A 55,178-nucleotide genomic window follows, 5' to 3' on the forward strand; every position below is an offset into this window, starting at 1 on the left:
CAAGCCGTCCTTCAGTCAGGAGCTCGCCGCGGCCCTGCCCCAGGCCACGCTGCAGAAGGTGATCGGCATCGGGCACATGGTGCCGCTGGAGGTTCCGGAGCACGTCGCGCACCACGTCCACCAGCTGGTCCTGGCCGGCCGCTGATCGCGCCGTGACCACCACCGTTCCGGCCGGCGTCCTGGCCACCTTGCTGCCGCCGTACGTCCAGGGCGCCGAGGCGTTCGGCGACCTGGAGGTGGGCCGTCTCCACCCTGCGGAGGCGGCCTACATCCGGGGCCGGTCACCGCGTCGGCGGCGGCAGTTCACCACGGCGCGGACGCTGGCCCGTCACGCCCTGGCGGAGCTCGGCCATCCGCCGCGTCCGCTGTTTCCCCTGCTGCCCGGGCTCGGGGGCGCGCCGCAGTGGCCGTCGGGGACCGCAGGGAGCATCACCCACACCGACGGCTACACGGCCTGCGCCGTCACGGGGACGGACCGGTACGTCTCGATCGGCATCGACGCGGAGCCCGTCCGGCCGTTGTCGCGCGGGGTCCTGGATCTCGTCGGGTCGGAGGAGGAGCGGCGCCGGCTCGCCGCGCTGCCGGTGGACGGCACGCCGTGGGACACCGTGCTGTTCAGCGCGAAGGAGGCCGTCTACAAGGCGGTCCATCCGCTGACCCGCACCTGGACGCCGCTCGCCGCGATCAGCGTGGCCGTCCACCCGGACGGCACGTTCAGTGCCCGGCACCCGCACCGCGGAGGCGTGGGTACCGGGCACTGGGGCGTCCGCCGGGACGTCGTCATCACCACCCTGGCCCTCCCTCCGGGCAGTTGAGCGCCGGGCCGCGACGACCGCCGCGGTCGCGGCGCGTCACGCGGGCAGCGGGCCGCCGGGAGCGAGGGCCACCTCGGTGAAGCGTTCCGCGATGAGGCGGTGGGCCTCCGGGGAGGGGTGGAGGCCGTCGGGGAGCGGGTGGGTGTCGTGGTCGGCCTCGCCGTAGAGGGCGAGGCCGTCGAGGTGGTGCAGGGCGTGGTCGCCGTCGGCGCGGCGTTCGGCCACGATGCGGGCGAGGTGCTCGCGGATGACGGTGAGGGTGAGACGGCCCGCGGCGCGTTCGGCCGGGTCGCCGGTGGCCCGGAAGCGGAGGGTTCCGCTGCTGAAGTCGGGGGCGAGCGGGCCCGGGGTGTCCTCCTGCAGGGGGCAGAGCAGCGGGGAGACGACGAGGAGCGGCGTGGTCGGGTGGCCGTCGCGGATGGTGTCCAGGAACCCGTGGACCGCCGGGGTGAAGGCGCGCAGCCGCATCGCGTCGGCGTTCACCAGGTTGATGCCGAGCTTGAGGCTGATCAGGTCGGCGGGCGTGTCGCGGATGGCGCGCGCGGTGAAGGGGTCGAGCAGGGCGCTGCCGCCGAAGCCGAGGTTGACCAGGTCCAGCCCGGCGCGGTTGGCCACCAGGGCGGGCCATGTGCCGGTCGGGTGGGTGGCGTTGGAGCCGTGGCTGATCGAACTGCCGTGGTGCACCCAGCGCTTGCGCGGGCCTGCCGGGACGGGCCGGAGCGGCGCGTCCGTGTCGAGGGCGATCAGTTCGGTGGTCTCGGTGTGCGGGAGCCAGATCTCGACGGTCTTGTCCCGGGCGGGCAGGCCGGTGAACCGGGCGCTGCCGGACGGGCCTTCGGTGAGGTCGAAGCGGCCGGTGGCGAGGTCGACGGTGCGCAGATTGCCGCCGGGGACGGTGGCCTGGGCGGCGAGCGCGCCGTCGACGAGGAGGTCGTACACCCCGTCGGGGACGTGTGGGACGCCGGGGTAGGCGCGTTTGGTGGGCACGGCGTGCAGGGTGATCGCGGTGGCGCTGGTGCGGAAGGCGAGGCGGACGCCGGAGGGCTGGGACTCGGCCATGGCGAGCTGCTCGTCGGGGATCTGCGGGCGGGCGCGGGCGGGCAACCGGTGCGGCAGCAGACCGCGGCGGGTGTGCTCGACGTCCAGGTGGCCGTGCAGGAGGTCTTCGGTGACGGGGGTGGTGATCGTCGTGGTCATGGTGCTTCTTCGGGTCGTCGTACGGGCGCCGGGCGGTGCCGCCGGATGCGGGTGCCACGGGGCGTGAACGCACCGGTCCCGTAGGGGTGTTCAGGTCGTGGTGGTGTCGGCGGCGATGCCGGTTCCGCCCGCGCGCAGCAGGGCGTCGAGGGAGTCGATGATCCAGTCCCAGGACTGCCGCGGGTCGACGGTGGTGTGGCTGAAGCCGCCGGCCGCCTCCAGGCTGATGTAGCCGTGGAAGACGCTGCCGAGCATCCGGACCGCGTGGGTCTGCTCGGGCTCGGTGAGGTCGTAGCCGCGCAGCAGCGCCCTGGCCATCTGGGCGTGCCGGACTCCCGCGCTGGCGGCGGCGGTTCCGGCGTCCAGGCGCAGGCGGGTGGCGTCGTAGCGGCCGGGATGGCGGGCCGCGTAGTCGCGGTAGGTGTCGGCGAAGGCGCGGAGCGCGTCCCGGCCGGACCGTCCGGCGAGGGCGTCGGCGACGAGGTCGGCGAGTTCCGCCAGGGCGTGGAGCGCGATCCGGGTCTTGAGGTCCTGGGAGCTCTTGACGTGGGAGTAGAGGCTGGCGGTCTGGACGCCGAGGCGCCGGGCGAGCGCGGCGGCGGTCACCTGCTCGAAACCGAGTTCGTCGGCGAGTTCGGCGCCCGCGACGACGACGCGTTCCACGGTCAGGCCTGCCCGTGCCATGTGCTGCTCCTCCCGTCCTGCCTGCCGCTGCCGACGCACCAGGGGTACGCCGGCACACTATGGACAGTATGGGATTACCTAAAGGCTTTAGGCAAATGGCGCTGCCGCTCAGGCGCCGGCCTGCGTTCTCCGGCCTGTACGGTCCGACCCAGACGTGCGGGTCGGACCGCCCGCGCCCAGACCGGGCGGCCCAGCCCGTCCGCCCCCGGACCGTGCGGCTCAGCCCGCCAGGATGACCGTCTCCGCCGGTCCCGAGAAGCCGGCGGGCTGCGGCGGGGTGCCGGTGGCGGCGAGCCGGCGGTGCTCCTGCGGGCTGATGCCGCGCACCCGCTTGAAGGCCGCGGAGAGGGCGAAAGCGTTGCTGTAGCCGACCTTGCGGGCCGCGAAGGCGACGGTGCACTCCGGCTCGCGCAGCAGGTCGGCGGCGACGGCCAGGCGCCAGCCCGCGAGGTACGCCATCGGGGGCTCCCCGACCAGGGCGGTGAAGCGGCGGGCCAGGCCCGCCCGGGAGACCCCCACCCGCTGCGCCAGCTCGGCGACCGTCCAGGCGGTGGCCGGGTCGTCGTGCATCAGCCGCAGGACCGGGCCGACCACCGGATCGTGCTGGGCCCGGTACCAGGCCGGGGCGCCGGAGTCGGGGGCGGCGAGCCAGGCGCGCAGCACGGAGACCACCAGCAGGTCGAGGATGCGGTCGAGGACGAGCTCCTGGCCGGGCTCGTTGCGCCCTATCTCGGCGGCCAGCAGGTGCACCAGGGTGTCGTCGGCGCCGGTGCCGGCCGGGCGGACCAGCAGCGCCGGCAGGCAGCCGAGCAGGCGCTGGCCGATCTCGTGCTCCGCCTGGTAGGTGCCGGAGAGGACCACCGAGGAGGCCTGGTCGCCCTCCCGGCCCTGCCCCCAGGTCCGGACGCCCAGCGACATCACCTCGGAGACGTCCACCCCGCCCTTGGTGCAGACCTGGCCCGGACCGACGATCACGTCCACCGGCGTGTCCGGGTCGTCCGCGACGGTGTACGGCTCGGGGCCCCGCACGATCGCCACGTCCCCCGGGTGGAGCAGCAGCGGGGTGCCGCGCTCGGGCAGGATCCAGGCGGCGCCGCGGACCATCGTCACGACCGAGAGCGGGGCCCGGTCCTCGATCCGCAGTGACCAGGGCGGGGTGAGGATCGACCGCAGCAGGAACGCGCCACGGGCCTTGGGGCCGTCGAGGAGTCCCGTCAGAGTGTCCATGCCGCCAAGTGTAGACGGCAGGACATTATTTGACGCTCCGTCATTTGAGAGACTCTTGAGTGATCGAGGTGGCTCGGGCGCCGGAAATGCCGGATGATCTGCCCACGGGGGTATGACGACACGCAGCGGCCACGCGACGACAGCACGAGCGACACAGCGACGGCGACGGCGACGGCAACGGCGACGGCGACGGCGACGGCAACGGTGACGGCAACGGCGTCGCCAGGAGCGACAGCGACGTGCGCGCGGCGCCTGCGATACCGACAGCGAGAAGTGAGGGGCTCACGACGATGGAAACGGCACGCACACTCGTCCTGGTGGCGGCCACTGTCACCTGTGGACTGACCGCCGGACTGTTCTACGCCTACGCGTGCTCGGTCATGCCCGCGCTCGCGCGGGTCGAGGACCGGACCTTCATCGAGGTCATGCAACGCGTCAACGTGGCGATCCTGAACGGCTGGTTCGTCCTGGGCTTCGTCGGTGCCCTGCTGACCACGGCGGCCGCGGTCGCCCTGCACCTGCCCTCGGACGGCCACGACGTCCTGCCGGCGACCGTCGCCGCGCTGGTGCTGTACGTCCTGATGATCGGGGTCACCCGTTCGGTGAACATCCCGCTGAACGACGAGCTGGCCGCCGCCGGCGCACCGCAGCGGATCGCCGACCCGGCCGGCGTGCGCGGCCGGTTCGAGGCCCGCTGGGTCCGCTTCAACGTGCTGCGCGCCCTGCTCTCCACCGGCGCCCTCGGCTGCCTCGCCTGGGCGCTGGTCCTCAACGGGCAGAGCTGACGGCCGCGCAGCGCCCGCCGCGCACCGGCCGTTCACCCCACGCATGCTTCCCCGACGCCACCCTGAGCGCCCTCAGCCGCACAGGGTGGCGAAGCCGTACCCGCGCGCCTTGAGTGTGGAGATGATCCCGGGCAACGCGGCCACGGTCTGGCTGCGGTCGCCGCCGCCGTCGTGCAACAGGATCACCGAGCCCGGACGGACGTTGTTCAGCACCCGCGAGCGGATGGCCGCCGCACCCGGCCGGGACCAGTCCGCCGGATCCACCGACCAGAGCACCACCTGCTTGCCGAGCGCCGCCGCGCGTGAGCGCACCGCGCCGTCGACCGCGCCGTACGGCGGGCGCAGGCAGTTCGGGGTACGGCCGGTCCGGGCGCGAATCACCTGGTCGGTGGTGCTCAGCTGGGCGTCGAGCGCGGCGCCGGACAGCCTGCGCAGGTCCGGGTGCGACCAGGAGTGGTTCTGCACGCTGTGGCCCTCCCGGGCGACCTGCGTGGTGAGTGCCGGGTGGGCGGCGACGTTCTGCCCGATCTCGAAGAAGGTCGCGCGCACCCCGTAACGGGCGAGCGCGGCAAGGACCTTGGGCGTGTAGGCGGGGCTCGGGCCGTCGTCGAAGGTGAGGTACACGACCTTGCCGCCGTTGACCCCGTGGCCACCGCTGCCGCCGGCCGCCTCCGCGGGTGCGGCGGGCAGCGCGGCCGCGACTCCGGCCGTCAGGGCGACGGTGAGCGCGCCGATCGCGGCCCGGAGCCTGCCCGTCGGCCCTCGGCCCGCCCTCGTCGGCCTGACCGCCGCCCCTCGCTCGCCGGTACGTCCGAACATGCCCGCCCCCTCGCGGTCGTCACTGCGCTGCCACCGGCCAGTCTGCGCCGACAGCCCGGCCGCCGCGACCCGCCGGAGGGCGGGGCGGACGGATCCGGCCAGCCGGCCACCACGGCCGCCGACGCCGGTCCCGGGCCCGCTCGACCCTGGCCTGACCGGGTCTCTCGGCCGGACCAGGGTGGAGCGGGCAACGCCGCGGCGCCCCCGGCGGTATCAGCCGGGGGCGCCAACGGCGGAGCGGGGCGGCGGGGTTCAGCGCCCGGCACGTCCGTGCAGCACCAGGGAGCGGGTCAGCGCCAGCAGGCCGCCCGTGCACAGCGCGGTGCGGAGCATGTTCACCGGCACCCAGCTGTCCGCGAAGTGCGACCGCACGGACGCGAAGTCCTGGATCTGGGACGGGTCACCGGCCGCCGCCAGCTGGTTGTTCAGCGGGATGTTGACACCCATGGTGACGATCAGCGCCACCACGTACAGCGCCGTCGCCAGCGCGGCCCACAGCGCCGCCTGCCGTCGGCCCGCCTTGTGCAGCAGCCACGCCGCGGCACCCGTCGCGACGAAGGCGCCGACGAAGACCAGGCCGAACATCCCGTTCTCGATCGACTTGTTGATGTGCTGCATCGCCGTCACGTACGTCCGGTCGTCACCCGCCGCCAGGCCCGGCATGACCGACACGTCGAAGGCGAAGAACAGCCCCGCCATCAGGCCCATCGCGACGGTGGCGCCCACCAGCAGCGGGCCGGTCGCCCTGCTGCGGGTGCCGGGCCCGGCCTGGGCCGCGCCGCCCGGCGCGAGGCCGGTGAAGGACGGTGAAGCGGTGTAGGAAGCAGGAGTCGCGGTCTGGTTCGAGCGCATAGGTCATCCTTCGGTTCTCCCCGGTCCCCGCCCTGCGCGGGGACCTCCCGGAACCGGGCGCACCGGTCTCCTCACCGCTCCCGGCCACGGCCGGAGCTGACGGTCAGGGGGCCGGCGCCTCCCGGCACCGACGTTTATCTGAACTGCCGCACGGGCGACAGGTGTTGCCGCATGAGCAGAAGCTGTCGCGGTACGTGCGCCAGGCGTGGCGGTACGAGCGGAAGCTGTCGCGGTACGAGCGGCGGGTGGTGCGCTCCGGGGCCGAGCGGCAGGTGGTGCGCTCCGGGGCCGGGCGGCGGGTGGTGCTCTCCCGGGCCGGGCGGCGGGTCGTTCTCGTCGACCGCGTCGGGTCGGTCGGACGGGCCCGGGCGCTCACGCGTTCCACACGCCGGAGGCCGCGGCCTCCCGCGCGTAGTCCGCGAAGTCCCTCGGCTCACGCCCCAACGCCCGCCGCACCCCGTCACCCAACGACGCGTTACGACCGTCCAGGATCACCGAGAACAACTCCGCGAAGTCCCCCGGCAACCCCGCCTCCACCAACACCGCCCGGTACGCCTCCTCGGACACCGCCTCGAACCGCACCTCACGACCCACCGCCCGCGACAACTCCCCCGCCACATCCGCGAACGACAGCAACCGCGGCCCCGTCACCTCGTACACCTCCCCCGCGTGCCCCGCCTCCGTCAACGCCGCCACCACCACATCCGCGATGTCCTCCACGTCCACGAACGGCTCCACCGCACCCCCCACCGGCAACGCCAACTCCCCCGCCAGCACCGGCTCCAGGAAGAACGACTCACTGAAGTTCTGGTCGAACCACGCGCACCGCACCACCGTCCACGCGGCCCCCGACCCCATCACCGCCTTCTCCCCCGCCTCCGCCGCCTCCTCGCCACGCCCCGACAACAACACCAACCGCCCCACCCCACGCGCCGCCGCCAACCGCGAGAACGCCCCCACCGCCTCCACGGCACCCGGAAACGCCAGATCCGGGTAGTACGTCAGATACGCCGCACTCACCCCCTCCAACGCCCCCTCCCACGTCCCCTCGTCATGCCAGTCGAACGGCACCGCACCCGACCGCGACCCCACCCGCACCCGATATCCACGAGCCGCCAACCGCTCCGCCACCCGCCGACCCGTCTTCCCCGTCCCACCCACCACCAGCACCACACCGGCATCCGCCGCCAGATCCACCACACCAGCCATCACGACCACCCTCACCCGAAGCAGGAACCGGACCGGACCGGACGGACGACCCCGGAGCCCGCGGCCCCTTCGCATCCGTCCTCATGTCCACCAGTCAATGCCACCCCGAGCCGGCGAACCATAGCCTCCACACTCAGCTCCATGCGCGAGCGTCTACGTCCCCGGGAGAGCCCGCGAAGCCCCTCGCGGCCACCCCGCCCGACCCCGGGAGATCCGGGGCCACGCATCCTCCGTCCACCACCAGAACACACCCAAGCCGCCACGAACCACCCGCCTTGACCCGCCTTCCAGCGCCCCTTGAGCACCCGGCGGCGGGAGGCGGGCCTGCACGATCGGGTGGGACTGGTAGGCCCGCCTGTTCATGTGGGACGTGTTCGCCCGCAACCGGCCCGGCGGCCGCTGAGCGGTGTGGGCATGCCGCGCGACGGTGAGGAGGTGCTGATCGTGCGTGCCGTCCCAAGCCCCCGCCGCCTGGCTGGCGCGGCCCCGCCGACGGCCGGTGCCGGCCGTCTCAGTGGAATTCGCCTGCGTGCTCCTCGCACCACTCGCGGAAGGTGCGGGGCGCGATGCCGGTGAGGTTGGTGACGTCGTCGCCGATGACTCCGGCGCGTCCGGCGCGGAAGAGCTCGTTGAGGTCCCGCAGCGCGTCGGCGAAGTCGGCCGGGGTGCCCTGTTCGATGCTGTGCCGGGCGAACTGTTCGGGGGTGAGCGGCACGAACTCGATGGTCCGTCCCAGGACGTCGGCGAGAATCTCCACCTGCTCGCGAGCGGTGAGCGCCTGCGGGCCGTTGATGATGTAGCCGCGCCCGGCGTGGCCGTCCTGGGTGAGGGCGACGGCGGCGACGCGGGCGATGTCGAAGGGGTCGACGGGCACCGTCTTGCCGGGGTCGCTGGCGTCGTAGACCCGGCCTTCGTCGCGGATCGTGGGCAGCCACCATGTCGCGTTCGACATCAGGGTGTTGGCGCGCAGGTAGGTGACGTCGAGCCCGGAGTCGCGGAAGACCTGGTCGCGGGCGGCGATCCCGGCTCCGATCACGGGCAGCGGTTCGGTGACCGTACCGATGGAGGACAGCACCACGATCCTGCGCACTCCGACGGTGCGGGCGGCCTTGATCATGTTCTCGGCCTGCGCGGGCAGCGGGGCGAGCTGCAGGAAGAAGACGCCGTCGACACCGCGGGCGGCCTCGGTCAGGCTCCCGGTGTCGTCCAGGTCGCCGACGGCGGTGTCGATGCCGGCCGGGATCAGTTCGGCGCGCGAGGCACTGCGGACCAGGGCCCGCACGTGGGTGGTCCTGCTCCCGGAGCTGGGTGGTCAGGGCGCTGCCGACGTTTCCGGTGGCTCCGATGACGAGGAAGGAGGACATGACGGATCCTTTCGGGATCGATGGGTGGTGGAGCGGTGGACGAGGCCGAGGAGCCCGAGTGTTCGTCTCCGGCTTCCTTCTCCCCCGACGCCGGGTCGAGTCTGGCCCGCGGGAGCCGGGGCAGCGTGGCCCAGGTCGGGCCACCCAGGGGCCCGGCACTGCGTCGACAATCAGGTCATGACCACCGAGAATGCGGCTGTGAGCGAGGGACCGGATCTGGCGACGATGCTGCGCTCCTGGCGTGCCAGGGTCCGCCCGGAGGACATCGGCTCTCCCTTCGCCCGCGGCGCCCGCCGCACCCCGGGGCTGCGGCGGGAGGAGGTCGGCTGGCTGGCCGGCGTCTCGCCCGACTACGTCAAGCGCCTCGAACAGGGCCGCGCGCACCCCAGTGCCGACGTGCTGCGGGCGCTGGCCCGCGCCCTGCGACTCACCGCCGCCGAGTTCACGCTGGCCTGCCGCCTCGCCGGGCACGCCGCCGAGCTCGACGGGAGCGTCCCCCAGCTCATCGGCCCCAGCGTGCAACGGTTGCTGAACCGCCTGGCCGACGTCCCGATCGCGGTGTTCGACGCGGCCTGGACCCTGCTGGAGCACAACGACCCGTGGGCGGCCCTGCACGGCGAGACGCGACGCCGCCCGGGCCGCGAGACGAACCTGGTCTGGCGCACCTTCCACAACGACCCCGGCAGGGTCCGGCACCCCTCCCCGGAGGACCACCGGGCCTCCCTGGTCGCCGACCTGCGCGACGTCGCCTCCCGCTACCCGGCCGACCGCCGACTGGCCGCCATGATCAGCGACCTGCGCCGGTCGAACACCGACTTCGCCCGGCTCTGGGACGGCTGCGCCGTCGCGCACCACGCCGGCGAACGCAAGACCGTCGACCACCCCCACGTCGGCGCGCTCGAACTCGACTGCGACGTGCTCTCCCTCCACGGCGCCGACCTGCGCATCGTCGTCTTCACCGCTGCCCCCGACAGCGAAGCCGCCGACAGACTCCGGCTCCTGACCGCCCTCGGCCTCCAGGACATGACCTCGCCGACCCCCGGCCCACCCGCCCATGCCGAGGACTCCGCCCCGGGGGCCGCCTGAGCCGCCGCACTGCTCGGCCCCCGAGCCCTTCGCGGCCGGGAAGGCCGCCGGCCTTCGAGCCGGCGCGTGCGAGCTGGAACGGGGCGAGGTGGGCCGCCGGTGACCGGAGAACCGCCGGTGACCGGAGAGCCGCCTCCGGTGAACTGCCCGGCCGCGCGGTCGCGGTAGGTCGGCCGAGCCCGGACTCCTCCCGTCCGAGAGGAAAGCGGACGGCGGCGTCGAAACGGTGTGGCGGCGATCGGGCGCGGACGCTATGCTCCCCGACGATGACCACTCACGCTGCTCTCAGATTGGGGGTCCCGTCCGCGAAGAGTGAGTGCTGATGCTCACTTCCACCGCGAACGGGAACGACTCCCGCCTCTCCTTCTGGCGGCGCGTACGCGAGTACGCCGTGCCGCCCTCCATGATCGAAACTGCCACCGCCCGCCGTCTGGCCGGGGACTGGGCAGGGGCCTGCGCGGCCGCCAACGTCGAGGTCGACTTCCGCCTCGGGGACGTCGCGCGCACCCACGGCCGGGAGCTCGCGGACCACTTGCGCGCCGATCTCCGTTGCCTCGCACCGGACTTGCTGCGCTGGCACCTGCCGCGGACCGCGCCCGACGGGCTGCTGCGCCCCGGGCTCACCATGCCTCTCGCTCGCTACCCGGGCGAGCGGCCGGTGTCCCTGGTGGTCCGCACACCGCCCGCGTGGGCGGAGTACGGCCAGCGGATCGCCCTGGCGCTCTGGACCGGGAACAGGGCCGGTGACGGGCTCCGGACCAGAGCCGGGAACGGCGCCGGTGACAGACTCGGGAACGGCGCCGTGCACACCCACCGGTACGGCAACAGGTACGGGGACGACCGCGGCGACACCCGCTCGCCGCACCCCCATCCGTACCCCAGCCGCCGGTTCCGCTACGACCTCCACCGGCACCTCTGGGACGCCGGGCGCAGCGCGGAACTGGCCGCCCGGTGCGGCCACCCTTCGCCAACCAGCCTGCAGGACGACGACGTTGGCGGCTCCCTCCGGCTCCGCGCGGTCGACCGGTGGGCGGCGGAGGCCACGCTGCTGCGGCATGCCGACGGGCACCCCGACGGTCCGGTCACGGTACTGCTCGAAGGTCGCCGCCGGCTGCTCCTCGGGCCGGACGGATGCCCGGCGGACGCCACCGGGGACACATCGGCGCTGCCCCTGCTGCCCGACGCCGCGACCTGGGTGCCACCCGACCTCGATCTGCTGCGCAACGGCGCGATCGAGCCGGAGCGCCTGCACCCGCTGGTGGCCGCCGCGTTGGCGCCCGGGTATTCGCGCCGGACGGACCGGCCGGGCACGACCGGGGCCGAGCGACTGGTGGACTGCCGCGGGGCGTGGCACCGGATCGGCCTGGTCGACGGGGTGCTCGCCCCGCTCGACCACGATCCGTCCGAGCTGCGCCGCGAGGAGCTGCTCTCCGCCTTCTCGGGCACACCGCTGCCCTGCCTCCAGGCGGTCGACCGGGCGCACCGCCGCCCGCACCAACTGGACGGCATCCGCGGCCGGTTGGTGCACGGCGACGCCACCGGGGCGCTGGCCGTGGTCGAGGACCTGCTCGGCCCGGAGGCGGTGCTGCGCGACGGCCCCCTGCGGGACGCGTTCCTGGCGGCCGCGCAACGGCGGATCGCCTACGGCCGCTACCGGGCGGGCCTGACCACCGAGGGGCCCTGCGCGTTCCCGTTCCGCCCGGGCCCGCCCGGGCACCTCACCCGGCCGTTCCGACACCTGAACAGGGCCCACCCGCGCCACGCCGCCTTCCGCTGACGGCCGACCCCGCCGGCGACTTCTCAACACCCCTTCACTCCCGACCACTTGAGGTGATCACGCATGCCCGCAGCCATGACCGCGCCCACCCACGCCGCCGAAGCCGGCCGCCCCGACGCAGGCCGCTCCGACACCGGCCGCTCCGACACAGGCCGCCCCGAACTCGCCCGCCTGGACGTCGCCCGCCGACTGCTCGACCTGCTCGGCGACACCACCACCGAACCCCGGGCCGACACCCAGCTGGAGGCCCTCACCCTGGCCGTCGCCGCCGACCTGCCCGTCCTGCTCTGGGGCGAGCCCGGCATCGGCAAGACCGCCGCGCTCAACCAGCTCGCCGAGGCACTGGACCTGCCGCTGACCACGGTGATCGCCAGCGTCCACGAGCCCTCGGACTTCTCCGGGCTGCCGATCGTCGGCGACGACCCGGCGCAGCAGGGCGTCCCGATGGCGCCCCCGGACTGGGCGGTCCGGCTGGTGCGGGCCGGTCGCGGGCTGCTGTTCCTGGACGAGCTGTCCACCGCGCCGCCCGCCGTCCAGGCCGCCCTGCTCCGGCTGGTCCTGGAGCGCCGGATCGGCACCCTCCGACTGCCGCCCGGCGTACGGATCGTGGCCGCCGCCAACCCGCGCGCCTCGGCGGCCGACGGCTGGGAGCTGAGCCCGCCGCTGGCCAACCGCTTCGTGCATCTGCAGTGGGTGCACGACCACGAGGTGGTGGTGCGCGGCCTCGGCGGTGTCTGGCCGGTGGCGTCCCTGCCCCGGCTGGACGAGCGGGCGCTGCCCGAGGCCGTCGCGTTCGCCCGGCGCGCGGTGTGCGGGCTGCTGACCGCCCGCCCCGAGCTGGTGCACCGGCTGCCCACCACCGAGACCCGGCGCGGCGGCGCCTGGCCGTCCCCGCGCAGCTGGGACATGACGCTGCGGCTGGTGGCCTTCGCGACGGCCGCGGGCTCCGACCGGGAGGTGCTGTCGCTGCTGGTGCGCGGCACCGTCGGGGACGGCCCGGGGCTGGAGCTGATGGCGAGCATGGACCGGATGGACCTGCCCGACCCGGAGGACCTGCTCGCCGACCCGGCGGGCGCGGAGCTCCCCGAGCGCGGGGACCTGCGCCAGGCGGTGCTGGACGGCGTGGTCGCGGCGGTGCGCAACCGTCCGGACCGTCAGCGCTGGGACGCGGCGTGGGCGCTGCTGGCACGGGCCCTGGAGGAGGGCGCGCCGGACCTCCTGGTCGTCCCGGCCACCACGCTGGCTTCGCTGCGCCGCCAGGACTGGGACGTCCCCGAGTCGATCGAGCGGCTCGCCCCCGCGCTGGCGCTCTCCCGCCGGGCCGAGCGCGCGGCCGCCCGGGTCGCGGAGAGGGTGGGCCGATGAGCACCACCACCCCCACCCCGAAGCCCGCTGTCCCGAGGCCCACCACCCCGAAGCCCGCCGTCCCGAGGCCCACCACCCCGAAGCCTGCCGTCCCGAGGCCCACCACCCCGAAGCCTGACGTCCCGAAGCCCACTACCCAGAGGCCGGCCGGCCCGAACCCCGCAGCCCCGAGGCCGTCCCTCCGGCGCCCTGCCCTCCAGGAGGACCGGAAGCCGGACGTCGAGAAGCTCGACGTCGAGAAGCTGTACGCCGCCCGGCTGCAGGCTGCGCGGGCCCGGCCGTACCTGGCGACCGCCCTGTTCGCGCTCCACCTGGTGGCGTCCCGGGAGGTGCCGACCATGTCCGTGGACCGCTACTGGCGCTGCTACGCCTCCCCGGTCTTCGTCGACCGCACGCCGGTGGAAGACCTCGCCGCGGTCTGGGTGCACGAGGTCTCGCACCTGCTGCGCGACCACCACGGGCGCAGCGCCCGGATCGCCCGCGAACTCGGCCTGGAGGGCCCGCTCGCGCAGTGGCGGACCAACGTCGCCGCCGACTGCGAGATCAACGACGACGCCTTCGGCGACGGGCTGCCCCGCCCGGCCGGGGCCCTCCTGCCCGAGCGGCTCCAGCTGCCGGAGGGCCTGCTGATGGAGGAGTACCTGCGGGACTACCGGATCCGGGCCTTCGACCCGGACTCGGCGTGGCTGGACTGCGGCAGCGGAGCGGACGGCACGGACCGGCCCTGGGAGCTGGGCCCCGGCGGTGCCCGCGGGCTGACCGCGCAGGAGCGCGACGCCGTCCGCTTCCGGGTCGCCGAGGGGATCCGCGGCCGCCCGGGCAGCGCCCCGGCGGGCTGGAAGCGGTGGGCCGAGGAGGTGTTCCACCCGCCGCAGCCATGGCGGCAGTTGCTGGGTTCGGCGGTGCGCTCGGCGGTCTCCGGCCCGGGCGCGGGCGAGGACTACAGCTACGGCCGGCCGGCCCGCCGCTCGGCCGGGGTGCCGGGCGCGCTGCTGCCGAGCCTGCGGCGGCGGCCGCCCCGGGTCGCGGTGATCATCGACACCTCCGCCTCGGTCGCGGACCACGAGCTGGGCAGCGCGCTGCTGGAGGTCGCGGCCATCGCCCGGGCGGTGGGCGGTCAGCGGGAGCAGGTCAGGGTGATCCCCTGCGACGCGGCCGCCCGGGTCGTCCACTCGCTCTGCGCGACCGCCGGGATCCCGCTGCTCGGCGGTGGCGGCACGGACCTGCGCAGCGGCTTCCGGGCCGCCCTGCGGTCCGTGCCCCGGCCGGACGTCATCGTGGCCCTGACCGACGGCCAGACCCCGTGGCCGTCCACCGCCCCGCCCTGCCGTACGGTCGTCGGCCTCTACCCGCGCCCCGCCGACTACGACGAGGACGACCCGGACTACGTCCCGGACACCCCGCCGGAGTGGGCCCGGGTGGTCACCATCGGGTGAGCGCCGCCTCGCGCACGGCGAGGGTTCCGACGCGGGTCAGGGCGCGAAGGCCGCCGTGCCGGAGCCGAACGGGCCGGGAGGCACCGGCGACGCGGGAGAGCCGGGCGAGCCGGGCGAGGCGGGCGAGGCGGGAGACGTCGGCGCGGCGGGCTTCGGCGCGACCTGGAGGCCGGTGACGTGGCCGTCCGCGGTGAGGTAGTACTGCAGGGCGGCATAGCCGGGCGTGACCAGGATCCCCTGGGTCATCTTGGGCAGTTGGCCGGAGCGGGCGAGCTCGCCGCCGTCCTGGGCCCTGCGCCACACCACCTGCTCGGTGCCGTACTTCTTGAGCCCCCGGAAGAACTTCACCGGGATGTCCGTCCCGATCAGGACGCGCTGGTCCTTGGGACCGATCAGGGCCGTGAAGCCGAGCGTCGTCTGGTCCCGGGTCCACGCCACCGAGAGCGCGCCGTCCGTCAGGTCGATCCCGGCCAGCTTGCCCGCTCCCGCGTCCATCGCGTACACCCGGTTGTTCTCCGGGTCGACCGAGACCATCGAGGGGATGAAGCTGTTCTCGGTGCCGCTGTCGGCGAAGGGCTGGATGGTCGCCACTTTGGTGGAGTCGCCCTGGGAGACGGCGACGACGCTCATCGGGGTCGCGGTCGGCTTGCCGCCGTTGGTCATCGCGACCACGTAGTCGTTGACGACGGCCATGGCGGAGGCGGCGGTCTGCCCGTCCTTGAGGTAGGGCACCGGGCCCCACGACGGGTCGGGGGTGAAGGCGCCGTTGCGGTAGCCGTAGCGGAAGAGCTTGCTCGACCCGGGCAGGTAGACCACCTCGGTGCCGTTGACCGTCGAGGTGGTGATCCGGCCGCCCATCATCTCCGGCAGCGTGACCTGGGAGATCACCTGGAGGCTCTTCGGGTCGATCGCCACCATGATCGAGGGCGGCGCGGCCGACGGGTCGGGGCAGTTCAGGAAGGCGCTGAACCCCTGTTCCGTACAGCCGGGTTGACGGTTGACGGTCTTGGCGACGATGGTGCCGTCGGGCAGCGCGTCGTAGCCGTTGTACGCGGTGTCGCGCGGGGCCGACTGCCCGGTGGGGAGCGTGGTCCGGGCGAGGACCGTGCCCGTCTGCGGGTCGATCCTGGCGATGTGGTAGCCGTAGATCACCACTAGGCTGCCGTCCGACAGGACGTTCAGGACGCCGGGGTAGTTCCACTCGTCCGTCGCGTGGGTGTTGATGAGCACCCGGCGCCAGACCTCGTTGAAGGTCCCCGGCTCCACCCGGGAGACGAAGGAGCCGGAGGCGGACGGGTCGTCGCCGTAGCCGCCGCCGTAGACGTAGAGTTCGTCGGGCCCGCGGTCCACGATGTTGTACGGCGTGGGGTAGAGCTGCTGCGAACTGTGGGCGTAGACCTGGTTGTCGGACGGCGCGCCCGCGAAGTGCGCGCACCGGTAGAGGTGCGTCCGGTTCGAGTCGTGGACCTCGAAGGCGGCGATGGTCGGGTACCACGGGGTGTTGTCCTCCGCGCCGGCGCAGGACTGTTCCTCGGGCACGAGGGCCGGGTCGCCGACCAGCGGGCCGCCCGCGGCCGTCTCGTCGGCGGTCGGGGCATCGGGCGGGGCGGCGGACGGGGGGCTCGTCCTGGAGTCGGCCGGGCGCGCCGTGACGCCGGAGCCCGTCCCGGAGACGGAACCGGAACCGGAGCAGGCGGAGAGTCCCAGCACCAGGGCGACGGCGACGGCCGTCAGCCGGTGGACGGACGGGCGGCGAGGCAAGTCGGGCTCCTCGGATCGGGTCGGCGGGTCAGCGGATCGGCCGTGCGGCTCGTCCGGCACCGGACTGCGGAAAGGCTCGCAGAGCGGTCACCGCCGGGTCGGCTGACACGCAGGGCGCCCACCCCCTGCCACCCGGGGCGGTCACCCGGGCGGACCTGCCGTCACTCGTGCGGCGGAGCCGGCGGCCGCGCCGACGACGGCTCCGAGGGCGGGTGCGGGGGCGGACCCGAGGACGGGTACGGGGGCGGGCGCGTCGGCCGGCTCGTGGGGGCTGAAGGTGCGGCGGTAGGCGGCCGGGGAGACGCCGAAGGCCGTCCGCATGTGCGAGCGCAGCGAGTTGCCGGAGCCGAAGCCGGCCCGGTGGGCGACCAGGTCGATCGACAGGTCGGTGGTCTCCAGCAACTGCTTGGCCAGTTCCAGGCGTTGCGCGGTGAGCCACTGCACCGGCGTCATGCCGACCTCGTCGCGGAAGCGCCGGGTGAAGGAGCGCAGGCTCATCCGGGCGTGCTCGGCGAGCCGGGCGAGGGTCAGCGGTTCGCCCAGGTGTTCCAGGGCCCAGGCGCGGGTGGCGGTGGTGCTGGCGGCGGTGGGCTCGGGGACCGGGCGGTCGATGAACTGGGCCTGCCCGCCGTCCCGCCAGGGCGGCACCACGCACATCCGGGCGGCCCGGTTGGCGACCGCGGCGCCGTGGTCGCGGCGGATCATGTGCAGGCACAGGTCGACCCCGGCGGCCACCCCGGCGGAGGTGAGCACGTCGCCGTCGTCGACGAACAGGACGTCCTCGTCGACCTTGACCGCGGGGTAGGCCCGGCGGAACTCGGGGGCCAGGTTCCAGTGGGTGGTGGCCGGCCGCCCGTCGAGGAGCCCGGCGGCGGCGAGCACGTAGGAGCCCGTGCAGATGGACACCAGGCGGGTGCCGGGCCGGATGCCGGCGATGGCGGCGCCGACCTCGCCGGGCAGCGGTCCGCCGCGGCCCAGCTCGGGCATGGCGTGCGTGGGCGGGACGATCACGGTGTCCGCCGAGGCCAGCGCCTCGGGACCGGCGGCCGGCTGCACGGTGAAGCCGGCGTCGCTGAGGACGGGGGCGCCGTCGGCGGTGCAGACCACGACCTCGTAGAGCGGGCGGCCGTCCGCGTCCAGGGCGCTGCCGAAGACCCGGGAGGGGATCCCGAGTTCGAACGGCGGGACGCCGGGCAGGGCGAGCACCGCGATCAGGTGCCGTCGGGGGCGCGCGACCGGCGCCCGCTCCGTCCGCGTCGTCGGAGCCGTCTGCGTGTGCGCCATACCCATGGCCAGATCCTGTCACATAGTGGCCGGACGGCCAACACCACGGCGGACCGGGATCCCGGAAGGTGGACTCCGTCGCCGGGGGATCCCGGCGGTGCACGACACGGAAACGGAACGAAGGACGAGGTCGGACGGCATGCGAGCGGTGGTCGTGGAGCAGTGGGGCGGACCCGAGAACCTGGTCGAGCGCGAGGTCGAGCGTCCCGAACCGGGATTCAACGAGGTCCTGGTGCGGGTGCACGCCGCCGGGGTGAACCCGGTGGACTGGAAGACCCGGGCCGGCGGCGCCCTCATCGAGTGGGGCGAGGTACCGGCGGTGGGCTGGGACGTCTCCGGCACGGTCGAGGCCGTCGGGCCGGGCGTGGGCGTGTTCCGCCCCGGCGACGAGGTCTTCGGGATGCCGCTGTTCCCGCGCCAGGCGGGCGGCTACGCGGAGTACGTGGTGGCACCGGCCCGCCACTTCGCCCCCAAGCCGGCGTCCCTGACCCACGTCGAGGCCGCGGCACTTCCGCTGGCCGCGCTGACCGCCTGGCAGGCCCTGGTGGACACCGCGGACGTCCGCCCCGGGGAGCGGGTGCTGGTGCACGCGGCGGCCGGCGGCGTCGGCCACTTCGCGGTGCAGATCGCCAAGGCCCGTGGCGCGTACGTCATCGGCACCGCCAGTGCCGGCAAGCACGACCTGGTGCGCGCGCTGGGCGCCGACGAGGTGATCGACTACCGTGCCGTGCGCTTCGAGGACGCCGTCGCCGACGTCGACGTGGTGCTGGACGGGCTCGGCGGCGAGACGGCGCAGCGCTCCCTGAAGGTGCTCCGCCCCGGCGGCCGGCTGATCACCCTGCCGGGGCCGGACGACGTGCCCGCCGCCCCGGACGGTCTCCGGGCGCTGTGGGTGCTGGTCGAGCCCGACCACCTGGGCCTGCGCGAGATCGCCGCGCTGGTCGAGCGCGGCGCCCTGAAGCCCGTGGTCGAGACCGTCCTGCCGTTGGCGCGGGCCGCCGAGGCGCACGAACTCGGCGAGCAGGGCCGCACCACCGGAAAGATCGTGCTCACGGTCGACTGACCCGGATCCGGGGGGCGCCGGCGGACCCGGTACGGGTGTCCGGCGCGGCGGCGGGCGCCGTTGGTCACTCCTCCCAGCGCCCGCTCCCCCCGGCCCGGCGCGGCCGGAGGATCCGACGATTACCCGGGCCGCGCGCCCACCCCTACGGTCAGGGGGTCACCCGCGGGTCGCTGTCACCTGGTCGGGTCGGTCGCGGGAGGCGGGCGCCCGGACCGGCTCCGTGGGGGGCGTGCGGCGTGTCGGTGGTGGGGAACTTCCGGCTGGCGAGGCGGCTGACGGGCGGCCGGGTGCTGCTGTGGTCGCTGCTCGGACGGCTGCCGAACGCGATGAGTCCGATCGGCACGCTGCTGCTGGTCAGTCACGACACCGGCAGCGTGTGGTCCGGTTCGCTGGTCGCCGGGGCGCTGGCCGGGGGTCAGGCGGTCGGCGGGCCGGTGGTCGGGCGGCTCGCGGACCGGCGCGGGCAACGGGCGGTGGGGCTGGTCGCCGCCCTGGTCAACGCGGCGGCCCTGGTCGCCCTGGTCGCCGCCTCCGAGGGCGGGCTGGCGCTCGGCTGGCAGGTCGCCGCGGCCGCGCTGGCCGGCCTGTCGGTCCCGTTGGTCGGCCCGCTGTCCCGCAGCCGGTGGGTCCGACTGGCCGGTGGCGACGCCCCGGCGACCTCCGCGGTGCTGGCGCTGGACGGGATCGTCGACGAGGTGTCCTTCACCGCCGGGCCGGCCCTGGTCGGCGTGCTGGCCACCGCCGCCTCCCCCGCCGTCGGCCTGCTCGCCGCGGCCGCGCTGGGCGGCGTCTGCGCCACCCTCTTCGCCCTGCACCCGACCGCCGCCGCGGGCGTCCCGGCGCCCGCCCACCCGGCCAGCCGCTCCGCCGGGCGCCTGCTGAGCCCGCCGTACGTCCTGCTGCTGACGGGGATGGCCCTACTGGGCGCCTGTTTCGGCTCGGTCCAGGTCGGCGTCACCGCGACCACCGAGGCGCTGGGTCGCCCGGGCACCGCCGGGCTGCTGTACGGGTTCATGGGCGGCACGAGCGCCCTGGCGGGCGTCGCCACCGCCTCGCTGCCCGCCCGCTGGGGTCTGCCGACGCGGCTGCGGGTGAGCGCCGCGCTGCTCTTCACCGCCTCCGTCCTGCTGTCCTTCGCGGGCGGCGGCATCGTCACGTTCGCCGCGGCCGTGGGCCTCCTCGGGGTCTTCGTCGCCCCGCAGTTCATCACGATGTTCGGCCTGGTCGAGCGCACGGTGCCGGCCGCCCGGCTCGGCGAGGCGATGGCGGCCCTGGTCAGCGCGCTGATCCTGGCCCAGTCGGCGGGTACCTTCCTCGCGGGGTGGGCCGCCGACCACTTCTCCCCGGGCGCGCCCTTCGCCGTCACGGCCGCGGCCGCGGCGGCCGCCGTCGTCCTCACCGCCTGCAGCGCGACCGAGCACCGCTACCGCCGTCGGCCCACCCCGGCGCCGGCGCACGAGCCCGAGCCCGGACGGGCCGCAGAGGGAACCGCCGAGCCCGAACGGGCCGCCCTCGGAACCGCTGAGCCCGAGACGGCCGACCGCGGTGGCCGGTGATCGACCGGCCGACCGGCTCGCCGGCCCGACGCCCGGATGTCACAGCAAGGCCACCCCCACGACGGCGGCCGCCACCGTGACGAGCAGGGCCAGGACGTTGACCGGCACGTCCCAGGCCGGCGAGCCGTGGTCCTTGCCGCGGTCCAGGGTGAAGACGGCCGGATCCGCGGGCAGGTAGTGGACGGTGACCTCGCGGCCGTACGAGCGGGCCGGGTCCGGCAGTCCCGAGGTGCAGTGGACGGTGACGGCCCTGCCCTCCAGCGTGGTGAACGCCACAACCGGGGTGATGGTGGTGGAGGTGCCGCCCTCCGCGTCCGTGCCGACGTCCTTGAGGACGGCGACGATCCTGCCCGGGACGGCGGCCATGGTGGCGAGCGCCTCGCGGCGACGGCGCACGTCGCGGACGTTGCCGGGCAGTTGACCGGCGATCAGGACGGAGAGCGGCCCGCCGGAGCCCACCAGCGCCCACGGCCAGCCCCACTCGATCGCCGCGAGGGCCACCAGCCCGGAGTAGACCAGGAACAGCGCCGCGTGCGGCCGGCCGAGGCCCCGGCCTCCCTCCTCCGGGTCACCGGTGAACCGCAGGGCGTGCGGCCTGCCGGGCGGGTAGTGGATCCCGATCTCCCGGTCCGTCCACGCGACGGTGATCATCTCACCGCAGTCGCCGTCGTTGGTCACCGTGACCGCCTGCCCTGTGTCCGGGTCCCGGTAGGAGACGACGACCCAGATGCCGCCGCGCCGGGAGCCGCCGTGCCGGGGCTCCCGCACCTGCTCGATCCGGCCCGTGAGCCGCACCGCCCGCTGGGCCTTGGTCACCCCGGCCAGCGACCGCCCGTAGCCGATCAGCGCCAGCGCGCCGAACACCGCGCACCACACCGTCAGACACCCCTGCCAGCCCATGTGTTCTCCCCCCTCCAGTCGGCAGCCGGTCCGTCACCGCTGCTTGTCGAACCGCTGCTTGTCGAAACGCTGCGTGTCGAACCGCTGCGCGGGCTCAGCGCCCCGGGTTGCGGCGCACCACCGCGCCCCGTTCGTCCGCCTCCAGCGAGGCCGTGCCCCCGGAGCCTGTCACGGTGATCCTCAGGGTGAGGGCGCCGGTGAGGCGGTCGGCGGTGAGCTGCCAGGTCCGCGTCGCGTCGGGGCCCAGGGTGGCGGCGGCCTCCCGGACCAGCGCGGGGACGGCCTCGAAGGGCAGCGACCGCGGGTCGAACTGCGGGACGCCGGTGCCGGTGGGCGCGAAGGCGACCGACAGGGCGTGGTCCTGAGCGGTGAGGGTGAGCGCCCGGGGGGCGTCCCGGCCCTGGGTGACGGAGTCGACGGCCGAGCGCATCTGCCCGACGTCGAGCATCGACTGGTCCGGGCCGAGGGTGACCGTGCCGGACCCCGACGTGAGGACGGTGGCGGACGACGCGGTGGACGCTGTGGCGGACGACGTGACGGAGGCGGACGGCTGCGAGGAGTCCGACCGCCCGGAGCCGCCCCCGCCGAACAGGTCGGCACGGAACAGCAGGACGACGGCGGCGGCACCGACGACCAGGCCGAGGAGCCCGAGGTAGCCCACGGCGCCGGACTCCGGGGGATCGCCCGCGATGGCCGGCCCGGGCGCCGGATCCAGGCGGGCCCCGGCCGCGCGCTCCTCCCATGCGGGTGTCGGCCGCTTCACGATCCGCACCCGCCCGGGCCGGTCCGGCGGGAACCGGACCACCAGGACGCCGCCCGGCCGGTAGTCGGGGAGTTCGACGCGATGGACGTCCGCGGTGACCTCGACCCGGTACGCGGGATCGCCGTCCGGGGCGACGGTGAGGTCGAAGCGCACCGGCACGTCGGTCAGTTCGGTCGGTTCGGTCCCGGCGGCCTCCACGGCCTCGATCAGCGCGAGGGCCGTGCGCGGGGGGGACGGCCTCCTCCCTGGCGCGCCGCGGCGCACCGGCGAGCAGGAACAGCAGTCCGTACGCCACAGGCAGACCACTTCCCCCGACGATCAGCGGTACCCGTTCGAGGACGATGCCCACGACGAACGCGGCCAGGCCCGCCCCGACCACGCCGCCCGTCAGGAGTCCCCGGGCGACGACGAGGGCCCGGACGACCGGGGCCCTCCGGGCGGGCGGTGCGCCCGTGGTGACTGTCATACCGGCGATTGTGCCGGTACCGACGGACGGCCGACAGCCCCCCGGGCCACGGCATTTCAGTCCTGGTCCGCCTTCGCCAGGGCATCGGCGATCAACCGGGTGGCGAAGGTGTGGTCGTCCTTCCCGGACAGCCGGTTGATGTGCTCCGCGAGCAGCACGGTCACGGCCTCCAGGGGGTTCATCTCGGCAGCCGTCCACGGACCGTACTGGGCCCGCCACAGGTTGGGGCTCAGCCCGGTGCCGGCGGCGAGGAGCAGGGCGGCCATGGTGGGGATGACCTCGGGGCGGAAGGTCCTGGGCATCATCCGCATCGTCGCCACCAGGGCCGGCACGGTGTACTCGACGATGTCCTCGTCGTGGTTCTCCAGGCTCCCTCGCAGCCAGTTCATGTACATGTAGATGAGCGTGCAGGTGCCGTCGAGCAGCTCGTCGAGCCCGTCGGCGCCGAAGGACTCGGCGAACTGACTCATCATCCGCTGCTGCTCGGCGTCCGTTCCGGACTTGCCGTCGTAGACGGCCTTGAGCCGGGAGTCGATCACCATGAGCGCGGCGCTCACATCACCGACGGGAGCAAGACTGGGGTCGCAGGGCGATGACATGGGACTCCTCCAGGTACGGCTACAGCACGTAGCACGGTGCGTTCGCAGCGTAGTGCGTGCGACGACACGCGGTCAGGCGAATCCCGAGGAAGCACCACGCGGGCATTCACAACCGATCGGTTGAACAATCGGCCGACGCGGCGTAGCGTTGTTCTCAACCAATCGGTTGAGGATGAACAGGGGTGCGTGGTGGCTGTCGACCAGCTGTCCCGGGCGTTCGTCGCCCTGGCGGATCCGACGCGGCGGGACATCGTCGCGCGGCTGTCGGTGCGCGATGCGACCGTCGGCGAGTTGGCCGAGTCCTATGCGATGTCCCTGCAGGCCGTTTCCAAGCACCTGAAGGTGCTTGAGGAGGCCGGGCTGGTGAGCCGCAGCCGGGACGGACAGCGGCGGCCGTGCCACCTGGAGCCGCAGGTGTTCGACGTGATGACGACCTGGATCGAGCGGTACCGCCGCCGGGCCGAGGAGCGGTTCAGCCGCCTGGACGCGCTCCTCGCCGACCTGGCGGACTCCGAGACCGATACCGAAGCCGGAGCCGGAGCCGGAGCCGGCGCCAGCGCCAGCGCCGAGACGGGGGCCGGGGCCGGGGCCGAGGACGCGACCGCACGGCCGGCCGCCCGGGCCCGGGACATCCACCACCGCCACGACCGACCCGAACACACCGAAGGAGACCTGTCATGACCTCCACCAGCAACCACGAGACCCGGATCGAAGCGGACCCGCAGCTGCCCACCATCCGGATCGTCCGCGAGTTCGACGCCCCGCAGGAGCGGGTGTTCCGGGCCTGGATCGAGCCCGAGCTGGTCGCCCAGTGGCTCGGCCCGAAGGACCTCGACATGAAGATCGACGCCTGGGAGCCGCAGACTGGCGGCCGGTACCGCTACTCGATGCACCGCGAGGGCCAGGAGGTCGCCGCCTTCTACGGGTCCTTCCACGAGGTCCGGCCGAGCAGGCGGCTCGTCCAGACCTTCACGTACGAGGGCATGCCGGACGGCGTCTCGCTGGACACCGCGACCTTCGAACCCGCCGGGGAGGGCCGCACCCGCGTCACCGTGCTGTCGGTGGTCGACAGCCTGGCGGCCCGGGACGCCATCCTGGCCAGCGGCATGGAGCACGGCGTCGTCGAGGGCTACCGGAAGCTCGACGACCTGCTCGCCGCGGGCTGATCCGAAACCGGCCTACCGAGCTGCCCCGACCAGCCCCGACCAGCCCCGCCTGGCTCAGGTGCCACTCGCCTTCGACCGACGCCGGGGAGGACACGACAGGTCAGGGCAGCACGGCCACCGCCTCCACCTCCACCAACTGCTGGTCGTACCCGAGCACCGAGACGCCGAGCAGCGTGCTGGGCGCGTCGTGCTCCCCCATGTAGGCGCGGTAGACGTCCCACACCTTCACCAGGTCGGCCTGGTCGCCGGAGGCGACGTACACGGTCGTCCGGGCGATGTCGGCGATCCCCGCGCCCGACTCCTCCAGCACGGCCACCAGGTTGCGCATCACCTGATGGGCCTGGCCCTCGTAGTCGCCGACGGCGACCGTCCGGCCCTCCTCGTCGAGCGGGCAGGCCCCGGCCAGCCACAACGAGCGGGCCGGGGCGTCCACCACCGCGCCGTAGGCGTAGTCGACGGCCGGTGTCAGCCGGGTGCTGCGGATCAGCTTGACGGCACTGCCCATGAAGTCCTCCGATGGTCCCACCCGAACGTTCGCGCCCATCGTTGGGCCCTCCTGAACGGCCGTCAAACCATTTACGGGGGAAATCCGCGCAGTTCCACGGCCGGTGCGCCCACGATTCACCGGTGCGGGTGATGGCGGCCGCCCCCACCGGACCGGAATCCTGGTCCCCGTCCGCACCGTTCACCCGCGACCCCCGCCGGGAGCCCCCATGCACCACCGACCGTCCGACCAGCACCGGGAGCACGGCCGGGAACACGACCGGGCCGCCGGCACTGCGACTCCCGGCGCCGAAGCCCCCGGCCGTGAAACCCCCGGCCGTGCTCCCGGTGTCGGGCGACGCCGCGTGCTCGGCCTCGCCCTGGGGGCCGGCCTCGTCCCGGCGCTCGCCCCGGCGGCGCTCGCGACACCCTCCGCCGACCGCACCGGCAGCCGGGCCGACGACCCCGAGCCCGCGAGCCTCGCCCTGGGCCGCCGGGTGGCCGCCGTCGCCACGGCGCAGCTCGGCGTGCCGTACGCCTGGGGCGGCGGCGACCGCCTCGGGCCCGGCCTCGGCTTCTGCGACGAGGAGAACGGCTACCTCGACGGCGTGTGCCTGGGCGAGACGACGGTCGGCTTCGACTGCAGCGGCCTGTCGCTCTACTGCTGGTACCTGGCCAGCCGGGGCACGGTCGAGCTGGGGCACTACACCGTCGCCCAGTTCAACCGCAGCGCCCCGGTGGAGCGCGATCAACTCGCCCCCGGCGACCTGCTGTTCTTCTCCCGCCCGAACGCGCCGCTGCACCACGTCGGGATCCACGTCGGCGACGGCGCGATGATCCACGCCGAACGCACCGGGACCCTCGTCGCGCGCGTGGAGCACGTGCTCGACGTCCCGCGCTGGGCGGGCGAGTTCGCCGGCGCCCGCCGCCCCGCGCCGCCCACCGCCTGATCACCGGCCGCATCACGCGGCCTCGCTCCGGGCCTCACAGGCCGCCGTGCCGCGCGTCCAGACCCTCGTGGACCCGCCGCAGCAGCGACCGCAGCACCCGCCGCTCCCCCGCGTCCAGCGGGGCGAGCACCTCGTCCTGCACGGCCCGCGCCTGCGCGTCGAGTTCGGCGAGCAGCGCGTGCCCGGCGGCGGTGATCGACACCGAGACCCGCCGCCGGTCCGCCGGGTCCCTGCTGCGCTCGACGTACCCGGCGGCGGCGAGCTGGTCGGCCGCCTTGGCCAGGTCGCTCGGGTCGATGCCCAGGCGCCTCACCAGGTCCCGCTGGGCCTGCGGGCCGAGGTCGGCGAGCGAGGCGAGCACCGCCATGTCCCAGAGCCGCAGGCCGCGTTCGGCCAGCCGCTCGGCGAGTCGGCTGCGGGCCGTCCGGCCGATCCGGGAGAGCAGGTAGGTGCTCAAGTCCAGCAGATTCGGGGGAAGTTCGCGTACGGGCGGCTCCGGGACGGGGGAACCGGAGGCGGGCGGCGGGGTCTCGGAGGTCATGGCGGCATTCTAGGGTGCATCCCTATAGTGGGTCTCGACCCACTAATTGCCGCGGTGGCGCCGTGGACGGCCCACCGACCCCCGATCCCAGGAGTTCGACCGTGGACGCCCTGTACCCCCGCCTGCTCGTCACCCGCTTCGCCGAGTGCTTCGCCTTCTACCGGGCGATACTCCCGCCGCTCACCGGCGCCACCCTGGTCAAGGGCGCGCCGGAAGGGCCGTACGCCAACTGGGACGTCGACGACCAGGCCGTCCTGGTGCTCTTCGCCCGCTCCGCGATGGCCGCCACCCTCGGCACCACGGAGTGGCCGGCCCGCCCCGCCGCCCCCGCGCAGGACGCCGCGATGCTGGTCCTGCGGGTCGACGACGTGGACGCCGCCCTCGACCTCTGCCTGCGCCACGGCGGCACCCCGGCCGTCCCCGCCACCGACCGCCCCGAGTGGGGCCCCGGGCTCCGCACCGCCCATCTGCGCGACCCGGACGGTCACCTGGTCGAGCTGCAGTCCTACTGACGCCGGTGACGCCCGAGACGAAGGGCCGACGGGCCGGACGAGGTGCCGTCCAGGTCCGGCCCGTCTCCTTCCCCCTACAGGTCCAGCTGGCGCCGCAGGGCCGTGTGCGTCGGTACGTAGCCGAGGCTGTCGCTGATCCGCCGCATGGGCGTGTTGCTGTCAGCGGTGTCGGTCAGGAGGCCGCCGAGCTCCGGGTACTGGCGGTGGGCCTGCCGGATCGCCTCGGCCTTCATCCATCGGCCGAGGCCGCGGCCTCGGTGCTCGGGCAGCACACCGGTGCCGTAGTGCCGGCCATCGCCCGTGCCGCTGCCGGGGACGACGAGTTCGGTGAATCCGGCGATCGAGCCGTCGCGGGTGTCGATGGCCACGACCGTGTGCAGGTGGTCGCCGCGTCCTTCGACGGCCTCCGCCGCAGCCCGGACCCGGTCCACGTCCCAGGCGACCGTGCCGTGGTCGGCACCCTCCATGGGCATGTCGTCCATGGCGCGGCGCGAGGCGGCGAACGTCCGGGCGAGGTCGTCGGGGACGGTTCCCCGCCAGGACGCCAGCCGGTAGCCGGACGGCGGGCGCTCGACGATCCCAGCGAGAGCGGCGGTGTCCGCGTCGGCCAGTGGCAGGCGGGCGAACCTCAGGGTGAGGACCTTCCGGAACCCGTGCGCCGCGAGGAAGGAGTCGCCGGGCGATCCGGCTTCGGCCTGCGCGACGACGCGGCGCCGGGCGTTGTCCCGGGCGGCGCTCACGGCGGTGTCGAGGAGCCGGGAGCCGATGCCCTGGCGGCGCTCCACGGGGTGGACGTGGAGCGTGAGTTCCGCCAGGTGCTCCTGCCCGCCGTCGAACAGGCGCAGGAAGGCCGTCCCGACGGGGTTGGCCTCGGCGTCGGACGCCAGCCACGCGAGGCGCCTGCCGTGGGCCCCGGGGGCGGGATCGGTCAGTGGGGTGATGCGAAGCGACAAGGAGTTGTCTCCGTCGTGAGGAGGTGTGGGAGGTCGTGACGCGGGCTCAACCGCTCGGCACTCCTGCGCATGTGCTGCACACCTCCTCGTCGACGTGCCGCTCCGGAACGACCCGGACGGCAGCGCGAACCTAGTCGGCACACCAGGTCCGCGGCAAAGGGTTTACCCGCGGCTGCCGCGGCCGCGGTCACAGCGGCCGCGGCGACTGCACCGCGCCCGGCGGGGCGGGGCCGGGCCGCGCCGGGCGGGGCCGTCAACGCTGGAAGACCTGCAGCTCCCGCACCGCGTCGTTGAAGTTCGCCCCGAGGTACCCGGCCGGCAGGTCCATGGTCTTCTCCGCGCCGAGCGTCGACCAGAGGTGGACGGCATTGCAGCCGTGGTAGCCCTTCATCGAGGACACGCTGAGCGCCACGTCGATGTAGTTGACCAGGTGGTAGCCGGTGGCGTCGCAGCCGCCCGCGTCACCGAAGAAGGAGTAGATGACGCCGCCGCCGAAGTTCGCGTCCTCGTACTCCTCCAGCAGCAGCGTCCGGTCGGCTGGCTGCTGCCCCGTGCGGGGGCGGCCGTCCGCCTTGGCCAGGGCGTCCGCCCGGGAGTCCGACGAGCAGGCCCGGCCGAGCAGCGGTGAGGCCGCGCCCGCGCCCGGGGGGTGCCCGACCACGGCGGCGCAGTACTGGACGTCGGGGAGGGGCAGCGGGCGGAGCCGGACGGCGTCGGCCGGGGCTGCGGCGACGGCGCCCGCGAGGGCGAGACAGCCCGCGAGGGCGGCGGCGAAGAGTCCGCGCGGAACACGCATGGGTACCTCCGGTACGGGTGGGGACACCGGCGGCCGGGGACTCGACCGCCGCGCCCATTCGACGGGTCGGCCGCCGCCCCGGCACCGCCGACACACCGCGCAGCCCCACTAGTCGTACGTATGCCATCCGTACGGTGCAGGACCGACGCGGGCCCGCCCGGGCGCCCCCGCGGTCACCCCTCGGCGCCGTCCTCCTCCCAGAGCTCGGCGCTGCACGCGGCGACCAGCGCGCCGATCCGCGCCCACGCCTCCTCGGCCGGCAGCGGCTCCAGCCGGCGACCGTCCCGCAACCGCAGGGCGACCCGGTCGTCCACGACCTCCTTGGCGCCGATCACCGCCTGGTACGGCACCAGCCGGGCCGCGCGGATCCGGGCGCCCAGGCTGCCGTGTTCGGGCCCGGCGACCTCGGCGCGCAGCCCGAGGTCGAGGCAGCGCTGCCGGAGCCGTTCGGCCTGCGGCAGTTCGGCGTCGGAGATCGGCAGCAGCACCACCTGGGCGGGTGCGAGCCAGGCCGGGAACGCGCCGCCGTACAGCTCGATCAGGTGCGCCACCACGCGCTCGACGCTGCCGATCACGCTGCGGTGGACCATCACCGGACGGTGTTTGGCCCCGTCCGGGCCGATGTAGTGCAGGTTGAACCGCTCCGGCTGGTGGAAGTCGATCTGGACGGTGGAGAGGGTGAACTCGCGCCCGGCGCCGTCGGCGATCTGCACGTCGATCTTGGGCCCGTAGAACGCGGCCTCGCCCTCCGCCGCCTCGAACGGCACCCCGGAACGCTCCAGGACGTCGGCGAGCAGTGCGGTGGCCCGCTGCCAGAGGGCCGGGTCCGCCACGTACTTGCCGCCCGCGCCGGGCAGCGAGAGGCGGTAGCGGACCGGCACGATGCCGAGCGCGCGGTGCGCCTCGCGGATCAGCTCCAGTGCCGCGACGGCCTCGTCGGCGGCCTGCTCGGGGGTGCAGAACACGTGCGCGTCGTTCAACTGGATCGCCCGGACCCTGGTCAGGCCGCCCAGCACCCCGGACAGCTCGGAGCGGTACATGCCGCCCAACTCGGCCATCCGGAGCGGGAGTTCCCGGTAACTGTGGGAGCGCGAGCGGAAGATCAGCGCGTGGTGCGGGCAGAGGCTGGGGCGCAGCACCACCTCCTCCGAGCCCAGCTCCATGGGCGGGAACATGTCCTCGCGGTAGTGCGCCCAGTGGCCGGAGATCTCGTACAGCTCGCGCTTGCCGAGCACCGGCGAGTAGACGTGGCGGTAGCCGGCCCGGCGCTCGCGGCCGCGGATGAACTCCTCCAGGGTGTGCCGGACCGCCGCGCCGTCGGGCAGCCAGTACGGCAGGCCGGAGCCCATCAGCGGATCGGTGTCGAAGAGGTCGAGTTCCCGGCCGAGCTTGCGGTGGTCGTGCGCGGGGAGGTTGTGCGCGAGGTGGTCGTTCACGGGGAACTCGCTCACGGGGAGGTCGTTCACGGAGGGGACGGACGCGAGGTGGTCGTTCACGGGGTGGTCTCCACTCGGGGACGGTGGGCGAGTGGAGCCGGAGACGACGAAGCCCCGGGGCACTCGCCCCGGGGCTTCGGACTAGGTCAGCAGTCAGCGCGCCGGGACTCTCTCCGGCGTCGTCGTGACGAGTGCAGCGCGCTTCATGTGATCAACCGTAGCAGTTCGGGGACCGAGTGAACGGTCCTTTTCGGATCGCCCCGGCCGGACCACCCCTGCCGGACCACCCTTCCCGGGTCGGCCCCGCCGGGTCGACCTCTCCGGGCCGATGCCTCAGTGCAGGACGACGCACCCCCGGGCGTCCAACGCCTCCAGTGCCCCGTCCCGCAGCCGTACGTCGTTCCACCGCAGGTCCAGCTTCTCCAGAGCGGGAAGCGCGCCCGGGGCCTGCGGTCCCGTGAGCCAGCGCGGCAGTTCGGTGATCCGGTTGCCGCGCAGGTCGAGCCGGCGCAGCCGCGGCAGTCCGGCGAGCACCGCCGGGATCTCGGTGAGGGCGTTCTCCCGGAGCTCCAGTTCACGCAGCTCGGCGAGTCCGGCCACGGAGTCCGGGAGGGTGGTCAACTCGTTTCCCCGGAGCCACAGTTCGCGGAGCGCAGCGAGCTTTCCGAGTTCGTCGGGCAGGGCGGCGAGCCGGTTGTGCTGCGCCCGGAGTTCGACCAGGGAGGCCATTTCGCCGATGGCGGAGGGGAGTTCGGTCAGCCGGTTCTCGCCGATGTTGAGGTAGCGCAGCGCGGTGAGCCGGCCGAGGGTGTCCGGGAGGGCGGTCAACGCGTTGTCGTGCAGGTAGAGGAAGTCGCGCAGCCCGGTGAGGTCGCCGAGCTGCGCGGGGACCTCGGTGAGCCTGTTGTGCCCGAGGTCGAGGGTGCGCAGCGCGGTCAACCGCCCGATGGACGCGGACAGTTCGGAGATCCCGGTGTCGGCGAGGATGAGCACCGTCAGGTCGGTGCGCTGCCACACCTCCTCGGGCACCCGGCCGAGTGGCTGCTTCCAGAGGTTGAGCGCCGTGTCCGTCACGCCGGTCATTCTCCGCCACCGGCGGACGGCCCGGTCGGACACCCCGGCTTCGGCGGTCTCGGCGGGGCGCCCGACCGAGACCGCCGAGACCGCCGGGCGACGCACCCGGGCCCGCGGTGTCACCGGGTGCCGCAGAAGGCCTGCTCCAGGAAGCCGTACCCCGCCTCCGCCTCCGCCTGGAGCTGGGACCCGTCGCCGCGCGGGGTGACGGACAGGGCGACCTGCCGGTCCCCCGAGTTCCACAGCTGCGTGTTGTAGCCGGCCACCCCGCCGTCGTGGCCCCACACCACTGTGCAGGACAGCTGCCACCGGGCCAGTCCCAGGCCGTAGCTCAGGCCCGTGGGCCGGCCGTCGACCTCGATCGGGATCGTGGTGGTCATCTCCTTCATGAGCCGGGGCGGGAGCAGCCGGCCGCCGGTCAGGGCCTGCTCGAAGCGGTTCAGGTCGCTCAGGGTGGAGACGAGTTCGCCCGCCGCGTTCGCCCAGGAGACGCTCGCCACCGTCACGTCCCGGTCGCTGCGGTCCGCCGGGCCGGGGCCCTCGACGAGGGTGAGGTAGCCGTGCGCGTGCGGGCCGCGGATGTCGGTGGCCGTGCCCGGGAAGTACGTCCCGCTCAGGCCGAGCGGGCGCAGCAGGCGCCTGGTGATCTCCTGGGCGTAGCCGTGCCCGGTGACCCGCTCGATGATCATGCCGAGCAGGGTGTAGTTGACGTTGGAGTAGCCCCAGGAGGTGCCCGGCGGGAAGGCGGGCGCGTGCGCCACCGAGGCCGCGACCACCTGCGCCGGGGTGATCGGCCGGGTCAGGCCGCCCTGGTCCAGCCAGTTTCGGACGGCCGCCGGGTCGGTCGGGTCGGGGAAGAGCCCGCCCTTCTCGTTGGTCGGGTCCCAGAGGCCGGAGCTGTGGTTGAGCAGCTGACGCACGGTGATGTGCGCGCCGTCGGGGAGCATGCCCGGCAGGTGGCGCTCGACCGGGTCGTCCAGGCCGATCCGGCCCTCCCCCACCAGTTGGAGCACGGTGGTGGCGGTGAACATCTTGGTGATGCTGCCGGCGCGGAACCGCCCGTCGGTGCGGACCGGCGCGCCGGTGGCCAGGTCGGAGACGCCCGCGGCGCCGTGCCAGAGCCCGTTGTGGTCCCTGACCTCGGCGATCGCGGCGACCGCGCCCGCCCCGGTCACCGCCCGCAGCGCCGCCGCCCGGCGGTCGGCGGTCTGCTGTGCGCCGCCCGTCTGCTGTCCGCCGTCCTGCTGCTGTCCGACGGGCTCGCCGGCCGGCTCGGCGGCACCCGCCGAGGCGACCGGTGCGGCGAGCGCCAGGCAGACCGCCGCCGCCAGGGCGGTCGCCGCACCTCGCGCCGGCCGACTCCCAAGCCGTGCCGAACGTCCCGCACCCTGTGCCATGCGTCCCCACCCCTCGGCCGCGGCGGGCACTCCCCCGCCCTCGACGCCCAGCCTCGCCGCCGCCTGACGACCGGTCATCCTCCGCCAGGAGGAGCCGGTCGTACACCCACATGAGGAGGGCCTACGCCGGAGGCCGGAGGCCCAGGAGCCTGGAGGCCCGGGAGCCTGGAGGCCCAGGAGCCTGGAGGCCCGGGAGCCGGGCCAGGAGCGGAGGCCTCCCGCCCCGAGGGGCCCTACCGCGCCGGGGCCGGGCGGACGGGGTGCTTGCTCAGGATGGAGACCCGGTTGAAGGAGTTGATGGTGATCGCCACCCACACCACCGCCGAGATCTCCGCCTCGCTGAGCGCCTCCCGCGCCAGGCCGTACGCGGCCTCCTGCGCGGCCGCGTCCGCCGGGCTGGTGGTCGCCTCGGCCAGGGCGAGCGCGGCCCGCTCCCGCGCGTCGAACAGCTCGGTGTCCCGCCACGCCGGGAGCACGCCCAGCCGCTGGGTCGTCTCGCCCTCGCGCAGCGCGGCCCTGGTGTGCACGTTCAGGCAGAAGGCGCAGCCGTTGATCTGCGACACCCGCAGGTTGACGAGTTCGACCAGCCGACGGTCCAGTCCGGCCTCGGCGGCCACCTGGTGGGTCGCCTCGGCGGCCGCGACCAGGGCCTTGTACGCCTGCGGGCTCTGCTTGTCGATGAACACCCGTCGGTCGGCCGAGACCACCGTCACATCACTCACCTGAACTCCTCGGGGCCGCTGTCACTAGATTGATCACTATCGCGTGCCACTCTGCCATGGCATGATAGTTGAATATAGAACTACATTGGAAGGGCGCCGCCGGAGAGCGCCGCCACCATCCGGGAGGGGACCACCACCGTGAGCACCGCCGAATCCGACCTCGCCGCACCGCACGCCGCCGGACCGCAGGTGGAGGTCCTGCCCCCGCGGGACGTCCCGCTCGGCGGTCCGCGCGCGATGACCGTACGCCGGACGCTGCCGCAGCGCTCCCGCACCCTGATCGGCGCCTGGTGCTTCGTCGACCACTACGGCCCCGACGACGTCGCCCACACCGGCGGCATGGACGTCGCCCCGCACCCGCACACCGGCCTGCAGACCGTCAGCTGGCTGTTCACCGGCGAGATCGAGCACCGGGACAGCCTCGGCGTCCACGCCTTCGTCCGCCCGGGCGAGGTGAACCTGATGACCTCCGGCCACGGCATCGCCCACTCCGAGGTCTCCACCCCGGCCACCACCACCCTGCACGGCGTCCAGCTGTGGGTCGCCCTGCCCGAGGAACACCGGCACACCGGCCGCGACTTCCACCACCACGCGCCCGCCCCCGTCGCCCTGGACGGCGGCGAGGCCCGGGTCTTCCTCGGCTCCCTGGCCGGGGACACCTCCCCCGTCCCCACCTTCACCCCGCTGCTCGGCGCCGAACTCACCCTGCGGCCCCAGGCCACCGTCACCCTCGACGTCGACCCCGCCTTCGAGCACGGCCTCCTCGTCGACCGCGGCGAGGTCCGCTTCGCCGGCACCCCGCTGCACCCGGCCGACCTCGGCTACCTCGCCCCCGGCCCCACCACGATCACCCTCACCAACACCGGCGACACCGACGCCCGGCTCATCCTCCTCGGCGGCACGCCCTTCGAGGAACGGATCGTCATGTGGTGGAACTTCATCGGGCGCACCCACGAGGACATCGCCCGGGCCCGCGAAGAGTGGATGAGCTCCGCGAACCCCGCCCGCTTCGGCGCCGTCGAGGGCTACCCGGGCGACCGCCTCCCCGCCCCCGAACTCCCGGGCCTCCCTCTCAAGCCCCGCGGAAACGTGCGCTGACCTGCGGCATTCAATGGGTGGAGTGCGGCCCGCCTGGGTGCCCCGGGCGGGCCGCCGCGTGCGCAGCGGCACCGGTTTCGCGCAGGCCCGCGAAGTCGACCTGATTGCCTTCGGCGCTCCGTTCCCGGCCAACCCTGATCCGGTACGCCGCTACCGGGGCCGCCACACCTGGATCCGCATGACCTGCCGGTCGCAGACCCCCGGCCCGGGCCCGCGGGGGCGTGGAGGCGGGCAGAGTCGAACGCGGGCGGAGCCGAACGCGGGCGTTATCTCTCGACCGGTCGCGGGTCGACCCGATGCCTCCTGTGCGCAGGAACCGCATCGCCCGCCGGCACCGTGGTGGCAGGTGGCCGGCCGCGTCGCGCGCGTCCCGGCATGGACCCCGTCCGCGACGGCCGTTGCCCGCCTGCGCACGCACGGTGGCGAACTCGTCGGCGGGTTGGCCCGGTACGAGGACAGCTACCTGCTCTGCTACGTCCGCGGCCCCGAGGGCATCATCGTCGGGCTGGCCGAGCAGCTCGGGTGAACAGCGGCGGGAGTCGTCTGCGGTTCGAGCCCCGGCGCGCCCGCGAGTCCCTCGGCCACGGGGCGGGTGACGGGTGCGTCGAGGCGCCGGTGATGCCGTCCTGCAGAGCGAGCGCCACGCTGGGGTGGTGGGGCGCACGACCGCACTTCCCGGTCCCCCGGACAGAGCCCGACCGCAGGCCGGTCCCGGGCTCGTCCGGGGCGGCGACGGTGCTGGCGCCCCGGCGAGCACGATGAGTCGCGCTGCTTCCCCGAGCGGGCCTCACGGCCGAAAGGATACCCCCGCGGGTATAGTGAGAGGGAGGAGTTCCCTTCCCTTGACCGAATGCGAGGAGTGCCGCGATGTGTCGACGTACCAAGTGCCGCAGCTGTGGCAAGGCCGGCTACGCGGGGTGCGGCATGCACGTCGACCAGGTGCTCGCCGGAGTCCCCAAGGCCGACCGTTGCGCCTGCGACCGGAACGCCGACAAGGGCGGCGGCCTCCTGGCGAGGATTCTGCGCCGCCGCTGAGCCGAACAAGGGCCGATCCGTCGGGCCGTGCCGGGGATCGCCGGCACGGCCCGCGGCATGTCCGGCCACCGTCGCTCCGCCGTCCTCGGGTGCACCGGCGCCGTCCATGGCCGCACGCTGCGACCCGCGCGGGCGGCGGGACCGCCGGAGTGCGGTCCCGCCGTCTGCGGTCCGGGCGGCTCAGCCGTGGGAGAAGGAGATCTTCGGCAGGACCCGGTCGAGCCGGGCCGGCGTGTGCCAGGCCGCGCGGCCGGTCAGCCGGAGGATGACCGGGAGCAGGACGAGTCGGACCAGGGCGGCGTCGAGGAGGACGGCGACGCCCAGGACGATGCCCATCTCCTTGGGCGGCAGCGGCCCGGAGACCGCGAAGGTGAAGAAGACCGCGACCATGACGCCGGCCGCCGCGAAGATCACCCGGCCGGAGTGGGCGAGTGCGCCCACCATGGCCTCCTTGGGGTCGCCGCCGCGCTCGTAGTGCTCCTTGGCGGAGGCGAGCAGGAAGACGGTGTAGTCCATCGCGATGGCGAAGATCATCGCGAAGAAGAACACCGGCGCCCAACCGTCCAGGAAACCCTGGGACGTGAAGCCGAGCAGGCCGGCGCCGTGTCCGTCCTGGAAGACCAGCCGGGCGACGCCGAAGGCGGCTCCGGTGGAGAGCAGGCTGGCGGCGGTGCCGAGCGCGGAGATCAGCGGTGCGCGCAGCGCGATCAGCAGCAGCAGGAAGCCCAGTCCCATGACGACGCCGATGACCAACGGGGTCTTCTGGGTGAGCAGGTGCTGGAGGTCGAGGTTCTCGACGGCCGCGCCGCCGACCAGGGTGTCGTGCGGGAGTTCGGCGCGCAGGGTGTTCACGGTGGAGCCGAGCTGCGGGCTGGACGGGTCGACGGTGGGGACGGCCTGGATCATCGACCAGCCGGAGCCGTCGGCGGCGCTCTGGGCGGGCATGACGCCGGCGATGCCGGGCGTGTGGGCGATCTGCTCGCCGACCGAGGCGGCCTGCCCGCTGGGGGTGATGATCTGCAGGGTGCCAGGGGCGCCGGGGCCGAAGGCCTGCTGGACGGCGGTGTAGCCGGCGCGGGCGCTGTCGTGCGCGGGGATGACGGTGATGGACGGCATCGCGGTGCGAAGTCCGATGACCGGTGCGGCGAGGGCGATCAGGGCGGCCAGCGCCAGGGCGCCGTAGCGGACGGGGTGCTTCCACAGGCGTTCGCCCCAGGCGGCGAAGCGCGGGGAGCGGTGTTCGCCGGACTTGACCCAGGGCAGGGCGAGGGCGTCGACGCGGTGGCCGAGCTTGCCGAGGACGGCGGGCAGCAGGGTGAGGGTGGCGGCCAGGACGAACAGGACGGCGAGCATGATGCCGCCGGCCATCGACCGGAACGCCGGGGACGGGACCAGCATCACGGCGGACAGGCTGACCAGCACGGTCGCCCCGGACAGCAGCACGGCCTTGCCCGCGGTGTCCATCGTCTCCGCGACCGCCTCGGCACTGTTCAGTGAGCGTCCCATGCGGGCGCTGCGGAAGCGGACGACCAGGAAGAGTGCGTAGTCGATGCCGAGCGCGAGCGCGAACATCATGGCGAAGTTCATCGCCCAGATGGAGACCGGGAACAGGTGGCTGATCAGCACCAGCGACCCGGCGGAGGCGGCGAGGCCGGCCATGGTGAGCAGCAGTGGCAGGCCGGCGGCGACCAGGGAGCCGAAGGCGAGGACCAGGATGGCCAGGGTGACCGGCCAGGACATGATCTCGGACTTCATCATGGCGTCGTGGTTGGCCTTGTTGAAGTCGCTCCACAGGACGGAGGCGCCGGTGGCGTGGACGCTGACGCCGTCGGCGGACAGCGCGTTCAGCGGGCCTTTGAGGTCGTCGGCGGCGCGGACCATGTCGTCGGGGTTGGCCTTGGCGCCGGCGAGCAGGATGGCGGTGCGGCCGTCCTGGCTGACGGTGGCGCCGGGCTGGGGCGGGAGGACGGTGGAGATCCGGGGGTCGGCGGCGGCGATGGCTTCGGCTTTGCCGATGAGCTGCTGGACGGCGGGGTCGGTGACCGGCCGGTCGGCGGCGACGACGATCTGCAGGGCGCTGGAGGCGTTGCCCGCGAAGTGCTGTTCGGCGACCTGCCTGACCTTCACGGACTCGGAGCCGTTGGCCTGCCATCCGGCGCCGGACAGCGCGGTGGTGACCTGGGGCGCGAACGCGCCGAGCGCGACCACGACGAGCAGCCATCCCACGAGGACGGCCTTGAAGTGATCGGCCGACCAGGCGCCGAGGCGGCCCAGGAGGCCGGCACGGCCCGGCGGACCGGGCGGCGCCGGGGTGGGGGGCTTGACGAGGGAGGTGTCCGGGTGAGGCACGGGGGTGCTCCGTTCCGAGGGCGGCCCGGCGGGCTCGCAATACGGGTGGGGGTATATGGAAAACCGGGAAAAAGGGCCCGCGGGAGCGGGCCCGGGACGGGCGGTCAGCCGGCGAGGACGTCCAGCGCGGCGCGCAGCCGGCCGGCGGCCTCGTCGGCCACGGCTTCGAGCGCCGGCCGCTCGGTGACCCGCACCATCAGCTGCGGGTCCATCACCTCGACGACGGTGCGCCCGTCGGCCGCACGCACCACCACGTTGCAGGGCAGCAGCAGCCCGATGCGCCGGTCGACCTGGAGGGCCCGGTGGGCCAGCGCCGGATTGCAGGCGCCGAGGATGACGTACTCCTCGATCTCCTCGCCGAGTTTGGCCCGCAGGGTGGCCCGGACATCGATCTCGGTGAGGATGCCGAAGCCCTGCTCGGCGAGCGCGGCGCGTACGCGCTCGACCGCTTCGTCGAAGGGCAGGTCGAGGGTGAGGGGAATGCCGTAGTCCATGGGTGCTCCAATCGTGAAGTGGGGGCCGGGGGTGTCAGGTGACGCGTCGCGGCCGGGCCCGTACGGCGGCGGACGCCTCGACGTCGGCCTCTCGAACGATGACCCACCTTCCGGACGCATACCCCAGGGGGTATAAAACAGGGTACGTCAACCCCGAAGGGGGAATCGGCGTTCCACCGCGGGCCTATCGGCGTGTCCCCCGCCCGCCCGCACGGTCCGGCCGGACGGCTGCCCCGCCCGCGAGCGGGTCGAGGGGCTCGGCCCGCACTGCACGGCGCCGCCGACCGGCGGGCGCGAGGTCAGGCCAGGGCGAGGAAGAGCTTTTCGAGCTCGGCCTCGCTCATCGGCGGCGCGTCGCCGTCGGCGGTGGCCATGCACTGGCGCATACCGCTGGCCACGATCTTGAATCCGGCTCGATCGAGAGCGCGGGAGACCGCGGCCAACTGGGTCACGATGTCCTTGCAGTCGCGCCCGGCCTCGATCATCGCGATGACGCCGGCGAGCTGACCCTGCGCGCGGCGAAGGCGGTTGAGGACCGCGCCGACCGCGTCGTCGTCGACCTGCATGTGCGCACCTCCAGAGTTCGGTTCTCCTCCAGTGTACCCCGGGGGGTATATGTCGGACGGAGGCGGGCATCAGGGACCCTCCCGGCGGGGCCGGCCGTCCAGGCGTGTCGCCCGGCACCGCACCGCACCGCACCGCACCGCTGCCAGCCGTACGGCGCAGCCAGGGGCCCCGGGCCAGGTCCGCTCGGCAGAGGTCGGCGGACGGTGACGGCCGGACGTGGAAGCCGAGGAGCCGTGCGGCCGTGCAGGTCTCGACGAACAGCCCGGACCGGTGCGGAACCCGGCCGCCACCGGATGCGGTCGGAACGGCGCCGCAGGGAAACCTCAGGGAAAGCGGTCGATGTTCTGCTCGACCCAGGTGCGCAGGTGCGCCAAGGGGACGCAGGCGTCCGCCCCCAGGTCGGTGAGGCTGTACTCGACGCGAGGCGGGACTTCGGCGTGGACCTCGCGGCGGACCAGCCCGTGCTCCTCCAGCCGCCGCAGGGTCTGGGTCAGCATCTTGGGACTGATGCCCTGCAAGTGGGCGCGCAGCTCGCCGAATCGCCGCGGCCCGCTCTCGATCGCACCGAGAGCCAGCGCGCTCCACTTGTTGGCCAGCAGGTCGAGCATGTCGCGGCAGGGGCAGGCCGCGGCGTAGACGGACGCGGGGTCGACGCAGTCGCCGGCGCGGGACGCGGTGGTGGTCACGGGCCAATAGTACCCATCGGGTAGCAATGGTCCTTGCAGGTAACCACGGCCTCTCCCCTACCGTGCGTCGTGTCCGGCCCACCGATGCGGCCCGGAGGAACGGACCGCCGACGCCTCGGCCGTCCCACCACCGGTCAGCCGCGCCCCCTGGAAGGAGAGGTCGCCATGCCCGGCCGAACGCGGCTGCACCCCTTGACCGTCGGCACGATCGCCCTGTCGTTCCACCGGGGCACCGCGGCAGTCGTCCGCCGGCTCCTGGAAGCGTACGGACACCCGGTCACCGTGGTGGAGGCGCCCCACGAGGAGCTCTTCCGCCGTCAGGCCCGCGGCGAGATCGATGTCCTGGTGTCCGCCTGGCTGCCGTCGAGTCACGAGAAGTACCTGGCAGGACACCGCGACGAGGTCGCCGTCCTCACCCCGCATTACGAGCCGTACTGCGTCTGGGCGGTACCGCCCTACGTCTCCCCCGCCGAGGTCGCAGAGGTCGGCGACCTCGCCCGCCCCGACGTGGCCGAGCGGATGACCCGGGTGATCGACGGCATCAACCCCGGAGCCGGCATCAGCCGCTTCTCGGCCCGCATGGTGGTGGACTACGGCCTGGATCTGGCCGGCTACCGCTTCGTCCCGGGTGACGAGGCCGGGTTCGTCGCCCGGGTCGAACGCGGCCTCGCCCGGCGCGAGCGGTTCGTCATCCCGCTCTGGCGCCCCCAGTACCTCAACCGCCGCCACGCGCTGCGCCCGCTGGCGGAACCGAAGGGCCTGCTGGGCAGCGTCGACGCAGCCAGTCCGGTGGTCCGCCGTGCCGCGCTCGACCGGATCCACCCGGAGGCGCTCGCCGGGCTCGCGGCATTCAAGCCGGGCAACGAGGGCGTGGAGGACCTGGACGTCCTGATCAACGTCGACGGCCTCACGCCGCTGCAAGCCGCCGACCGCTACCTCGCGGCCCACCCACACCTGCTTCCCCAGGCCGCACGACTGATGGACGCCGGCAGCCCGACCACCACCGCCACCGAGGACCTCGGAACCAACAACGCCGCCAACCTCCGAGAGGCCCACCGCCTCCAGGAGTCCGGCACCGTCACCGGCAAGACCACGCTCACCGGCTTCTGACACGAAGTGCCACGCTCCCGGCTGCCCGGCCCGGCGACGCCACGTGGGGCGCGCTCGGGCCGGGCGCAGGCGGGGCCCCCGCAGCACACTACGAGGCACGCACGAAACGGAGTTGGAGGCACTGATGACCCGGCGCACCAGGCAGATCGACGCGCTGCTCGCGGCAGGATCGGGGACCGTGTCGGCCACCGCGGCCCGGATGCTGCTCAGCGGTGTCTACAGCAACCACGCCGACCAGTACGCGGTGCTGAAATGGCTCGACGTCCTCGTCCTCGCCGTCGGCATCGCGACAGCCGTGCTGGTGTACCGGACACTGCGGGACGGACACCAGCCCGGGGACTGACCTCCGCCGGAGCGCTGTTGGCGCGGCGCCGACCGCGGTCACCCGCCGTGTCCGGGCCGGCCCGTCCGACGTCACTCCTGTCACGCTGCTTCGTGAGAGGCGGCGCGACTGCGGATTGGGGCTCGCCTTCAGGGCCTCGCGCGCGGGGCGGGGCGGACGGCCGAGGAGGTCGCCGAGGGCACGCGCCGCTCGTCGAAGGGCTCGGCCGCATCGCCGCACCCCGCTGACCCCGGCCCGGTTCCGGTGTCAGAGCCGGTGGCCGGGCGTGAGGTGGAGGACGAAGTCCGCGGCGCCGAGTTCGAGGCGGTGCTGGGGCAGGACGCCCGGTCCACACGCGGCGCTCCCCAGGCCCTGGACGGCGTGGTCGGTGTGCAGGTGGACGAGGGGGCCGGGGGTCCTGCGGGCGCACGTACGGCGTCTGCGTCCGGTCGAGCGTGGTGCGGAACCGCCCGCCGCGGACCGCCTGCCGGGAGTCCGGGTACGCCTCGTCGGGGCCGGCGCCGAACCACTCGACCTGTGACCAGTGCGCGGGGAGCTGCCAGTCGAGGCCGATCCGGGCCAGGGAACGGGAGGAGTCGCGCCGGAGGAGTTCCCGGAGTTCTTCGGGGCAGGTCGGGGTCCACCGTGGTATCGGCGGAGGGGTCGGCGGAGGCCCCCTGCTCGGGCCAGTGGCCGAGCATCGGGCCGCAGTCGCGCCGAGGACACCTCCATGCGGGCCTGAATCTCCGGTTCTGTCAGCCTCCAGACATCCGGAGTCAGGATCCGGCGTCGGCGCTTCCCGCCCGAGGACCGCCGGGCCGGGCGGGTCCGTCCCCGAACGGCGCCCGGCCCGGCGGTGGCAGGCCGCGACCCGGCTACAGGGCCGTGAAGGTCCACAGCAGGTTGGAACTGCCGTTGTAGGTCCACTGCTTGGTGACGGAGCCCGAGGCGACGCTGCCGCCGCCGTCGAGGACCAGACCGGTGGTGCGGTTCTCGATCGAGTAGCCGTCACCGCTCCGCAGGGTGATCTTCCACTGCTGGTTGGTGCCGCCGTTCCACGGGGCCTGCCGGGCCGGGGAGCCGGCGGTGGTGGCGCCCCAGCCGTCGGCGACCATGCCGTTGGTGCGGTTGACCAGCTTGTAGAAGCCGCCGCCCACGTCGACCGCCTGCCACTGGAGGTTGCCGCTGCCGTCCCAGGTCCACTGCTTGAGGTTGGATCCGGAGGCGACGTTGCCGCCGCCGTCCAGGGCGAGGCCGTCGGTGACGTTGGTGAGCCGGAAGGACGTCGACGGGTTGAACTGGACCTTCAGCGAGGTGATCCGGTCGTTGGTGCCGGTGGCCCTGAGGTCGGGGTCGTCGGCCGTGAAGGTCCAGGCGGTACCGGTGAAGTCGTCCGCCGAGTAGCCGATGACCTGGTAGCCGGGGGACGTGCGGAGGGAGGAGATGGCGGCCGGTCCCACGCCGGCCGCGGTCAGGGCGGCCGCGGTGTACTCGCCCACGGTCAGCGCGGCGGAGGCGCCGGTGTAGCCGACGTCCTTGAAGACGACGGCGCCGGTGGGCGGCAGCACCGCCGGGATGGTGCCCGAGAAGGCGAGCTTCAGGACGTACGCGTGGGCGCCGTACGGGGCGGAGGCCGGCAGGGTGACCGTGAGGCCGGCCGCGCTCTGCACCGGTGCGGGCAGGTCGACGGTGGTTCCGGCGGCGGAGCCGAGCAGCTTCACCGAGGTCAGCGACGAGAGGTCGATCCGGTCCGAGCCGAGGGTCTTGATCGTGAGTGAACTGCCGGGCCAGCCCAGGACGGTGGCGTACAGCACGGTTCCGGCCTTGTCGCGGGTGAAGCGGATGTCCTGGGGAGTGCCGGCCGTCGGGGTGGTGAAGGAGCCACCGCCCATCTTCGTCGGGCCCTCGCCGTAGACCGTCCAGGCCCGGGTCGCGTAGATCGACTCGCCGAAGCGCCTCAGGTGGTCGCCGATGCCCAGCAGGACGTCCTTCTGCGCCTGGGGGATGGTGCCGTCGGCCATCGGCGCGATGTTCAGCAGGACGTTGCCGTTCTTGCTGACGCGGTCGATGAAGGAGTGCAGCATCTGCGGGATGCTGTAGTAGCCGATGCCCTGCGTGTAGCACCAGCTGCTGCTGGAGATGCTGTCGTCGGTCAGCCAGTAGGGCGTGGTGAGGTCCGCCGGGCCGCCCCGCTCGTAGTCGAAGACCTCGCCCTTGTCGTCGAAGCCGTCCTTGTAGGTGGCGACGACCTCGCGGCCCCAGGAGTCGGCCTGGTTGTAGTAGTAGGACAGGAAGTCGAGGCGCCTCGTCTCGTCGACCCCGGTCAGGTCGAAGTCCTGCCAGAGGATGTCCGGCCGGGCGCGGTCGACGACCTCCTTCAGCTTGTCGTACCAGAGCTGGTTCTCCTGCGCCCTGTCCAGCTGCCCGTAGAGCTTCTTGAGGCTCGGGTCCGACTGCGCGGGGGCGCTCTCGTAGTAGCCGTTGAAGTTGAACGCGTGGTGCATGGCGACCAGCAGCTTGAGGTTCTTGGCGCGGATCGCCGTGGCGAACAGCTGCAGCAGGTTCAGCCTCGGGCCCTTGGCGACCGAGTTCCACTCGTTGACCTGGCTGTCCCACATGGAGAAGCCGTCGTGGTGCTCGGCGACCGGTCCGGCGAACCTGGCGCCGGCGTCGACGAACAGCTGCGCCCACTCGTCGGGGTCGAAGTTCCCGCCCGCCGACTTCAGCTTCGGCGCGAACTGCACGGTGTTGCCCGCGAGGTCCTTCGCCCCGTTGATGAAGTTGTGGTACGGCCACGCCGACGGCTGACCGTAGGTCGCGATGTGGTGCCGGTTGGCCGCGCTGCCGTCCTTGTACATGTTCCGCGGGTACCACTCGCTCTCGTACGCGGGAACGCTGAAGGCCCCCCAGTGGAAGTAGATCCCGAACTTGGCGTCCTGGAACCACTCCGGAGCCGCCGGGTGCTGGTCGACCGAGGTCCAATCGGGGGTGTAGGTGCTCGGCGCCGCCCGGGCGACGCCGGCCGCGAGGCCACCGCCCGCGACGGCGGCCGCGGCCACGCCTGCGGCTGTGGAGAGGAACTGACGTCGGTTCAGTGAACTCGCCATGAGGACATCCCTGGACTGGCTGGACTGGGGGCGAAGGCGACAGGCCGGGCGAGGGGGAACGTCTGAGGCGTACACCCCTGGACCGCCGGAGGTTACGGACGAAGTTCGTCGATGTCACGCGCCGATGTCAACGGGCGTGCAGCAGATTGATGGGATTGATTTACTCCCGCCCATCGCAGCAGGACCGCCGGATCACCGTCAACAGGCCTATTTTTCAGCACTTTTGATCGACACCTAGACACACTCCCCGAGCGACGCCTATACATACATCCCATCTCTCTGATGCCGCGGCACCCGTCAGCTGCCGCCCGGCACGACTCTCTCTCCCGCTCAGGGACCACCAGCGCGAGGACGTACCGATGAGACTCAGGACCGCACTCCGCTCCACCGCCTCGGCCCTGTCCGCCCTGGCACTGCTCAGTGCCTGCGGCAGCGGCGCGGGCGGCTCGTCCGCGTCGGGCGGCGCGCCGCTGGTCGGCGTCGACTACCCGCGTTCGGACACCGACTTCTGGAACTCGTACATCCGGTACACGCCCGGGTACGCCGGCCGGCTCGGGCTGTCGCTGAAGACCACGAACTCGCAGAACGACGTCGCCAAACTGACCGCCAACGCCCAGACGTTCATCAGCCAGGGGGTGAAGGGGATCGCGATGGCGCCGCAGGACACCGCCGCCGTCGCGCCGACGCTGGCGCAGCTGGAGGCGAAGAGGATCCCGGTCGTCACCATCGACACCCGCCCCGACAGCGGCAAGGTGTTCATGGTCGTGCGGGCCGACAACCGCGCCTACGGCGAGAAGGCCTGCCGGTTCCTCGGCACGAAGCTGAAGGGCCAGGGCAAGGTCGTCATGCTGGAGGGCGGCCTGGACTCCATCAACGGCCGGGACCGCACCGAGGCGTTCAACGACTGCATGAAGGCGGACTACCCCGGCATCAAGGTGTTCGGCGAGGCCACCAACTGGGACGGCGCGGTCGCCGCACAGAAGCTCCAGACGGATCTGACCGCCAACCCGGACGTCAAGGGCGTCTACATGGAGTCCAGCTTCGCCCTGGCCGGCACGCTCCAGGTCCTCAAGCAGAAGGGCCTGCTGGTCGACCCGACGGACGAGAAGCACGTCTTCGTCGTGTCCAACGACGGCATCCCCGAGGAGCTCACGTCGATCGCGGCGGGCAGGATCGACGCCACCGTCTCCCAGCCGGCCGACCTGTACGCCCAGTACGCGCTGCAGTACCTGAAGGCCGCCATCGACGGGAAGACCTTCCAGCCCGGCAGGACCGACCACGACAGCACCATCGTCCAGGTCCGCCCCGGTCTGCTCGAGGACCAGCTCCCCGCTCCCCTGGTCACCCTCGACGGCGGCACCTACGGCGGTGTCCCCAGCGTCAAGAGCGACGACCCCTCCCTGTGGGGCAACAACCACGGCTGACGTGCCCGGTCAGGACCCAACGGATAACGATGGCAAGGCGGTTGAGATGAACGACGGGCAGCGAGCGGTCAGCCCCGCGCCCGCCCCGGCGGGCGGTGGACGGTCCCCGGCGGACCCACCCGTCGTCGAGGCGACGGGCATCGTCAAGCGATTCGGTCCGACGGTGGCCCTCGACGGCGCCCGGATCACCATCAGGGCCGGCGAGACCCACGCGCTCGTCGGCCGCAACGGGGCCGGAAAGTCGACACTCGTGTCGGTCCTCACCGGCCTGCAGGCCCCCGACGAGGGCACGGTCGCCTTCGGCGGCACCCCCGCGCCGCGGCCGGCCGACCGCGACGCCTGGCGGCAGCGGGTGGCGTGCGTCTACCAGAAGTCCACGATCATCCCCACCCTGACCGTCGCCGAGAACCTCTTCCTCAACCGCCACGACCGCGGGCGGGGCCGGCTCATCAGCTGGCAGGGCGTGCGCCGGCGGGCGAAGGACCTGCTGGCGACCTGGTCGGTGGACGTCGACCCGCAGACCCCGGCCGGCGATCTGTCCGTGGAGCAGCGGCAGTTCGTGGAGATCGCCCGGGCCCTGTCGTTCGGCGCCCGGTTCATCATCCTGGACGAGCCGACCGCCCAGCTCGACGGCGCGGCCATCACCCGCCTGTTCGACCGGATCCGCGACCTGCAGCGCCAGGGCGTGACCTTCCTGTTCATCAGCCACCATCTCCAGGAGGTCTACGACATCTGCGACATGGTGACGGTGTTCCGCGACGCCCGGCACGTCGTGACCGCGCCGGTCGCCGAACTCCCCCGCACCGAGCTGGTCGCGGCGATGACCGGCGAGCCGGCGGGCGACGACCGGCCGCGGGCGCGGGCCGGCAGCCTCGACCCCACCGCCGTGCCGGCCCTGTCCGTGCGCGCACTGGGCAGGGACGGCGCCTACCGTGACGTCACCTTCGAGGTGGGCGCCGGGGAGATCGTCGGACTCGCGGGCGCCGCCGGCAGCGGTCGCACCGCGGTCGCCGAAACCGTCGTGGGGCTGCGGGCGGCCCAGGCGGGGGACCTGGCGATCGCCGGCCGGCGGCCCCGGCCCGGCAGCGTTCCCGCCGCGCTCGCCGCGGGCGCCGGGTTCGTCCCGCAGGACCGGCACCACCAGGGATTCGTGCCCGACCTGTCGATCGCCGACAACGCCACGCTGTCCGTGCCCCACCGGCTGGGCCGGAACGGATTCCTCAGCCGTGCCCGGCGGGACCGGCTCGCCGGCGACATGATCGAGAAGCTGGCGATCAAGACGCCCGGCCCCGAGCTGCCCGTCTCCGCGCTGTCGGGCGGCAACCAGCAGAAGGTCGTCATGGCCCGGGCGCTGGCGGACGACCCCCGCCTGCTGGTGCTGATCAACCCGACCGCGGGGGTGGACGTGCGCTCCAAGGAGTTCCTCCTCGGCAAGGTCGAGGAGACGGCGCGGACCGGCACGGGCGTGCTCATCGCCTCCGACGAACTCGACGACCTCCGCCGGTGCGACCGGGTCCTGGTGATGTTCCAGGGCCGGGTGACCTCGGAGATGACCCGCGGCTGGCACGACCACGAGCTCGTGGCCGCGATGGAAGGAGTGGACCTCGATGCCTGACACCGTCCTCGCGGACCCGGCCACCGCCGCGGAACCCCGGCCCGCGCGCACCGCCCTGCTCGGCGGCCGGATCCCGCTGGCCCGGCTGCGCGACCTCGCCCTCGTCCCCGCGATCGTCGCCATCGCGATCGTCGGACAGATCGTCAACCCCGTCTTCCTGCAGGCCGACAACCTCGTCAACGTGCTGCAGACCATGTCCGAGATGGCCCTGCTGGTCCTCGCCCAGACGATGATCCTGATCGTCAAGAAGATGGACCTGTCCCTGGAGTCCACGATGGGCCTCGCACCCGGCGTCGCGGCCTGGCTGGTCGTCCCGGCCGGTGCGGGACACGGGCTCGGCCTGCTCCCCGGCGCCTGGGCCGTTCCGGTCACCCTGGCCGTCGGCGTCCTCGTCGGCGTGGTCAACTCGCTGCTGATCATCCGCTTCGGCCTCAACGGCTTCATCGTCACCCTCGGCATGCTCATCGTCCTGCGCGGCATCCTCACCGGCATCTCCGGCGGCCAGACCTTCTTCCAGCTGCCGGACTCGATGCTCTACCTCGGCACCGCCGAGTGGTTCGGCGTGCCCGCCTCCATCTGGACCTGCCTGGCCCTGTTCGCGATCGCGATCGTGGTGCTCGGCTGGACCGGCTTCGGCCGCTCCCTGTACGCCATCGGCGGCAACCTCGACGCCTCGAAGGCGGCCGGCATCCGCACCGAGCGGGTGCTGTGGACGGTGATCGTCAGCGGCAGCACACTCGCCGCCCTCGCCGGGCTGATGCTGTCCGGACGCCTGGCCTCGGTCGCCTCCGCCCAGGGCAACGGCTACATCTTCACCGTCTTCGCCGCCGCCGTCATCGGCGGGATCAGCCTCAACGGCGGCAAGGGCACGGTGTTCGGCGCGTTCTGCGGCATCCTGCTGCTCTTCATGATCCAGAACGTGCTCACCCTGGCCGGTGTCCCCGCCCAGTGGATCGGCGCCCTCAACGGCCTGATCATCCTGGTCGCCCTCGCCATCTCCCGCATCACCGGCGGCAAGGTCCAGGAGTGACCGGGGCGGCCGTCATCGGCCGCCCACCCGCCGTATCGCCCTCAGGGCCAAACCGCCTGCCGTTCCCAGGAGTTGCTGCCAATGCCGTCGTCCGCCGTCATCACCTCCCTGGACGTCCTGGACGTCCGCTTCCCCACCTCCGAGCACCTGGACGGCTCGGACGCGATGAACCCCGAGCCCGACTACTCCGCCGCCTACGCGGTGCTGCGCACCGACGCCGGCGACGGACTGGAGGGCCACGCCCTCGCCTTCACCACCGGACGCGGCAACGACGTGCAGGCCGCCGCCATCGCGGCCCTCGCCCCGTACGTCGTCGGCCGGTCCCTCGAGGAGGTCTGCGCCGACCTCGGAACCTTCGCCCGCACTCTCGTCCACGACCCCCAACTGCGCTGGCTCGGACCGGAGAAGGGCGCCATCCACATGGCCACCGGAGCCGTCGTCAACGCCGTCTGGGACCTCGCCGCCAAGCGAGCCGGCGAGCCCGTCTGGCGCTTCCTGGCCGCGATGTCCCCCGAGGAGCTGGTCGCCCAGGTCGACTTCCGGTGGCTCAGCGACGCCCTCACCCCCGACGAGGCGCTCGGGATCCTCCGTCGCGCCGAGCCCGGCCGCCAGGAGCGCATCGCCCGCCTGTCCGAGAGCGGCTACCCCGCCTACACCACCACCCCGGGCTGGCTCGGGTACTCCGACGAGAAACTGACCCGCCTCGCCCACGAGGCCGTCGCCGACGGCTTCACCCAGATCAAGCTGAAGGTCGGCGCGGACCTGGCGGACGACGTACGGCGCATGCGCGCCGCCCGCGCCGCGGTCGGCCCGCACGTCCGCATCGCCGTCGACGCCAACCAGCGCTGGGACGTGGCCCCCGCGATCGAGTGGATGCGGGCCCTCGCCCCCTACGACCCGTACTGGATCGAGGAGCCCACCTCCCCCGACGACATCCTCGGCCACGCCGCCGTCCGCGAGGCGCTGCGCCCCATCAAGGTCGCCACCGGCGAGCACGTCGCCAACCGGGTCGTCTTCAAGCAGCTGCTGCAGGCCGGCGCGGTGGACGTCGTGCAGATCGACGCGGCCCGGGTCGGCGGCGTCAACGAGAACCTCGCGATCCTGCTGCTGGCCGCGAAGTTCGGGGTGCCGGTCTGCCCGCACGCCGGCGGTGTGGGACTGTGCGAGATGGTCCAGCACCTGTCGATGTTCGACTACGTGGCCGTCTCCGGCACCACCGAGGACCGGGTCATCGAGTACGTCGACCACCTGCACGAACACTTCGTCGACCCGGTCCGCGTCTCCGGCGGCCGCTATCTCGCGCCGACCCGGCCCGGGCTCAGCGCACAGATGCACCCGGGGTCGCTCAAGGAGTACAGCTACCCCGACGGCCCGGTCTGGACGGCCCGTCACTGACGCCCGGGCCCCCGTCGACGCGCACCACCGCGCGGGCGCCCAGGCCTCCCCGGCAGCGGGCGCCCTCCGGCCCGAGCCTCCCAGTATCATCGTCGTCACCCTCGGCGTACGGACCGCGGAGCGGGTCGGAGGGGACGTGGACCCGGTTTGCCCGCCCGTCCCCGAGGCCCTCCGGGACGTTCTCCGCCCCGAGGTACCCATCAGGTCGGACGTGCCTGTCGCGAACAGGCCCGGAAGGAGTGCGCGGTGTCTCTGACGGACAAGGCCATCGCGCAGATCCGGGAGCTGATCCGCAGCGGAGCGCTGCCACCGGGTTCGAAGCTCCCGCCGGAGCCCGAGCTGGCCGCCCAGCTCGGCCTCTCCCGCAACCTGGCCCGGGAGGCGGTGAAGGCGCTGGCCGTCGCCCGGGTCCTGGAAGTCCGGCGGGGCGACGGCACCTACGTGACCAGCCTGCAGCCGAGCCTGCTCCTGGAGGGGCTCGGCGGCGCGGTGGAGCTGCTGCAGGGCGACTCCGGCGCGGTGCAGGACCTCCTGGAGGTCCGGCGGCTCCTGGAACCGGTCGCCACCGCGCTGGCCGCCACCCGGATCTCCGACGAGCAACTGGCCGAGGTGGGACGGCACCTGGACGCCATGCGCGACGCCCGTGACGACGTGGAGCGGCTCAACGCCCACGATGCCGCGTTCCACCGCGCCGTCATCGCGGCCACGGGCAACGAGACCCTGGTCACGGTCCTGGAGGGCATCTCCGGGCGCACGCTGCGCGCCCGCACCTGGCGCGGCCTGGTCGACGCCCAGGCCGCCGGCCGGACGATCGCCGAGCACGAGGCGATCTTCCGGGCGCTGTCGATCCGCGACGCCTCGCTCAGCCAGGCCGCCGCGTTGATGCACGTCAGCAGCACCGCACTGTGGCTGAGGGAGCACCTGCCGGCGGCAGAGGCCCTCCCGTGGACCTGACGGCCGAAGGACGGGAGGCGCACCGCCGCCGCCGGCGGGCCGAGCGGACAGGGCCTACGGGACGGGACCGGCGGCCCGGATGCCGCGCGGGGACGCCCCGAGTTCCCGACGGCAGGCCTTGTTGAACGCCTGCAGGTCGGGAATGCCGACCGCGGCGGCGACGGCGGGGATGGAGAGCGTGGTGGCGCGCAGGAAGTGCCGCGCCCGTTCCATCCGCCGGGCCCGGATGTAGCCGACCACCGTCTGCCCCGTGGCCGCCCGGAACAGCCGGGTCAGGTGGTTGTGGGAGACGCCGACCGCCCTCGCGATCTCCGGCACCGTCAGGGGCTCCGTCAACCGCGCCTCGACCAGTTCCACGGCGGCCGCCACGGCGGGGTGGACCGCCCGCGCGCTCCGCCCCCGGGGCGGGGTGAGCCCGGCGACCCGCCACAGGGCACCCCACACCTCTGCGACCGCCCGCGCCGGGGTGTGCGGCCAGGCGGCCAGCGCCTGCTGCAACTGCACGGTGAGCAGGCCCAGTTCCGGGCCGGCCGGCTGGATCACCGGGATCCTCGTGGCCGGGCCCCCGGTGCCCAGGCGGAGGTGGACGTAGAGGTGTTCGGAGCGGCCCCGGTAGCGGTAGCGGACTTCCGTCCCGGGCGGTACGAGGCTGACCCGGCCGGGGCGGACCGCGTGCTGGGCACCGTCGACCGTCAAGTCGGCCTCGTAGCCGTACAGGTGGAGCTGCCACAGGTCCGGCAGCGAGAACACGTCCACGTGGCCGGCCGGGCCGTGCACGCCGATGCCGACGGCGGCGAGGTGCGGAGGCTCGTCGAGACGGGCGGTGACCGTGTCCATGGCCCCGTGTTCTACCACGGCGTCCGCGGCCCGATCCAGGGTCGTGAACCCCGGTCCACCGTACGGCGGGGGCACGTCCGAGCCACGTCCGAGCCACGGCCGGGCCATGGTCGGGCCATGGTCGGGCCATGGTCGAGCGCGGTGAGAATGGACCACCACTGGGTGAACGCGACCCACCCGGCGGGGCCGTGGGCACGCCTAGCGTGGCCGCCATGGAGAACAGGACGGAACTGCTCAGCTCAGTGCAGATGGCGCGCTTCGTCGCGCGCGGATCGCTGCGGCTGGACGCGGTGGTCCCGGCGGAGCTGAACGCCGAGGGCCTGAAGGTGCTGGCCGACGGCGTTCCGCCGGTGCCGTACGGGACGCCGCTGTCGGTGGCCTACCCCGAAGGCTCGTTCGTCCGCCGGCTGCTCGAACTGCCGCGGGTCGCCGGGGCGTTGCGCAGCCTGGTGGGCCCCGAGCCCTGGGTGGACCACCACTTCGTGCACACCCGCGAGCCGCACGGCGGCAACGCCCAGGCGTTGCACGGGGATGCCATCATCGATGTCCGGCCGGACGCCTTCGACGTGCAGCTGATGTACTACCCGCAGGCGGTGACGCTGGAGATGGGCGGAACCCTGAGCGTGCCGGGGAGCCATCTGCGCCGGACCAACGAGACGGACACCGGCCGCTACCAGAACCTGCGCGGCCAGGACCGGCTGGTCTGCCCGGCCGGGACCGTGGTGTTTCTGCACCACGGCCTCTGGCACAGCGGCCGGCGCAACGACAGCGACACGCTGCGCTACATGTTCAAGATCCGCTTCAACCCGACGGTTCGTCAACAACGGCTGTGGGACACCTCGGACCTCCACGATCCCCGGGTGGACGCGGAGTTGGACACGATGTTCCCGTGGTACGAGGGGGCGACCGGCCGGCTGGAGCGGTACAACCGCATCCTGCTGTGGCGGGCGCTGACCGGCGACGACGGCTACGACCTGGACCACTGGGTGACCAGGGTCTCCAACCGGCCCCAGAGGGAGGCGACATGACGACCGCATCGGCCCGCCAGCAGGTCCTGGTGCTCTACCTCTCCGACTCCGCGCTGGACTCCCACGTCGTCGGCTGGGCGAGGTACGACGGCACCGGCCGCACCTCGCCCACCACCGGCGACAGCGACGAGCCGCCGTACGAGACGGGGGTCGCGGCCCTCCGGGACGGCTGGCGGCTGTTCCAGGCCGCTCAGCTGATCCCGCCGTACCCCGGTCACGAGTACGACGTCTCCTTCCTCAAGCACGAGTTCTTCTTCGAGCGGATCGTCGACGCGTCGGCGCCCTGACGCGCCCGGGGTCCTCGAAGCGGTCCGTAGCGGTCCGCAGCGGCCGGAAGTGGTCCGTACCGGTCGGCGCGAGCCGGGCCCGCCACCGCCGGTGAAGCGGTGGCGGGCCGGTGCGCGGTGGTGCCGCGCCGGTCGCTCAGCCCCAGGGCTGGGAGACCAGCCAGCTGGTGTCGGCGGCCCAGCTGGTGCCGCTGTCCCAGCTGTTGGAGCCGCCGTTGCTCGCGATGTAGGCCGTGTAGTCGTAGTGCCGGAGGTACTTCGTCGGGAAGTTGACGGACTGGAAGGAGGTGCCGACTCCGCTGTTGCCCGCGGTGGGGCAGAAGGTGGCGTCCTGGGCGAAGGCGCCGTTGCCGTCGTCGACGTTCAGGTAGAGCTCGTAGTTGTAGTGGCGCAGGAACTGTCCGGGCCGGTCGGCGGACTCGAAGGAGACGCAGGAGGCGTTGGCGAGGCCGGCGCGGACGATCCAGGTGGCGTCGGCCTTGTCGGTGGCGGAGCTGGAGGAGTCCGTGCCGGAGATGACGACCTTGGTGTCGGCGTCGTCGTGGCGGAGGTAGTGCGAGGTGCAGCAGGGCGCGGTGGTGGCCCGCAGGGAGATCCGGGAGCCGGGGGACAGCGTGCCGGTGCCGGTCGAGCCGCTGCTGTAGCCGGCCGCGGTGATGTTGGCCTGGACCGCGTTCTCGGTGGCGTCCGACGGGTAGCCCTGGGTCATGACCCCTTCGTAGAAGGTGCCCTGCGCCCACTTGCTGTTGTCGCCGCCGATGCCGAGGATGATCGCACCCTCCTTGTGCATCGGGTTGTAGCCGCCGGCGGTGGGGCGCACGCCGCTGTAGAAGGTGGACAGGCCGCCCGACTGGGCGTCGCCGCCGCGCAGGGCCCACTGGTTCGGGGCGCCCTTGAGCATGGCGGTCAGGAACCGGTTGTTGACGCTGGGGTCATTGGCGTTGAATCCGCGGTTGACCCCGGAGAACAGGCCGTTCTCCAGGTCGGCCATCACCCAGGGGCCGTTGCCGCTGCCCGAGCCCCAGCTCTTGTTGTCACCGAAGTAGAGGGCCTCCATGTGGCCGTTGCCGGTGTCCAGGCTGTTGGTCTCGGCGTTGCCGTAGTCGAAGCAGCAGCCTCCGTTGAAGTGCGTGCCGTCGAAGATGGCGTACATGCCCTCGGGCTGGTCGCCGGTGGCGATGCCGTTGGTGGTGTTGTTGCGGTAGCCCGTCCCGGGGGCGACGTAGACGCCGTACGCCTTGTGGCCGGCGACGGTGACCGGCGCCTCGAAGGCGTTGGCGAGGTTGTCCGGCCCGCCGGCCGCGCCGCCGGCGGGCGCCTGGGTGAGGTGGTTGCCCTTGCCGGACTGGTCGTAGAGGACGGTGATGACGCAGCTGGTGCCGGCGCAGAAGGAGTCCTGGGCGGCGGCGTTGGCGTACCCGCCGGTGCTGAGCGGGCCGATGTCCCTGGTCGCGTTGTCGGAGGCGCGCCTGATCTGGTACAGCGGGCCGTTGTACGCCCCGTAGAGGGCCCGGGTGGTGCTGTGCGCCGCCACGCACGGCGTGCCGCCGGCGAGGTAGATGTCGCACGGGCCCTGGGTGGCCGCCTGCGAGGTACCGGCCGTGGCGGTGAGCAGGCCGGCGGAGAGCACGGCGGTCGCACCGACCGACAGGAGGGCCCGCCAGGCACGGCGGATCGACGGTTTGGTCATGGAGAACTCCTTCACAGGGTGGGGTGTGAGGTGTGGTCCGGTTCGGCTCGTCCGTCGTCGCCGCCGGACCGGGCTCGGGCTGCGGCCGTCAGCTCCAGGGGGCGGCCGCGAGCCAGCTGGTGTCCTGGGCCCATGACGACGGGCTGTCCCAGGCGTCGGTGCCGCCGTCGCTCGCGAGGTAGCCGGTGAAGCGGTAGTGGCGGACGTACTTGGAGGGGAAGTTGAAGGACTTGAGCGAGTAGCCGGTCCCGCTGTTCCCGGGCTGCGGGCAGAAGGTGGCGTCGGCGGCGAACTGGCTGGTCCCGGCGTCGGGCTGGAGGTGGAGCTGGAACGCGTAGTGCCTGAGGTAGCTGCCGGGGGTGTCGGCCGACTCGAAGGAGACGCAGCCGCTGTCCGCCAGGCCGGCCCGGACGATCCAGGTCGCGCGGCCCTTGTCGGTGGCGGAACTGCCCGCGGTCACCGGCGCGATCACCACCCCGTCGTCGCCCGTGTCGTGCCGCAGGTAGTCGCCGGTGCAGCAGGCGGTGGTGGCCTGCAGCGACACCTTCGCACCGGGGGTGAACGGGGTGCTGGTGTCGGTGCGGTAGCCGGCCGCCGCGACGTTGGCCTGGACCGCGGCGTCGGTGGCGTCCGAGGGGTAGCCTCTGACCATGGCGCCCTCGTAGAAGGTGCCCGCGCTCGCGTTGCGGTTGGTCTGGCAGCAGTCGCCGCCGCTGCCGAGGATGACGGCACCCTGCTTGTGCATCGGGCTCCACCCGGTGGGCAGTGGGCCGCTGTAGAGCTGGGTCAGTCCCCCGGCCCGGGCGTCGGCGCCCTTGAGCGCCATCCGGGTGGTGCCGTCGTTCTTGAGCATCGCGGTGACGAAGCGGCTGGTCTGCGAGACCTGGTCGGGGTTCCATGACCTGCTGCCGCCGGGGAACAGGCCGTTCTCCAGGTCCGCCTGCACCCACGGCCCGGTTCCGGTGCAGCCGCCGAACCAGCACTCCGTGCCGAAGTTGATCGCGTCCATGGCGCCGTTGCCGTCGGCCTTGTGGTCGATCTCCGTGTTGCCGTAGTCGAAGCAGCAGCCCTGGTTGACGTGCGTGCCGCTGGTGACCATGTACTCGCCCTCG

At 73.5% G+C, this 55,178-nt stretch carries 52 protein-coding genes and 2 pseudogenes (2 of these 54 cut by a window edge); 25 read left to right on the plus strand and 29 right to left on the minus strand.

Annotated elements, in window-relative coordinates; translation table 11 throughout:
- Together ACZ6Y7_RS28055 and ACZ6Y7_RS28060 are read left to right on the plus strand one after the other, a co-directional pair.
- A protein-coding gene (locus ACZ6Y7_RS28055; RefSeq protein WP_465760721.1) for an alpha/beta fold hydrolase crosses the window boundary here: on the plus strand, positions 1 to 145 show its 3' end. Its footprint begins 785 nt before the window's first position; only the last 145 of its 930 coding nucleotides appear in the window; the start codon falls outside the window, past its left edge; it ends in the stop codon at positions 143 to 145.
- Positions 146 to 152: 7 nt separating this feature from the next.
- A complete protein-coding gene (locus ACZ6Y7_RS28060) occupies positions 153 to 815 on the plus strand; it encodes a 4'-phosphopantetheinyl transferase family protein (protein WP_465760722.1) in 663 nt (220 codons plus the stop codon).
- A 36-nt stretch (positions 816 to 851) separates the two neighbouring features.
- Here the strand turns inward: ACZ6Y7_RS28060 and ACZ6Y7_RS28065 are convergent, their stop codons facing one another.
- From ACZ6Y7_RS28065 to ACZ6Y7_RS28075, 3 genes are all read right to left on the minus strand, one after another.
- Positions 852 to 2,012, minus strand: a complete 1,161-nt coding sequence (locus tag ACZ6Y7_RS28065; protein WP_465760723.1) for an SGNH/GDSL hydrolase family protein — start codon at positions 2,010 to 2,012, stop codon at positions 852 to 854.
- A 90-nt stretch (positions 2,013 to 2,102) separates the two neighbouring features.
- Positions 2,103 to 2,696, minus strand: coding sequence for a TetR/AcrR family transcriptional regulator (locus ACZ6Y7_RS28070; RefSeq protein WP_465760724.1), 594 nt, complete (start codon positions 2,694 to 2,696; stop codon positions 2,103 to 2,105).
- Between the two features lie 219 nt (positions 2,697 to 2,915).
- Positions 2,916 to 3,923, minus strand: a complete 1,008-nt coding sequence (locus tag ACZ6Y7_RS28075) for an AraC family transcriptional regulator (protein WP_465760725.1) — start codon at positions 3,921 to 3,923, stop codon at positions 2,916 to 2,918.
- 317 nt (positions 3,924 to 4,240) lie between these two features.
- Between ACZ6Y7_RS28075 and ACZ6Y7_RS28080 the strand changes: the two genes are divergently transcribed.
- Positions 4,241 to 4,708, plus strand: a complete 468-nt coding sequence (locus tag ACZ6Y7_RS28080) for an anthrone oxygenase family protein (protein WP_465760726.1) — start codon at positions 4,241 to 4,243, stop codon at positions 4,706 to 4,708.
- 72 nt (positions 4,709 to 4,780) lie between these two features.
- On the opposite strand, the gene ACZ6Y7_RS28085 is transcribed toward ACZ6Y7_RS28080, so the two are convergent.
- From ACZ6Y7_RS28085 to ACZ6Y7_RS28100, 4 genes are all read right to left on the minus strand, one after another.
- The gene (locus tag ACZ6Y7_RS28085) at positions 4,781 to 5,527 is read right to left on the minus strand and encodes a polysaccharide deacetylase family protein (RefSeq protein WP_465760727.1); all 747 of its coding nucleotides are present in this window, start codon (positions 5,525 to 5,527) and stop codon (positions 4,781 to 4,783) included.
- A gap of 252 nt (positions 5,528 to 5,779) precedes the next feature.
- A complete protein-coding gene (locus ACZ6Y7_RS28090; RefSeq protein ID WP_465760728.1) occupies positions 5,780 to 6,379 on the minus strand; it encodes an anthrone oxygenase family protein in 600 nt (199 codons plus the stop codon).
- A 372-nt stretch (positions 6,380 to 6,751) separates the two neighbouring features.
- A complete protein-coding gene (locus tag ACZ6Y7_RS28095; RefSeq protein ID WP_465760729.1) occupies positions 6,752 to 7,588 on the minus strand; it encodes a Rossmann-fold NAD(P)-binding domain-containing protein in 837 nt (278 codons plus the stop codon).
- Between the two features lie 511 nt (positions 7,589 to 8,099).
- Positions 8,100 to 8,870 (minus strand): NAD(P)H-binding protein, encoded by a 771-nt coding sequence (locus ACZ6Y7_RS28100; RefSeq protein WP_465760730.1) that lies wholly within the window; start codon positions 8,868 to 8,870, stop codon positions 8,100 to 8,102.
- A gap of 259 nt (positions 8,871 to 9,129) precedes the next feature.
- On the opposite strand from ACZ6Y7_RS28100, the gene ACZ6Y7_RS28105 reads away from it, so the two are divergent.
- The 4 genes from ACZ6Y7_RS28105 (at position 9,130) to ACZ6Y7_RS28120 (ending at position 14,616) form a co-directional block, all read left to right on the plus strand.
- Positions 9,130 to 10,038: a helix-turn-helix domain-containing protein gene (locus ACZ6Y7_RS28105; protein WP_465760731.1), complete on the plus strand. Its 909-nt coding sequence runs from the start codon at positions 9,130 to 9,132 to the stop codon at positions 10,036 to 10,038.
- Positions 10,039 to 10,360: 322 nt separating this feature from the next.
- The gene (locus tag ACZ6Y7_RS28110) at positions 10,361 to 11,815 is read left to right on the plus strand and encodes a hypothetical protein (protein WP_465760732.1); all 1,455 of its coding nucleotides are present in this window, start codon (positions 10,361 to 10,363) and stop codon (positions 11,813 to 11,815) included.
- A 63-nt stretch (positions 11,816 to 11,878) separates the two neighbouring features.
- Positions 11,879 to 13,180, plus strand: a complete 1,302-nt coding sequence (locus ACZ6Y7_RS28115) for an AAA family ATPase (protein WP_465760733.1) — start codon at positions 11,879 to 11,881, stop codon at positions 13,178 to 13,180.
- Positions 13,177 to 14,616, plus strand: coding sequence for a vWA domain-containing protein (locus tag ACZ6Y7_RS28120; RefSeq protein WP_465760734.1), 1,440 nt, complete (start codon positions 13,177 to 13,179; stop codon positions 14,614 to 14,616). Before ACZ6Y7_RS28115 ends, ACZ6Y7_RS28120 begins: the two co-directional genes overlap by 4 nt.
- A gap of 36 nt (positions 14,617 to 14,652) precedes the next feature.
- Here the strand turns inward: ACZ6Y7_RS28120 and ACZ6Y7_RS28125 are convergent, their stop codons facing one another.
- Complete coding sequence (locus ACZ6Y7_RS28125; protein ID WP_465760735.1) at positions 14,653 to 16,377, minus strand: hypothetical protein; 1,725 nt, start codon at positions 16,375 to 16,377, stop codon at positions 14,653 to 14,655.
- Positions 16,378 to 16,518: 141 nt separating this feature from the next.
- Complete coding sequence (locus ACZ6Y7_RS28130; RefSeq protein ID WP_465760801.1) at positions 16,519 to 17,661, minus strand: GlxA family transcriptional regulator; 1,143 nt, start codon at positions 17,659 to 17,661, stop codon at positions 16,519 to 16,521.
- A gap of 139 nt (positions 17,662 to 17,800) precedes the next feature.
- Here ACZ6Y7_RS28130 and ACZ6Y7_RS28135 point away from each other — a divergent pair, with 139 nt between their 5' ends.
- Positions 17,801 to 18,724 (plus strand): NADP-dependent oxidoreductase, encoded by a 924-nt coding sequence (locus ACZ6Y7_RS28135; RefSeq protein ID WP_465760736.1) that lies wholly within the window; start codon positions 17,801 to 17,803, stop codon positions 18,722 to 18,724.
- A 236-nt stretch (positions 18,725 to 18,960) separates the two neighbouring features.
- A complete protein-coding gene (locus tag ACZ6Y7_RS28140) occupies positions 18,961 to 20,280 on the plus strand; it encodes an MFS transporter (RefSeq protein ID WP_465760737.1) in 1,320 nt (439 codons plus the stop codon).
- Positions 20,281 to 20,319: 39 nt separating this feature from the next.
- On the opposite strand, the gene ACZ6Y7_RS28145 is transcribed toward ACZ6Y7_RS28140, so the two are convergent.
- The 3 genes from ACZ6Y7_RS28145 to ACZ6Y7_RS28155 all read right to left on the minus strand — a co-directional run bounded on the left by ACZ6Y7_RS28145 (position 20,320) and on the right by ACZ6Y7_RS28155 (position 23,008).
- Positions 20,320 to 21,180, minus strand: coding sequence for a DUF3592 domain-containing protein (locus ACZ6Y7_RS28145; protein ID WP_465760738.1), 861 nt, complete (start codon positions 21,178 to 21,180; stop codon positions 20,320 to 20,322).
- A 94-nt stretch (positions 21,181 to 21,274) separates the two neighbouring features.
- Positions 21,275 to 22,141 carry a hypothetical protein gene (locus tag ACZ6Y7_RS28150; RefSeq protein WP_465760739.1) on the minus strand — a complete coding sequence of 289 codons (867 nt, stop codon included), beginning with the start codon at positions 22,139 to 22,141 and terminating at the stop codon, positions 21,275 to 21,277.
- 324 nt (positions 22,142 to 22,465) lie between these two features.
- Positions 22,466 to 23,008: a hypothetical protein gene (locus ACZ6Y7_RS28155; RefSeq protein ID WP_465760740.1), complete on the minus strand. Its 543-nt coding sequence runs from the start codon at positions 23,006 to 23,008 to the stop codon at positions 22,466 to 22,468.
- A 120-nt stretch (positions 23,009 to 23,128) separates the two neighbouring features.
- On the opposite strand from ACZ6Y7_RS28155, the gene ACZ6Y7_RS28160 reads away from it, so the two are divergent.
- Together ACZ6Y7_RS28160 and ACZ6Y7_RS28165 are read left to right on the plus strand one after the other, a co-directional pair.
- Complete coding sequence (locus tag ACZ6Y7_RS28160) at positions 23,129 to 23,689, plus strand: ArsR/SmtB family transcription factor (RefSeq protein ID WP_465760741.1); 561 nt, start codon at positions 23,129 to 23,131, stop codon at positions 23,687 to 23,689.
- The gene (locus ACZ6Y7_RS28165) at positions 23,686 to 24,174 is read left to right on the plus strand and encodes an SRPBCC family protein (RefSeq protein WP_465760742.1); all 489 of its coding nucleotides are present in this window, start codon (positions 23,686 to 23,688) and stop codon (positions 24,172 to 24,174) included. Before ACZ6Y7_RS28160 ends, ACZ6Y7_RS28165 begins: the two co-directional genes overlap by 4 nt.
- A gap of 100 nt (positions 24,175 to 24,274) precedes the next feature.
- Here the strand turns inward: ACZ6Y7_RS28165 and ACZ6Y7_RS28170 are convergent, their stop codons facing one another.
- Positions 24,275 to 24,679: a RidA family protein gene (locus tag ACZ6Y7_RS28170; protein ID WP_465760802.1), complete on the minus strand. Its 405-nt coding sequence runs from the start codon at positions 24,677 to 24,679 to the stop codon at positions 24,275 to 24,277.
- Positions 24,680 to 24,887: 208 nt separating this feature from the next.
- On the opposite strand from ACZ6Y7_RS28170, the gene ACZ6Y7_RS28175 reads away from it, so the two are divergent.
- Positions 24,888 to 25,607, plus strand: coding sequence for a C40 family peptidase (locus tag ACZ6Y7_RS28175; RefSeq protein ID WP_465760743.1), 720 nt, complete (start codon positions 24,888 to 24,890; stop codon positions 25,605 to 25,607).
- 34 nt (positions 25,608 to 25,641) lie between these two features.
- Here ACZ6Y7_RS28175 and ACZ6Y7_RS28180 read toward each other — a convergent pair whose 3' ends face one another.
- Complete coding sequence (locus ACZ6Y7_RS28180; protein WP_465760744.1) at positions 25,642 to 26,148, minus strand: MarR family winged helix-turn-helix transcriptional regulator; 507 nt, start codon at positions 26,146 to 26,148, stop codon at positions 25,642 to 25,644.
- Between the two features lie 101 nt (positions 26,149 to 26,249).
- Between ACZ6Y7_RS28180 and ACZ6Y7_RS28185 the strand changes: the two genes are divergently transcribed.
- The gene (locus ACZ6Y7_RS28185; protein WP_465760745.1) at positions 26,250 to 26,660 is read left to right on the plus strand and encodes a VOC family protein; all 411 of its coding nucleotides are present in this window, start codon (positions 26,250 to 26,252) and stop codon (positions 26,658 to 26,660) included.
- Between the two features lie 74 nt (positions 26,661 to 26,734).
- Here the strand turns inward: ACZ6Y7_RS28185 and ACZ6Y7_RS28190 are convergent, their stop codons facing one another.
- From ACZ6Y7_RS28190 to ACZ6Y7_RS28215, 6 genes are all read right to left on the minus strand, one after another.
- Positions 26,735 to 27,613, minus strand: a complete 879-nt coding sequence (locus ACZ6Y7_RS28190) for a GNAT family N-acetyltransferase (protein ID WP_465760746.1) — start codon at positions 27,611 to 27,613, stop codon at positions 26,735 to 26,737.
- Between the two features lie 253 nt (positions 27,614 to 27,866).
- Positions 27,867 to 28,409, minus strand: coding sequence for a hypothetical protein (locus ACZ6Y7_RS28195; protein WP_465760747.1), 543 nt, complete (start codon positions 28,407 to 28,409; stop codon positions 27,867 to 27,869).
- A 173-nt stretch (positions 28,410 to 28,582) separates the two neighbouring features.
- Entirely contained in the window at positions 28,583 to 29,758 is a 1,176-nt protein-coding gene (thrS, locus tag ACZ6Y7_RS28200) for a threonine--tRNA ligase (RefSeq protein ID WP_465760803.1), read from the minus strand.
- A 420-nt stretch (positions 29,759 to 30,178) separates the two neighbouring features.
- The gene (locus tag ACZ6Y7_RS28205; protein WP_465760748.1) at positions 30,179 to 30,919 is read right to left on the minus strand and encodes a leucine-rich repeat domain-containing protein; all 741 of its coding nucleotides are present in this window, start codon (positions 30,917 to 30,919) and stop codon (positions 30,179 to 30,181) included.
- Positions 30,920 to 31,038: 119 nt separating this feature from the next.
- Positions 31,039 to 32,316 (minus strand): serine hydrolase domain-containing protein, encoded by a 1,278-nt coding sequence (locus ACZ6Y7_RS28210; RefSeq protein WP_465760749.1) that lies wholly within the window; start codon positions 32,314 to 32,316, stop codon positions 31,039 to 31,041.
- A gap of 233 nt (positions 32,317 to 32,549) precedes the next feature.
- Positions 32,550 to 33,038 carry a carboxymuconolactone decarboxylase family protein gene (locus ACZ6Y7_RS28215; protein WP_465760750.1) on the minus strand — a complete coding sequence of 163 codons (489 nt, stop codon included), beginning with the start codon at positions 33,036 to 33,038 and terminating at the stop codon, positions 32,550 to 32,552.
- 138 nt (positions 33,039 to 33,176) lie between these two features.
- Here ACZ6Y7_RS28215 and ACZ6Y7_RS28220 point away from each other — a divergent pair, with 138 nt between their 5' ends.
- From ACZ6Y7_RS28220 to ACZ6Y7_RS28230, 3 genes and pseudogenes are all read left to right on the plus strand, one after another.
- Positions 33,177 to 34,136, plus strand: a complete 960-nt coding sequence (locus ACZ6Y7_RS28220; RefSeq protein ID WP_465760751.1) for a pirin family protein — start codon at positions 33,177 to 33,179, stop codon at positions 34,134 to 34,136.
- Positions 34,137 to 34,533: 397 nt separating this feature from the next.
- A pseudogene (locus ACZ6Y7_RS28225) lies at positions 34,534 to 34,662 on the plus strand (VOC family protein); the annotation flags it as partial.
- 341 nt (positions 34,663 to 35,003) lie between these two features.
- On the plus strand, positions 35,004 to 35,171 hold the full coding sequence (locus ACZ6Y7_RS28230; protein ID WP_465760752.1) for a hypothetical protein: 168 nt from the start codon (positions 35,004 to 35,006) through the stop codon (positions 35,169 to 35,171).
- Between the two features lie 180 nt (positions 35,172 to 35,351).
- On the opposite strand, the gene ACZ6Y7_RS28235 is transcribed toward ACZ6Y7_RS28230, so the two are convergent.
- The 4 genes from ACZ6Y7_RS28235 to ACZ6Y7_RS28250 form a co-directional block, all read right to left on the minus strand.
- Entirely contained in the window at positions 35,352 to 37,520 is a 2,169-nt protein-coding gene (locus ACZ6Y7_RS28235) for an MMPL family transporter (RefSeq protein WP_465760753.1), read from the minus strand.
- 104 nt (positions 37,521 to 37,624) lie between these two features.
- Positions 37,625 to 38,014, minus strand: a complete 390-nt coding sequence (locus tag ACZ6Y7_RS28240; protein WP_465760754.1) for a DUF302 domain-containing protein — start codon at positions 38,012 to 38,014, stop codon at positions 37,625 to 37,627.
- Positions 38,015 to 38,313: 299 nt separating this feature from the next.
- Positions 38,314 to 38,580 carry a metal-sensitive transcriptional regulator gene (locus tag ACZ6Y7_RS28245; RefSeq protein ID WP_030245376.1) on the minus strand — a complete coding sequence of 89 codons (267 nt, stop codon included), beginning with the start codon at positions 38,578 to 38,580 and terminating at the stop codon, positions 38,314 to 38,316.
- Between the two features lie 324 nt (positions 38,581 to 38,904).
- The gene (locus tag ACZ6Y7_RS28250) at positions 38,905 to 39,267 is read right to left on the minus strand and encodes a winged helix-turn-helix transcriptional regulator (RefSeq protein WP_465760755.1); all 363 of its coding nucleotides are present in this window, start codon (positions 39,265 to 39,267) and stop codon (positions 38,905 to 38,907) included.
- A gap of 165 nt (positions 39,268 to 39,432) precedes the next feature.
- Here ACZ6Y7_RS28250 and ACZ6Y7_RS28255 point away from each other — a divergent pair, with 165 nt between their 5' ends.
- Positions 39,433 to 40,377: a glycine betaine ABC transporter substrate-binding protein gene (locus tag ACZ6Y7_RS28255; protein WP_465760756.1), complete on the plus strand. Its 945-nt coding sequence runs from the start codon at positions 39,433 to 39,435 to the stop codon at positions 40,375 to 40,377.
- A gap of 124 nt (positions 40,378 to 40,501) precedes the next feature.
- Positions 40,502 to 40,720 carry a hypothetical protein gene (locus ACZ6Y7_RS28260; protein ID WP_465760757.1) on the plus strand — a complete coding sequence of 73 codons (219 nt, stop codon included), beginning with the start codon at positions 40,502 to 40,504 and terminating at the stop codon, positions 40,718 to 40,720.
- A gap of 454 nt (positions 40,721 to 41,174) precedes the next feature.
- Here the strand turns inward: ACZ6Y7_RS28260 and ACZ6Y7_RS28265 are convergent.
- Positions 41,175 to 41,465, minus strand: a pseudogene (locus tag ACZ6Y7_RS28265) (beta-galactosidase small subunit-related protein); the annotation flags it as partial.
- 109 nt (positions 41,466 to 41,574) lie between these two features.
- Positions 41,575 to 43,806, minus strand: coding sequence for an alpha-L-fucosidase (locus ACZ6Y7_RS28270; protein ID WP_465760758.1), 2,232 nt, complete (start codon positions 43,804 to 43,806; stop codon positions 41,575 to 41,577).
- A 359-nt stretch (positions 43,807 to 44,165) separates the two neighbouring features.
- Between ACZ6Y7_RS28270 and ACZ6Y7_RS28275 the strand changes: the two genes are divergently transcribed.
- From ACZ6Y7_RS28275 to ACZ6Y7_RS28295, 5 genes are all read left to right on the plus strand, one after another.
- The gene (locus ACZ6Y7_RS28275) at positions 44,166 to 45,230 is read left to right on the plus strand and encodes a sugar ABC transporter substrate-binding protein (protein WP_465760759.1); all 1,065 of its coding nucleotides are present in this window, start codon (positions 44,166 to 44,168) and stop codon (positions 45,228 to 45,230) included.
- Positions 45,231 to 45,276: 46 nt separating this feature from the next.
- On the plus strand, positions 45,277 to 46,845 hold the full coding sequence (locus tag ACZ6Y7_RS28280; RefSeq protein ID WP_465760760.1) for a sugar ABC transporter ATP-binding protein: 1,569 nt from the start codon (positions 45,277 to 45,279) through the stop codon (positions 46,843 to 46,845).
- Entirely contained in the window at positions 46,838 to 47,875 is a 1,038-nt protein-coding gene (locus tag ACZ6Y7_RS28285; RefSeq protein WP_465760761.1) for an ABC transporter permease, read from the plus strand. Before ACZ6Y7_RS28280 ends, ACZ6Y7_RS28285 begins: the two co-directional genes overlap by 8 nt.
- Positions 47,876 to 47,956: 81 nt before the next feature.
- A complete protein-coding gene (locus tag ACZ6Y7_RS28290) occupies positions 47,957 to 49,270 on the plus strand; it encodes an enolase C-terminal domain-like protein (protein WP_465760762.1) in 1,314 nt (437 codons plus the stop codon).
- Between the two features lie 246 nt (positions 49,271 to 49,516).
- Complete coding sequence (locus tag ACZ6Y7_RS28295) at positions 49,517 to 50,224, plus strand: FadR/GntR family transcriptional regulator (protein ID WP_465760763.1); 708 nt, start codon at positions 49,517 to 49,519, stop codon at positions 50,222 to 50,224.
- A gap of 54 nt (positions 50,225 to 50,278) precedes the next feature.
- Here the strand turns inward: ACZ6Y7_RS28295 and ACZ6Y7_RS28300 are convergent, their stop codons facing one another.
- Positions 50,279 to 51,061: a helix-turn-helix transcriptional regulator gene (locus ACZ6Y7_RS28300; RefSeq protein WP_465760764.1), complete on the minus strand. Its 783-nt coding sequence runs from the start codon at positions 51,059 to 51,061 to the stop codon at positions 50,279 to 50,281.
- Positions 51,062 to 51,273: 212 nt separating this feature from the next.
- On the opposite strand from ACZ6Y7_RS28300, the gene ACZ6Y7_RS28305 reads away from it, so the two are divergent.
- Positions 51,274 to 52,089: a phytanoyl-CoA dioxygenase family protein gene (locus ACZ6Y7_RS28305; protein ID WP_465760765.1), complete on the plus strand. Its 816-nt coding sequence runs from the start codon at positions 51,274 to 51,276 to the stop codon at positions 52,087 to 52,089.
- The gene (locus ACZ6Y7_RS28310; RefSeq protein WP_465760766.1) at positions 52,086 to 52,376 is read left to right on the plus strand and encodes a hypothetical protein; all 291 of its coding nucleotides are present in this window, start codon (positions 52,086 to 52,088) and stop codon (positions 52,374 to 52,376) included. Before ACZ6Y7_RS28305 ends, ACZ6Y7_RS28310 begins: the two co-directional genes overlap by 4 nt.
- Before the next feature lie 136 nt (positions 52,377 to 52,512).
- Here ACZ6Y7_RS28310 and ACZ6Y7_RS28315 read toward each other — a convergent pair whose 3' ends face one another.
- Both ACZ6Y7_RS28315 and ACZ6Y7_RS28320 read right to left on the minus strand, forming a co-directional pair.
- A complete protein-coding gene (locus ACZ6Y7_RS28315) occupies positions 52,513 to 54,066 on the minus strand; it encodes an alpha-L-arabinofuranosidase B (RefSeq protein WP_465760767.1) in 1,554 nt (517 codons plus the stop codon).
- An 88-nt stretch (positions 54,067 to 54,154) separates the two neighbouring features.
- On the minus strand, positions 54,155 to 55,178 hold the 3' portion of the coding sequence (locus ACZ6Y7_RS28320; RefSeq protein ID WP_465760768.1) for an alpha-L-arabinofuranosidase B. Its footprint extends 533 nt past the window's final position; the window shows 1,024 of its 1,557 coding nt (coding positions 534-1,557); its start codon lies off the right edge, out of view; the stop codon is at positions 54,155 to 54,157.

The sequence above is a fragment of the Kitasatospora sp. NPDC053308 genome (assembly GCF_055585785.1).

Coding starts and splice junctions, on each gene's coding strand:
- ACZ6Y7_RS28065 (WP_465760723.1), bottom strand. CDS start 2,012: ATGACCACGACGATCACCACCCCCGTCACCGAAGACCTCCTGCACGGC.
- ACZ6Y7_RS28070 (WP_465760724.1), bottom strand. CDS start 2,696: ATGGCACGGGCAGGCCTGACCGTGGAACGCGTCGTCGTCGCGGGCGCC.
- ACZ6Y7_RS28075 (WP_465760725.1), bottom strand. CDS start 3,923: ATGGACACTCTGACGGGACTCCTCGACGGCCCCAAGGCCCGTGGCGCG.
- ACZ6Y7_RS28085 (WP_465760727.1), bottom strand. CDS start 5,527: ATGTTCGGACGTACCGGCGAGCGAGGGGCGGCGGTCAGGCCGACGAGG.
- ACZ6Y7_RS28090 (WP_465760728.1), bottom strand. CDS start 6,379: ATGCGCTCGAACCAGACCGCGACTCCTGCTTCCTACACCGCTTCACCG.
- ACZ6Y7_RS28095 (WP_465760729.1), bottom strand. CDS start 7,588: ATGGCTGGTGTGGTGGATCTGGCGGCGGATGCCGGTGTGGTGCTGGTG.
- ACZ6Y7_RS28105 (WP_465760731.1), top strand. CDS start 9,130: ATGACCACCGAGAATGCGGCTGTGAGCGAGGGACCGGATCTGGCGACG.
- ACZ6Y7_RS28110 (WP_465760732.1), top strand. CDS start 10,361: ATGCTCACTTCCACCGCGAACGGGAACGACTCCCGCCTCTCCTTCTGG.
- ACZ6Y7_RS28115 (WP_465760733.1), top strand. CDS start 11,879: ATGCCCGCAGCCATGACCGCGCCCACCCACGCCGCCGAAGCCGGCCGC.
- ACZ6Y7_RS28120 (WP_465760734.1), top strand. CDS start 13,177: ATGAGCACCACCACCCCCACCCCGAAGCCCGCTGTCCCGAGGCCCACC.
- ACZ6Y7_RS28130 (WP_465760801.1), bottom strand. CDS start 17,661: ATGGCGCACACGCAGACGGCTCCGACGACGCGGACGGAGCGGGCGCCG.
- ACZ6Y7_RS28135 (WP_465760736.1), top strand. CDS start 17,801: ATGCGAGCGGTGGTCGTGGAGCAGTGGGGCGGACCCGAGAACCTGGTC.
- ACZ6Y7_RS28145 (WP_465760738.1), bottom strand. CDS start 21,180: ATGGGCTGGCAGGGGTGTCTGACGGTGTGGTGCGCGGTGTTCGGCGCG.
- ACZ6Y7_RS28155 (WP_465760740.1), bottom strand. CDS start 23,008: ATGTCATCGCCCTGCGACCCCAGTCTTGCTCCCGTCGGTGATGTGAGC.
- ACZ6Y7_RS28165 (WP_465760742.1), top strand. CDS start 23,686: ATGACCTCCACCAGCAACCACGAGACCCGGATCGAAGCGGACCCGCAG.
- ACZ6Y7_RS28170 (WP_465760802.1), bottom strand. CDS start 24,679: ATGGGCAGTGCCGTCAAGCTGATCCGCAGCACCCGGCTGACACCGGCC.
- ACZ6Y7_RS28175 (WP_465760743.1), top strand. CDS start 24,888: ATGCACCACCGACCGTCCGACCAGCACCGGGAGCACGGCCGGGAACAC.
- ACZ6Y7_RS28180 (WP_465760744.1), bottom strand. CDS start 26,148: ATGACCTCCGAGACCCCGCCGCCCGCCTCCGGTTCCCCCGTCCCGGAG.
- ACZ6Y7_RS28195 (WP_465760747.1), bottom strand. CDS start 28,409: ATGCGTGTTCCGCGCGGACTCTTCGCCGCCGCCCTCGCGGGCTGTCTC.
- thrS (WP_465760803.1), bottom strand. CDS start 29,758: ATGGGCTCCGGCCTGCCGTACTGGCTGCCCGACGGCGCGGCGGTCCGG.
- ACZ6Y7_RS28210 (WP_465760749.1), bottom strand. CDS start 32,316: ATGGCACAGGGTGCGGGACGTTCGGCACGGCTTGGGAGTCGGCCGGCG.
- ACZ6Y7_RS28230 (WP_465760752.1), top strand. CDS start 35,004: ATGTGTCGACGTACCAAGTGCCGCAGCTGTGGCAAGGCCGGCTACGCG.
- ACZ6Y7_RS28240 (WP_465760754.1), bottom strand. CDS start 38,014: ATGGACTACGGCATTCCCCTCACCCTCGACCTGCCCTTCGACGAAGCG.
- ACZ6Y7_RS28245 (WP_030245376.1), bottom strand. CDS start 38,580: ATGCAGGTCGACGACGACGCGGTCGGCGCGGTCCTCAACCGCCTTCGC.
- ACZ6Y7_RS28255 (WP_465760756.1), top strand. CDS start 39,433: ATGCCCGGCCGAACGCGGCTGCACCCCTTGACCGTCGGCACGATCGCC.
- ACZ6Y7_RS28260 (WP_465760757.1), top strand. CDS start 40,502: ATGACCCGGCGCACCAGGCAGATCGACGCGCTGCTCGCGGCAGGATCG.
- ACZ6Y7_RS28270 (WP_465760758.1), bottom strand. CDS start 43,806: ATGGCGAGTTCACTGAACCGACGTCAGTTCCTCTCCACAGCCGCAGGC.
- ACZ6Y7_RS28275 (WP_465760759.1), top strand. CDS start 44,166: ATGAGACTCAGGACCGCACTCCGCTCCACCGCCTCGGCCCTGTCCGCC.
- ACZ6Y7_RS28280 (WP_465760760.1), top strand. CDS start 45,277: ATGAACGACGGGCAGCGAGCGGTCAGCCCCGCGCCCGCCCCGGCGGGC.
- ACZ6Y7_RS28285 (WP_465760761.1), top strand. CDS start 46,838: ATGCCTGACACCGTCCTCGCGGACCCGGCCACCGCCGCGGAACCCCGG.
- ACZ6Y7_RS28290 (WP_465760762.1), top strand. CDS start 47,957: ATGCCGTCGTCCGCCGTCATCACCTCCCTGGACGTCCTGGACGTCCGC.
- ACZ6Y7_RS28300 (WP_465760764.1), bottom strand. CDS start 51,061: ATGGACACGGTCACCGCCCGTCTCGACGAGCCTCCGCACCTCGCCGCC.
- ACZ6Y7_RS28305 (WP_465760765.1), top strand. CDS start 51,274: ATGGAGAACAGGACGGAACTGCTCAGCTCAGTGCAGATGGCGCGCTTC.
- ACZ6Y7_RS28310 (WP_465760766.1), top strand. CDS start 52,086: ATGACGACCGCATCGGCCCGCCAGCAGGTCCTGGTGCTCTACCTCTCC.
- ACZ6Y7_RS28315 (WP_465760767.1), bottom strand. CDS start 54,066: ATGACCAAACCGTCGATCCGCCGTGCCTGGCGGGCCCTCCTGTCGGTC.